Here is a 57,671-nt window from a genome sequence, read left to right on the forward strand (position 1 = left end):
CAAACGTGTTCGTTGATAGCTTAGGGCAGCCATTTCGACCTGCAAAACTCCCTCGCGTGTGCGCGCACGATCAGAAAAAATCTCAAGGATTAATCCAGTGCGATCAAGAATTTTAACGCTCCAATCTTTCTCGAGGTTGCGCTGCTGCACGGGCGAGACATGCCCATCTATGAGCACGAGCTCTATCTCTGCGGCTTTGAACAGCTCGGCCAGCTCTGAAATTTTTCCCTTGCCAAACAGCTTTCCCGGATGGGCGCGCGGCAAGCGTACGATTGTTTCGCCCATCACTTCGAGCCCAGGAAGCGCATGGGCCAAAGACACAGCTTCAGCCAAAGCATCCTGCGCCGCACGGGCGGAATAATCAGTTTTTATGTCGGGATGTAAAACCCAGGCGTGGGTCTCATGCACATCTGGCGTATTGCCCATATTGCCTATTCTTCACCGTCATAAAGCGAAATTGGCTGCGCTGGCATAATGGTCGAAATCGCGTGTTTGTACACCAATTGCGATGCTCCATCACGGCGCAAGAGGACGCAGAAATTGTCAAACCATGTCACGACGCCTTGAAGTTTCACACCATTGATCAAAAATATGGTGACAGGAACCTTGGTCTTGCGCACTTGATTGAGAAATGCGTCTTGTAAATTTTGTTTATCGGAAGCCATTTGCTAAGCCCTCTTTCTTGCGGGGACACACAAAATTACACCCCGAGATCAGGAGTATGAAGTGGTTTTTCATCAATTTCCAGTAGCAAACTGGCATAAATTGCCGCATCAGCGATAAATATCGGGATTTAACAAGGCCAAGATTGCCAAAACCTCAAGCCGGCCCAGAACCATCGCAGCGGCTAAGGTTAGTTTTGCCTGCGTTGGAAGCGCCATGACCAGCGTCTGAGCACCTCCACCGGTCGGCAAAAGCGGACCCGTATTGGTGACTGTGGCCAATGTGAGGTATAAGGCTTCTTTCACCGGGCTGCCTGAAACCGTTAACGCCAAGGTGATGGCCCCCAGCACCAAAATGAACAGCACCAAAAACACGCAAGCCAACATCGCGCTATGATGGTCGTGCGAGCGGCTCTCTATCTGCCCCGACATAACCTGTGATGGCGTAATGAGGCGATTGACCTCCGCGCGGCTGTGACCAGCCAAGATAAAAATGCGTAGGAGTTTTATGCCCCCCGCTGTTGTCGCCACACCGCCGCCAATCATGGCCAGCCCGACCAGGATGATTTCCACCGGATCCAAGTTTACGATCCCAGACGGAAAATAGTCGGATGTCAGCCCCGTTGTAGTCAAGAATGAAAGGCTTGTAAAAAATGCGCCCCAGATCAGCTCAAGACGCGGGCGAAGGCCCTCCAGACCCTGCGCCCCTTGGGCGATGAGGACCAAACTTGCAAAAAGAACCAAGCCAGCGGCCATGCGAAGTTCTCGATCTTCGGTCACGCGCCATTTGCGCGCCCGGGCAAAGACGGTTGAGAAGGTTGAACGTGACAGGGCAAACAGCATCACTACTGCCAAAATACCCTCTCCAGTGATGCCGCCCGCGCCAGTATGTCCTGGAATTTCAATTCCAAAGGTCGCAATCGTCGCCATGGCCCGTAAGATAGCATAGCTGGGATCCCCGCTGACGATCAAAAGCATTAATGCCGCTGCCAGGGTGATCCAAAGATAGACCGGCCCTAAGCGCAGCGCTTCGCGCCAGAATTTCTCTGCCGGTAGTCGCCCTCCGGAGCGACGCGCAGTTCGCGATTGGGTCATCGCCTCCCCACAGGCACTGAGGTGTTCAAACCCCCCCAGATTGAGCGGTGCGAAGATCGACCAGGCGAACACCCAAATCAAAAACCCACTGGCCCAGCCCAAACTGACCCGCCAAATGACCAATGTCTCGCTCAAACTGCCAGGCGCAAAGACCGGAAGACCGGTTGTCGTCACGGTGCTGACGATATCGAGATAGGCATCAATGAACTGGCCTGTTCCGCTGACTTCATAAAGCGGAATGGCCAAAAGGGCTGGAAAGCCCAGGAAAAAGGCAATTAAAGACCATAGCTGCGCACGGCGGTGCACTGGAAAAACAGTCCCTTGCAGCGAAAACCTCAAAAAAGTTAGGCCAAAGAGCCCCAAGAGCACCGCATAAAAAAAGCTGCGCCCCTTGTGGGAATCCCCAGATATAAACCCATGCAGAGATGGTATCATCAGCATCACAATTAAGAGTGTTGGAATTGAGATTGCCAGCGGCAATTTCTGAAAACGCGTCCACATGATTAAAAGAAATCTATTGTAACTTGCAGCAAACGTTCCACTTCACTCACATCCGCGGAGAGGGCGAATAAGACCACATGGTCGCCCTCATCAATACGCAGCCTGCCAGAAGGTTTTAGGATTTTCTCTCCCTTGCGTACCGCGCCGACCAGCACGCCTTCGGGAAATTCAATATCTCGAATATTCTGACCCGCAATCGAAGAGGTCGATAAGACCTGCGCTTCAATGACTTCCGCTTCCGCATCACCAATGGAATAGACACCCCGCACCCGCCCATGGCGAATATGACGCAAAATAGAGGATACGGTCGTCGCCCGAGGGTTCACATGCGCATCAATCCCCATCGCGCGCAGCAAAGGCTCCATTGATGGATCGTTAATCAAACAGATGGTCAGCGGACAGCCCATGGATTTGGCTCGAATGGCTGCGAGAAGATTGGTTTTGTCATCATCGGTTACTGCTAAGATCGCATCGCTGCGCTCAATATTGGCCTCAGATAGCATATCTGCATCCAAGCCGTCGCCATGAAGCACGATAGTTTTTTCTAACAGTTCTGCCGCTTGTTCGGCGGTAAACCGATCTTTCTCAATCACCTTTGCCCGGATGCGGCTGCTGCGGTTTTCCAGATTCTTAGCAACCGCAAACCCGACATTACCACCGCCCACGATGACGACACGATCTTGCACATGGGCGGTTTTTCCAAAAACCTCCAGCGCCCGTTGCACATCATGTTTTTGTACAAAGATATAGCAGGAATCTTCGGCAAAGAGTTGGTCGCCAGAGCTCGGAGCAAACAAGGTGCCATCACGCCGAATGGCCACTACCACAGCGGAGAGCGTTGAAAAGAGATCAGACAGTTGGCGCAAAGGCGTGTTGAGGACGGGACATCTGTCATCCAAGGTGATCCCAAGCAACTGCACATCACCGTTGAAGAAGAATTCAGTTTCAAAGGCAGCAGGCGTTTGCAATCGGCGTAATGCGGCCTCGGAGACCTCCTTCTCTGGGCTGATGACCACATCGATCGGCAGGTGATCGCGACGATATAGATCAGCATAGATTGCATCTAAATAGCTTTGCGACCGCAGACGCGCAATTTTGCGCGGGATATTAAAGACCGAATGGGCCACCTGGCAGGTCACCATATTGACCTCATCAGAATGGGTGGCCGCGATAACCATATCGGCATCCTCTGCGCCGGCACGCGCCAAAATATCAGGATAGCTGGCAAAGCCAACAATGCCTTGCACATCCAAAGTGTCAGTCGCTCGGCGCACGAGATCAGAGTTGCGATCAACAACCGTCACGTCGTTTTTTTCATTGGCGAGATGACGCGCGATTTGCCAGCCAACCTGACCGGCTCCACATATAATCACTTTCATGGGTGGTGCCCCCTTGAAATCAGACGAACTCTGCCAGCGGGTGTGTCAGACCGCATGCAGAAGGTCAATTCTTTCATTCACTCCGCCTCAAGCTGCGCGAGCCGCCCGCCGCTGCGATTTGAGGTCACCACGCCGAGTGATTTTAGCTTACGGTGTAGCGCGGAACGCTCCATACCGACAAAACTGGCCGTGCGGCTGATATTACCGCCAAAGCGGTTGATTTGGGTCAAAAGGTATTCCCGCTCAAAAAGCTCCCGCGCCTCACGCAACGAATAGGTAGCAACATTGCCCGAAATCACAATCTGGCCGTCCCGGCTGTCGCCCACGCCTGTGTCACTGGGCAATTCTTCGGGCTCAATATCTCCCGAGGGCGGACCCATAATCAAAACGCGCTCCATAAGGTTCTTAAGCTGTCGAATATTTCCGGGCCAAATCATACTTTCTAAAGTCGTGGCTGCGTCTTCGCTCAAGCGACGACTTGGTAGGCCAAGCTTTTCGTGAAATTCGACCAAAAAATATTCCGCCAGAACGGAAATATCTTCGCGACGTTCCTCTAGGCTGGGCACGGCAATGGGCACCACTTTGAGGCGGTGATACAATTCTTCACGAAATGCGCCGCGCTCAATCTCATAAGGTAAATCTTTCGCCGTGGCTGAAATCACGCGAATGTCTACCTTCTGTGGGGCGGTGCCATCCACTCGCGTGAAGCTTTGGTCCACCAAAACCCGCAAAAGCCGCGCTTGCACCGCCAGCGGTAAATCTGCGACTTCGTCAAAAAATAAAATGCCGTTATGTGCCGATTCCAATAGGCCGATTTGGTGCAGCCGACCGTTCACCTCCACGCCAAAAAGTTTTGCATCTGCCGTCTCAGCATCCAAAGACGCACAGTTGACCACGACCATCGGCGTCGTGCACCTGTTGGAATTGACGTGAATGTAGCGTGCCGCTGTCTCCTTGCCGACGCCCGATGGACCCATCAACAAAACCCGCCCATTTGACTTTGTCACCTTGTCGAGATTGCTCTTCAAGGTTTTGAAAACTGCACTTTGCCCAATAAGCTCCAAAGGGTGCTGATATCGGCTGCGCAGCGCTGTGTTTTCGCTTCGCAAATTGGCCACTTCCATGGCTCGGCGAATAACGACAATCAATTGATCAATATTAAAGGGTTTCTCGATGAAGTCGAACGCGCCTTGTTTGATGGCCGCAACCGCAATTTCGATGTTCCCATGACCGGAAATAATCACCACCGGTATATCCGGATAATTTGATTTCACCGACTTTAAAATATCGATCCCGTCCATCGCGCTGTCTTTTAGCCAGATGTCGAGGATCAACATAGCCGGGCGCTGATCCGCAATCAGACGCATGGCCGCATCCGAGGTGCCTGCGAGCCGCGTATTATAGCCTTCATCAATCAATATTTCGGAGATCAACTCGCGGATATCGCGCTCGTCATCAATAATCAAAATATCTGTCATGCTGGTATTCCTAGATCAATTTTCTGTGCAGCTCTATTAGCCAGACGGGGTATTTTAATAACAGCCTTGGCACCAGGCCACGCCTCTTCGTCAAAGGCCTCCGCATCGTTAAGCGCAAATGTGCCGCCATGTTCTTCTATGGTTTTCACAACAATCGAGAGGCCAAGTCCCGTCCCAGAGACCCGATTGGTCACATAGGGCTCTAGAAGACGCGCGCGATCTTCGGGCAATCCGGTGCCATTGTCTGATATTTCCACCACGACCGACCGATCTGTCTGCGTTGCTAAAATACGAACTTCACCCTGATGATCTGGCTGCTGCGCTTTGCGATCACCGATGGATTCGCCGGCATTCTTCAACAAATTGGTGACGGCCCGACCAATCATCGAGGCATCCGCATCAATCCAAAGCGCTTCATCCGGAAAATCCAATGTGAATTTCACATCTGGCTGCCCGCTTTCTTGCAACAAAACCGTCCCCCGAAGAAGGTCACCAAAATCTGTTGGGCGGCAATCTGGTTCTGGCATGCGCGCGAATTGCGAAAATTCATCGACAATTCGGCTCAGCTCATCGGTTTGGCGCACAATGACATCCGTCATACGTTCAAGCTGGTCTGAACCTCCGCCGACTTGTGGCGCAAATTTGCGTTTTATGCGTTCAGCAGATAGGCGGATAGGCGTCAAAGGATTCTTAATCTCATGGGCAATCCGCCGGGCAACATCGCCCCAAGCCGCCAAGCGTTGCGCCCTGACCAGGTCTGTTACATCTTCCAGAGCGATCACATAGCCCTCCGCATCGGACATTTCATCGGACCGGCGCGCAATGCGCACCAAAAGGCTCTCTAGCTTGCCCCTGCGTACTACCCGCACTTCACGCTGTGCCACATCCGAAAGGCTGGAGCAAAAATCTGTAAACATACTTGCCAACTCTGGCACCGCCTCCGCAAGGGCGCGCGGCTCGGCAGACCCAGGCAGATCCAATACCCGTTGGGCAGATTTGTTCAAAAACATAATATTGCCCGATTTATCTAGTCCAATGACGCCAGAGGTTACAGACGCCAGAACAGAATCAAAAAGCCTTCGGCGGCGCTCTGCTTGATCTGCACTCTTTATTAAAGTGTCACGCTGACCCTTCAAACGATGGGTCATTTGATTGAAGTAACGCGCCAACATAGCGATTTCATCATCACCCTTGATATTTTCAATCTGCGCATCCAAGTCCCCAGCACCCACCTGCTGCGCGGCAGCCGCCATCCGCCCCACGGGACTGGCCAATCTTTCGGCGAACCAAAGCCCAAGCCAAGTCGCTGTCAAAATCAAAATCACCGCAAAGGCAAGATACAGCAAGCCAAAGTCAAACAAGAGCCGTCCACGTTCCGATTCAAGCTGATTATAGTAGCGCGCGGTTTCTGTTGTCTCTTCGAGCAAAGCTAAAAGAGACCCCTCAACACTACGAGTGAGATATAGGTAGTGATTGGTGTAACTTTGCAATCGGATGAGCGCGCGCATCTCATTGCTTGACCAATCCGTAATAATCACCGGCTCTAGTCCATCGGCGGCTGTAATTTGCGCTTCGCTTGGCTGTTCGTAATCAAACAAATAGGAGGACGGGCCGCGTAGCCGCAACTCTCCTAGATTATTGATGATGTATATTTCTTTGAAGCCTCGCTCAAACTGGGTCTGAAGGCGGATGAGCAAAGGGCTGAGCTGGCTGTCCATATCCATGCTACGAGAAAAAAACTCCCTTTGGTTCAACGAATTCAGACGTTGCGCGAAAATCTGTGCATCCGAAATGACCCCGTTGCGAGTCTGGGTCTCATAGGCCTGCGCAGCGCTTAAAGAAGCTCCCACAGCATTGCGCACCCTTTCAGAAAACCACCCTTCCAAGGCTTGATTGACCGAGAGCACCGCAAATATCGCAACCAAAATAGTTGGGAATAACGCAATTACGCCGAAGGCCGTTGTGAGGCGGAAATGTAACCGTGAGCCTGCCGATTGCGCCCGCCGGGCAGCAGCCAGCTGAACAATTCGGCGGATCAGCAGGGTTGTAATAAACAAAATATAAACAAAATCTGCGGTCAAAATAAACCGCAGCGAAGCCCGCCCGCCTTTGATCGGCTGCATGGCATAGAAGGTGAGAAACACCAACAACGGCCCCGTAACCACCAATACAAAGGTCAAGTTCGAGTTGACCTGCGGGTTTGCGCGCAGATCCGCAATTTTGTCTAATAGAGAACTGACAAGCCCTTGGCGCATTTCAGCTGACCCTTTTGATGACCATGCGCCGCACGCACTTCGGAAAAGTGCCAAAATACCACGCCTGTTGCGTTTTTACATCATTTTGCGCCGACGTGTCACTACAATTTCGAGATCACTGATCTTTTTGCGCAGGGTATTGCGATTGATGCCGAGCAAATTTGCGCATTTGGCTTGGTTGCCAGAGGTTGCCGCCAGTGAAATCTCAATCAGAGGCACTTCAATTTCGCGCAAAATTCTTTGATACACCCCGTCCGGCGGCAGGTTGGCGCCGTGAAGGTCAAAATACCGCTGCACATGCAGCCCGACAGATTCGGCTAGGCTTTCGGAGGGTAACAATGCGCTCATCGCGCCGCTTGGCCCTGCTTTTTGTAAAACCTCTTTAACAGCATTGCCATCCAGCAATGTGTTTGGCGATTCCATCATCAGTTGACCGATCACATTCTGCAATTGCCGCACGTTGCCCGGCCAGTTGTAATCGCGCAGCGCCGCGACGCCGGCCGGGCTGAGCTCAAACTTGACATCCGACTGCAACATCGCAATGAAATGCTGTGCCAGGACTGAAATATCCTCAACCCGCTCACGCAGGGCTGGCACGGTCAGCTGAAGACTCGACAGGCGAAAAAACAAATCATTGCGGAAATTTCCATTTTGTACATCTGCCAAAATATTGGGGGCGGCCGAAGAGACCAAACGCAAGTTTTGATTACCCGGCTCCCCCAAAATATGTAGCAATCTCAATTGGGCCACGGGGCTCAGGTCGCTCACCCCATCCAAAATCAACGTCCCAGAGCCGCAGCGCATGAGCGCATCGCGAATGGTCGATTGGCTTTCCATCATCTCAGGATGCAAAACCACCATCGGTTGATCCGCGCGTTTTGAAAACTTATGTAAACTTAAGGCAATCAGGGACTTCCCCGTGCCGGCCTCACCTAACACAAGAACAGGCGCAGGCGCATTCATAGCGCGGGCGATCAACCGATAAAGCGTTTGCATCGCCGCCGATTGACCCACCAGCGGGATATCCGCATCCTGCGCTTCGGTCATCTGCGCTATGGCTTGCGGCGGACGGCGGCGCTCCAATGCTTTGGCCGCACGATGCATCAATTCGGGCAAATCAAAGGGTTTGGGCAGGTAATCAAAGGCCTTGGCCTCATTGGCGCGTATCGCGGTCACAATTGTGTTTTGAGCAGAGATAATGATGACCGGAAGATTGGGGCGCATCTTTGTGATTTTTGGCAGATTCTCCAGGCCGTTACCATCCGGCATGACCACATCGGATACCACCAAATCGCCTTTGCCATCCTCGACCCAGCGCATCAAGGTGATCAGCGAGGATGTTGCGTGCACTTTACATCCAGCCCGTGTGAAGGCCTGGGTTAAGACCGTTCGAATCGTTCGGTCGTCATCGGCGATTAGAATCGTTCCATCCATAGCGTTAACTCCTACTCTCGTTTTGTATCGCCAATGATACTCTGAAATTCGTATGGCCTGGCTGTGATGCGACACTGATCCAAGCGCGATGCTGAGCGATGATTTTAGACACCAGGGCCAATCCGAGCCCCTTGCCATTGTTTTTTGTGGTCACAAACGGCTCAAAAACATGATTGGCCAGCGCCTTGGGTAAGCCCGGGCCGTTGTCGATGATCTCCACATGCAACGGCAGGCGGCGTCCTGTCCCATCCGGCAGCGGCAGACGCAAGCTTGGGTCGTAGAAGGTGCGAATAGTCACTTTTCCCTCTCGACCCAAAGCCTCACAGGCGTTTTTGACCAAATTAAGAAAGACCTGCACCATTTGATCCGCATCTGCCCAGACTTCCGGTAGGGAGGGGTCATAGTTCTTGTGAATCTGGATCTCACCAGCAAATCCAAACAAGGCCGAGCGTGCGGCTCTATCGAGCACATCATGAATATTTACAAAGGCACAACTTGGCGGCGTGACATCGCCGAATTGTTCGACCTGATCAAGAAGGCTGACAATGCGTTTGCTTTCTTGGACAATCAGATCCGTCATTTCAAGATCTTCAGCAGGCAGAGACAATGATAAAAACTGCGCCGCGCCCGTGATGCCGGCCAGTGGATTTTTGATCTCATGGGCAAGCATTTCAGCCATGCCAATGGCAGAATGCGCTGCCGAAAGCGGCGCGGTTTCTCCAAATTGACTGCCGAGCGTTTCATGTTCAATGAGCAAAATCATGATCTGCTCCTCTGCCCCTGTCATCGGACAAAGATGGACTGCACAGGTCTGGGGTGCCGTTGCACGACCGTGGGTTGTGATCTGCGAAATAACGATGGGCCGCGAGGTCGCGCGTGCCCGCTTAAGGCCTACTGGCAAAATTTCCTCCCCCCTCAGGTAGTTCCAAATGGGTTGACCTAGGATAACCTTGGCGGAAATTCCGAGGAATTGTTCGGCGGCCAGGTTCAACTCTTGCACGTTATCATCGCCCGTCACCAGCAAGGCGGGGATTGGAAGCTGTGACCAAAGTTCTCGATATAGTCTCACGCCGCCACACCTGCGGAAGGCACCTCGACGGCGCGCCAGATCAGCTCGCGAATTTCAGCAAGATCAAAGGATCTCAATACCGACTGGCGCAGCTCAGGAGCCACATTCAAGCCATCTAAATACCAACCCAAATGCTTGCGGGCGTTTTTAAGCCCAAGCGTGCCCCGGTAGAAGTCAACGATTGCCTGATGATGCTGTAAAATTAACTGTGCCAGTTCAGAACCGTGGGGGATATTTGGCGCTGGGGTGCCATAGAGCGCTGACGCGATTTGCGCCAATAGCCAAGGCGCGCCCTGCGCCCCGCGCCCCACCATGACCCCATCGGCGCCCGATTGCTGCAAAGCCTGGCGCGCAGAGGCCACATCCACAATATCGCCATTGGCAATCACGGGAATCGACACAGCCCGCTTCACCCGGCCAATGGCCTGCCAATCAGCTGCGCCTTTGTAAAACTGGCAGCGCGTGCGCCCATGCACTGTGATCATTTTCACACCCGCGGCCTCAGCCCGTTTGGCGATCTCTGGGGCGTTGAGGCTGTTGTCGTCCCAACCAAGACGCATCTTCAAAGTGACATCCAGCGATGTAGCTTGCACAACCGCCTCGACCAACTCCATGGCAAAATCTGGCGTGCGCATGAGAGCCGAGCCTGACTGGCCGCTGGTGACCTTTTTGGCAGGACAGCCCATGTTAATGTCGATTATTTTTGCGCCGTTGGCCTCAATAATCCGGGCCGCTTCGGCCATCAAATAGGCGTCACATCCGGCAATTTGCACCGACGTGCTTTCGATCCCGAAACCAAGCTCCGCTCTTTCGCGCACACCTGGCCTTTTTTGCACCATCTCGTGGCTGGCCACCATTTCGGACACAACAAGACCAGCCCCAAAGGACTGAACCAAATTGCGAAAAGGCACATCTGTGATGCCAGCCAGAGGGGCCAACAGAACAGGAGGAAAAACAGTTTGATTTCCTAATACGAAGGTCAAGATCCCATCTCCAAACGTTCAACAAATCCACACGATCTGACCCGCGGGCGACAAGCCCTTCTTCACGTTACATCCGCATTTTTATACATTTGCACAAAAATTGAGCAAAATTCCAGCCAAAACCAAGGATTGCATGCAGAAAATCAAAAGATATAAGCACAACCTATGACAGATGCACCCAAAACTATCGCGATTGTACTGGCGGCCGGCCGTGGCACGCGCGCTGGCGGCACAGTGCCGAAACAATGGCGAATGCTCCTGGGCAGGCCACTTACAGCTTGGTCTGTGGATGCGTTTATGTCTCACGCCGAAATTGGTGCGGTCGTGGTGGTGCATCACCCGGAGGATCAAGATCGGATCGCGCAGCTGCCGGCAGCGGTGCGCTCCCTGCACGGCGGCGCAAACCGCGACGATTCTGTGCGTTGCGCCCTTGAGGCTCTCAAAGATCAGGCCCCAGATTATGTTTTGATCCACGATGCCGCCCGCCCATGTGTGACCCACTCTGTGATCTCTCATTGCGTTGAGGCCATGCGCGCCCAGGGCGCAGCGGCGCCCGCAGTCGCGGTGCAAGACACCTTGTGGCGCGGCGGTGATACAGTGACGGCGCAAGTAGATCGCAGTGATCTATGGCGGGCCCAAACGCCCCAGTGCTTTTCTTATCCGGTGATTTATGCGGCACATGCGGCCGCGACAGACCCGGCGACGGATGATGTGCAAGTTGTTCGCGCCGCGGGACACCCGGTTGCCATTGTCCCCGGAGAGGCCGATAATCTGAAAGTAACAGTGCCCGGTGACTTTGCCCGGGCGGAACGAATTTTGCGAGGCCGCATGAAACTACGTTTGGGCAACGGGTTTGACGTTCATAAATTTGGACCGGGTACAGAGATCACGCTTTGCGGTGTCACCCTGCCCCATAAGGCCGGTCTGCTGGGCCATTCGGATGCAGATGTTGGGATGCATGCGGTGACCGATGCCATTTATGGCGCATTGGCACGCGGCGATATTGGTCAACATTTTCCACCCTCCGATCCCCAATGGAAGGGCGCCCCCTCGGATATTTTCCTAAAACACGCGGTGCAGCTGGCCAAAGACCTTGGCTTTCACATTGAAAACGTGGATTGCACCTTGATTTGCGAATTTCCAAAAATCGGCCCCCATGCACAAGCGATGCAGGCGCGGATGGCACAGATCATGGGTCTGGAGTGCGATCAAGTCTCCATCAAAGCCACCACGTCGGAAACCCTTGGGTTTACGGGGCGCGAAGAGGGCATTGCAGCCATCGCCACCGCGGCCTTGGTGAGCCAATGAGCCATATAATTGCCACCTTTTTTTACATCGGGCATTTGCGCCCGGCTCCGGGCAGCTGGGGCAGCTTGGCCGCGTTGATCAGTGGCGCCGCTGTGATAAATGGCGCGGGGCTCATTGGGCTTTGCATTGGAATTTTCCTGGCTTGCCTGCTGGGCTATTGGGCCACAGCGCGCGAAACAGCTGGAAAAAGCGACCATGATCCTTCGGAAATAGTCATTGACGAGGTGGCCGGGCAATGGATTGCCTTGCTGCCGCTGGCGATTTGGCCCCTACCCTTTGACAGCGCCGCTTTCTATTATCTGTTCGGTTTTGTCGCCTTTCGCCTGTTTGATATCACAAAACCAGGTTTGGTCGGATGGGCCGATCGTCTTGTTGGCCCTCTTGGCGTTATGCTCGATGATATCATTGCCGGGGTGATGGTAGCCTTGGCCATGGCGCTTGTGATGGTGGCCTTATGAACCCTATCGCCGAAGAAATCTTGCGCAGGGCCCAGGCTTTGGGCTTGAAAATCACCTGTGCCGAAAGCTGCACGGGCGGGATGATTAGCGCCGCTTTGACAGATATTGCCGGCAGTTCAGCCATATTTGAACAGGGCTTTGTCACCTATTCCAATGGGGCAAAGCAGAAGATGCTTGGGGTGCGCCACAAGACCCTTGCCGATTACGGCGCGGTCTCGGAACCCGTGGCGCGCGAAATGGCTGAAGGCGCATTGCGCCAGTCACAGGCCGATATTGCAATCTCAGTCAGCGGCATTGCGGGGCCGGGCGGCTCTGAATTTAAGCCCGAGGGCCGCGTATGTTTTGCCCTGGCCAGCGCTCACGGCACCCAAAGCGAAACCCAGGAATTTGGCGCGCTCGGCCGGGCCGCGGTGCGCCAGGCTGCTTTAAATCATGCCTTAAACTTAATCCATGTGCATCTCAACTTAGCCCATTGATTAAACCCGGCGCGTTATTTTCGCCCAAAATTTATGCAAACTTTGAATAAGCCCTGAAAAACATCAGCGCGCCCGGCATGACGCTTTCCATCACCTGCGCTTATGGTCGAGAAGGCCGGCACGTGATTTAGGAGGTTACTATGAACGCTGCTGATACAGCTTGGATTATTGTTGCCACGGCATTGGTGCTATTCATGACACTGCCTGGGCTGGCTCTGTTTTACGGGGGGCTGGTGCGCGCGCGAAATGTTCTGAGCGTATTTATGCAATGTTTCGGCATTGCTTGTCTCATGAGTGTGCTTTGGTTGGCCTTCGGCTATTCCATCGCCTTTGGGTCTGGCACCTCCGGCTATTGGGGCGGTCTGAGCCATGTGTTCCTGAACGGTGTTGACGCCAGTACGGTCCGCGATGGCACCACCCTGCCAGAAGTTCTGTTCTTTGCCTTTCAAATGACCTTCGCCATCATCACCCCCGCCTTGATCGTCGGCGCCTATGTCGAGCGGATTGGCTTTGGGTTTGTGATGACATTTTCCGGGCTTTGGATGCTGCTTTGCTATGCGCCGGTTGTCCATTGGGTCTGGGGCGGCGGCTTCCTGGCCGATGGCGGCCTGTTTGGCGCGACGGGATTAAAGGATTTCGCGGGCGGTGTTGTGGTGCATGAAACAGCGGGCCTGGCGGCATTGGTCATTGCTGTGATGCTTGGCGCGCGGCGCAATACAACCACCCCGCCGCACAACCCTGGCTTTGTCATGCTCGGGGCTGCGATGCTTTGGGTTGGTTGGTTCGGCTTTAACGGCGGATCGCAATTGGCGGCCGATGGCGGTGCAGCTATGGCTTTGACGGTTACGCATATTTCTGCCGCAGCGGCCTCGCTCACCTGGGCGCTCTGGGAGCGGATCAAATACGGCAAAGCCTCACTCGTGGGTATGGTCACCGGCACGATTGCAGGGCTGGCCTCGATCACACCAGCTTCTGGCTTCGTTGGTCCAATTGAGGCACTCCTCATCGGTTCAGTCGCAGGCATCCTGTGCCAGGAAGCGGTAAATCTGGTGCGCAACAGCCTGAAAATAGACGATACATTGGACGTCTTCGCCGTCCACGGTGTCGGCGGGATCTTTGGAACCATCATGATCGCAGTCTTTGGAGCAGGCGCATGGGTCGCGCAAATTGGCAGCCTTGTCATTGTCGGCATCTTCACGGTGGTTGTCACCGTGGTGCTGGTCAAGCTCGTGTCTCTCGTGACCCCTCTGCGGGTCAGTGAAGAAGACGAATACACCGGGCTTGATCTGGCCGCCCATGGCGAGCGCGCCTATGATCACACGTCGTAAAACCTAAGGTAAATACGCGAAAAAGGCTCCCATTTGGGGGCCTTTTTTATGGCCGGGCTTGCCCATAGAGCGCATCCGCTCGGGTCTCAAACGCTCGCACGATCCGCAGCATGGCCTCATTAAAGACCAGACCAATCACACCTTGTAAAATGGCGTTCTTGAACTCGAAATCAACAAAGAATGTAACAGCGCAGCCTTCGGCTGTGTCCTCAAACTTCCAGGTCGATTTCATATATTTGAATGGTCCATCGAGATATTGCGTGTCGATGAACTTATCCTTGGGATGCAAGATCACCTGACTGCCAAAGCGTTCGCGAAATACTTTAAAAGAGATCACAAGATCCGCCGCCATGATTTGCCGCGATCCCTCATCGGTCACCGATTTCACGCGCGCGGCGGCACACCAAGGCAAAAATTCCGGGTATGAGGCCACATCTGCGACCAAATCATACATGCCCTGCGCAGAATATGGCAAAATTTTTGTTTCATTATGCGTAGGCATTGTGTTTCCCGCTGACTTTGAGCGCAAGATGTCCTAGAAAGCTGGGGAAAATTCAAGAGGGTACTATGTCGCAAAAACCTTATGTCATCGACAATATGATTTCTGCCAAGTCTATCGCGGCCAGAATAGAGCAATTGGCCGCAGAAATTGAGCAAGAATTTGCAGATACTGATAAACTCGTGGTGGTCGGACTTTTGCGCGGCTCATTTGTTTTCATTGCTGATTTGGTGCGCGAGATTAATTTGCCGATTGAGGTCGATTTCCTGGAGGTCAGCAGCTATGGCGACGCCATGGAAAGCTCGCGCGAAGTGCGTATACTGAAGGATCTGCGCGGCACCATCGAGAATCGTGACGTCCTTATTGTGGAGGACATCGTCGACACCGGCCACACGATGAAAAATGTCACCGAGCATATTTTGCGCCGTCAACCCAAACGCATGCGCACCATCGCCCTGCTGGACAAGCCCTCACGACGCGAGGTTGACATCAAGACGGACTTCTTAGGCTTTGAAATTCCAGATGAGTTTGTGGTAGGCTATGGTATTGATTTCGCCCAACGCAACCGCAACCTGCCCTTTATTGGAAAAGTTCGTTTTACATGAATCCAAGATTTTTTCTAAAAATGGCGCGGATTGCGCGCCATCCACCCTCGAGAAAAACCATCCTCTTGTGGATTGCCGTTGTGGGGATCGCTTTGGTCCTCTTTGGCATCGAGCGATTGATCGGCTGGCCAGATTGGTTGACGGTGAATTCGCATCGCGGCGGCATAGGGTTTTAACGCAGCCTTTGGCCCTAACCCTGCGCCGCCTGCCGTGCCTTTTGCATTTTCGCAAAATCATCACCCGCGTGATAAGAACTGCGGGTTAAGGGGGTCGCTGAGACCATCAAGAATCCCTTCCCTTTGGCCGCTTTCTCATAGCTGGCAAATTCCTCTGGCGTGACAAATCGGTCAACCCGGTGATGTTTGAGCGTCGGTTGGAGATATTGGCCGATGGTGATAAAATCTACATTGGCCGCGCGCATATCATCCATGACCTGATGCACCGCTTGGCGATCCTCGCCCTAAACCGACCATGATGCCCGATTTGGTAAACATCGTGGGATCGAGCTCCTTGACCCGTTGCAGCAGCCGCAGTGAGTGAAAATACCGCGCGCCGGGGCGCACTTCGGGATAGAGACCCGGGACGGTTTCTAGATTGTGGTTAAACACATCGGGTTTCGCCGCCACAACCTCTTCCAAGGCTTCAGGGGCGCAACGAATTAAATCGGGTGTCAGGATCTCAATGGTTGTGTTGGGCGATTGCTTGCGAATCGCGCGAATGGTTTGGGCGAAATGCGCCGCACCGCCATCTTCGATATCGTCGCGATCCACTGAGGTGACGACAACGTGGTTGAGCCCCAATTTTTTTACGGCATCGGCCACCCGGCCCGGCTCGAACACATCTAAATCTTCTGGCGGTTTTCCGGTGGCAATATTGCAAAAGGTACAGGCCCTCGTGCAGACCTCCCCCATGATCATCATTGTGGCATGGCCTTGATTCCAGCATTCCCCCACATTGGGGCAGCCGGCCTCTTCACAGACAGTCACGAGCTTATTGTCACGCATGATTTTGCGTGTCTCTTGGTAGCCTTGCCCGACAGGGGCTTTCACACGAATCCAAGCCGGCTTTTTCGGCTGCGGATTGTCCGGCCGTTTCGCTTTTTCAGGATGGCGTTGCTCGGGAATTTTTAAATTGCGCATGTCAGTAGTCCTCAGTTGTTTTAAACTAACACAACCCGCGTAAACAGCCACCCCCAAGGTTGGGAATATCCGTTATGCACTGAGGCGTTAGCCGACCAAGGCTTCAGCCGCTTGCGTGTCTTGGTAATGGCGCGCCAGCCTTTGCAGTCGGGACCGCTTTTCCAAAATGGCACCCCACTAAGATTTTGATAATAAAAACCTTATTAGGGTTCGGTCGCATCCCCAGCGCGCCACATCCGATATTTTATTGCCACATTGGCAGAATACAGCAGTCTTAAAAAGACCTAAGGACCAAAGGCCAATGCCCTAAACAAAAGCGTCGGGCATCGCAGCTTTTTTGTCAGCCACATATTTCTCAAGCGCCGCCAAAATCTCAGGATCGAGCGGCGGTTGCTGATAACTGGCCAATTGATGGGCCACGCGGTCTACGGCCAAGCTATACGTGTCACGCGCGCCCTCTTCGTACCAGGTCTCAAAGGGCTTATAGTCAAACAGATTTGACCGCCAAAAAGCAGATTTGAAGTTCCTTTGCGTGTGGTCACAGCCAAGATAATGGCCGCTTGGTCCGACCTCTCGGATGGCATCCATCGCTTGGCCGTTTTCATCGGCTGAGACCCCAAGGCCCATTTTCTGCAAAGTGCCTAGGTGGTCGGCATCCATAATGAATTTCTCAAAGGACGCCACCAGCCCGCCCTCCAGCCAGCCGCAGGAGTGCAGCATGAAGTTCACCCCACCCAAGAGCGCAGCGTTGAGCGTATTGGCGGACTCGTAAGCGGCCTGCGCGTCGGGCAGTTTCGAGCCGCAAAGGCCACCGCCTGAGCGAAACGGCAAGTTCATCCGGCGGGCCAATTGCCCGGCTCCGTAGAGAATTTGGCTGGCTTCTGGCGTGCCGAAAGTCGGCGCGCCAGAGTTCATATCAATGGAGGTCACAAATGTGCCAAAAATTACAGGTGCTCCCGGCTTGATGATTTGGCTATAGGCAATACCGGCCAAAACTTCCGCCAAAACCTGGGTCAATGTTCCCACAACCGACACAGGCGCCATCGCGCCCCCCACGATGAAGGGCGAAATAATGCTGGCTTGATTGTTGGAGGCAAAAACCTCTAAAGCGCCCATCATGATGCTGTCAAACGTGAGCGGGCTGTTGATATTGATCAGCGAGGTCATCACGGTGTTGTTTTGGACGAAGTCTTTGCCAAACAAAATTTCGCACATATCGACGGAATCCTGCGCGCGGCTTGGTTCGGTCACAGATCCCATGAACGGCTTGTCGCTATAGACCATATGCGCCAAAAGCATGTCCAAATGGCGCTTGTTGACAGGCACATCTGTTGGCTCGCAGACGGTCCCACCAGAATGATGCAAATATTTCGACATGTAGCCCAATTTAACAAATTTTTTAAAATCAGCCAAAGTTGCGTACCGGCGACCGCCATCTCGGTCGCGCACGAAGGGCGGACCATAGACCGGCGCAGTCACAAGGGATTTGCCACCAATTTCGACACTCCGCTCAGGGTTGCGCGCGTGTTGCACAAACTTAGATGGCGCCGTTTTGCACAGCTCTCTAGCAAGGCCGCGTGGGATCCTTACACGCTCGCCCTCAATATTCGCGCCCAACCGAGCGCCAACGTTCTAAGGCTACCGGACTGTCCACGAAGTTCACGCCGATTTCCTCGAGTAAGGTTTCCGCATTATACTCGATTATTTCGAGTGTCGCCTCGTCCAAGAATTCGTACAGAGGAATATTACGCTCAATATAGCGCTCTGTTTCGACGCTCACCGCTGTGCGTTCGGCTCGGCGGGCGGCGCCACCGCCGCTGCGGGATCTACGCGCGCGTGTCTCGGACATTTTGAAACCTCAAATTTAAGTGTCATGACGCTTCTAAGCATTTCTTCGGCCACAAGACGTTAATTTCCGCCACTTCGGACGGGAAAACGACATAAGGCGTAAAATCTTCTCTTTCCTTGGGTTGAACCTTTTTAACGGTCAGAATATCGGGGACTATGGAAAATATGCATCAAAAATTACTTATCATCGACTTTGGCAGTCAGGTTACGCAACTCATCGCACGGCGTTTGCGCGAGCTTAATGTCTATTGCGAAATTCATCCGTTTCAGAATGTAACAGAAGATTTTTTGACGCAGTTTGCGCCGAAGGCTGTGATCTTGTCGGGCGGGCCTGCCTCAGTGATTGACGAAGGCTCTCCGCGCCCTCCAATGGCTGTATTTGAGATGAGTATTCCAGTTTTAGGAATTTGTTATGGCCAACAGGTGATGATGCAATGCCTGGGCGGCAAAGTGGAGCGCGGACATGGTACAGCCGAATTTGGTCGCGCCTATGTGAGCCCAAAAGCCCCATTGGGCCTGCTGGACGGTTGGTTTGAAGACGGCGATGAGCAGGTCTGGATGAGCCATGGCGATCATGTCAGCGCCATTGCGGCGGGGTTCGAGGTTTACGGAACCTCGCCCAATGCGCCATTCGCGGTCACAGCAGACCCGGCCCGCGAATTTTACGCTGTTCAATTCCATCCAGAAGTACATCACACCCCCAAAGGGGCGCAACTCTATGAAAATTTCATTCGTCGAGCCGGATTTGTTAGGGATTGGACCATGGGAGCTTATCGCGAGCAGGCATTACAGGCGATCCGCGATCAAGTTAGGAATCAAAAAGTGATTTGCGGCCTTTCAGGTGGCGTTGACAGCTCTGTTGCGGCGGTTTTGATCCACGAGGCGATTGGCGACCAGCTGACATGTGTTTTTGTCGACCATGGCTTGCTGCGCGAAGGTGAGGCCGATGAGGTCATCGGTATGTTCCGCGATCACTATAATATACCATTCATCCATGCGGATGAAAAAGAGCTCTTTCTTGGCGCTCTTGATGGTCAATCCGATCCGGAAACCAAGCGAAAGATCATCGGTAAGCTGTTTATCGACGTGTTCCAAAAACATGCCTCGGATGTTGGAGGCGCCAAATTCCTGGCTCAGGGCACCCTATACCCTGATGTCATTGAGAGTGTTAGCTTCTCAGGCGGACCGTCGGTGACCATCAAGTCACATCACAATGTCGGCGGATTGCCTGAAAAAATGGGCTTGAGCTTGGTTGAACCTCTTCGTGAGCTGTTCAAAGATGAAGTGCGGGCCTTGGGTCGCGAGTTGGGCCTACCCGCGTCTTTCATCGGTCGCCATCCCTTTCCTGGCCCCGGCCTTGCAATCCGCTGCCCGGGAGAAATTACCCGCGAGAAACTCGAAATTTTGCGCCGCGCCGATGCGATTTATATCGATCAAATTCGTAAGCACGGTCTCTACGACGAGATCTGGCAAGCTTTCGTCGCGATCCTGCCTGTTCGCACCGTCGGCGTTATGGGCGACAGCCGAACTTATGACTTTGCCTGTGCACTGCGGGCTGTCACGTCTGTCGACGGGATGACCGCAGACTATTATCCGTTTTCCCATGAATTCCTTGGCGAAACCGCCACGCGCATTATTAACGAAGTGCAAGGCATCAACCGAGTGACCTATGACATCACTTCCAAGCCTCCGGGTACGATTGAGTGGGAGTAGTTATTTAATTATAAGTCATTGATTTAATTTATTTAGTGACTTATACTTTTGTTTCACATAAAAAATCAGTCGTTGATTTAATTGAGGTTTTCGCGTTCAGTTACACAGAATGTTGCACAAACGTGTGACTACTGAAAATCATAGTAACTCTGCGAGCAAACTTGGCACTGAAGAAACAGCAATTCGCAGAAGGCGAAATAGCCATATTTGACGAGGCTTGTATCTACAAGCGAGCTGAGTATTGGCAGTTTCGTATATGGTTGCCAAAAGAAAAAAAGTACGCACGTAAAAGCCTACGCACACGCAGTGAAGCGAGTGTTACGTGGGTACGTTGGCTATATGTGCAGTATGACGGCGACAGAGCGTCACACACAACTTTGTAAAGAATTTGGGTTCACCGCCGGAATGTTGCAAGGCGTATTGGCCAAGGGCCGCAATCGCGCCCCCAAAACCTAAAGTACTTCATAAGGCGGAGATTTTCTCCGCCTTATGCTGTCTGAGGCTACGGAACGGCCCAACTTCGTTTTGTGGCTTGCGTAGGGCGGATTTATGTCATTGGGTTGGCCAAGATTGTAAGAGGCTTGCAAAATGAACAACCGCCGTGCCGCGCTGTGGATGATTGGTGCTATTTTCTCTTTTACATCAATGGCCATCGCTGGCCGGGCAATATCCGGGCAACTCGATACGTTCGAGATTATGTTCTATCGTTCCATTATGGGCTTTTTAATCGTTCTCGGCGTGGCGAAATCTGTGGGCACGCTAGGCGAAATAGACCTCAAGTATTTTCGCCTTCACCTTCTGCGCAACATATTTCATTTCATCGGGCAAAATCTTTGGTTCTTCGCCTTACCGTTAATTCCATTGGCGCAATTATTCGCGCTTGAATTTACCTCACCCATCTGGGTTTTACTACTAGGCCCGTTAATTTTAGGCGAAAGTTTAACGCTTCGCAAATTGGCGATTGCGGCCTTGGGGTTCATCGGCGTTTTAATCGTCGCTCAACCGGAAATAGGTGCGGTGAACATCGGAATATTAGCCGCCGGCTCTGCCGCCATTGGCTTTGCAGGCGCGGCAATTTTGACTCGCAAGCTTACGGAACAAAACTCATTGACCAAAATCTTGTTTTTTCTCACTGGGTTACAAATTCTCTTTGGGTTGCTTTGCGCCGGTTACGACGGGGATATCGCCCTGCCCCAGCTAGCCACGGTGCCTTGGCTTATCGTGATTGGCGCCACCGGGCTGGCCGCACATTTTTGCATGACGAAATCTCTATCTTTGGCTCCGGCGAGTCTGGTGATGCCTGTCGATTTTGCACGCCTGCCATTGATAGCGGTCATCGGCGTTGTGTTTTATGAAGAGAGCCTAGATCTCTACCTGGTTCTTGGTGCTGTATTGATTTTGGTGGCCAATTACCTAAATCTTAAACGCCAAGCCTAGCGCAAGGTCTTTTCCAATCGACCATATTGGCCTATGATAAAATTGAAGCTTGGGATTATAAGCCATGATTTATGAAAACGGCGCACAATGGGCCGGTGCCAAACAGAAAAAAGCCCTGCTGTTTGCAATGTCGGGTCTGGGAAAAACCCATATATCTTCCATACTGCGCCACCGAGGGAATTGGTTTCATTACTCGATAGATTATCGCATCGGCACGCGCTATATGGGCGAGCATATTGTTGATAACTTCAAGAAAGCCGCCATGGCTGTGCCTTTTTTGGCTGAGTTATTGCGCTCAGACTCTATTTCTATGTCCTCGAATATTACCTTTGAGAACCTTGCGCCGCTATCCACATATTTGGGAAAACCGGGCGATGTGTCAAAGGCCGGCATTCCATTTGATGATTATTGCAACCGCCAAGCGCAACATCACGCTGCCGAGCGCGCCGCGCTTTTGGATACGCCTCACTTCATTGAGCGGGCCAGTGATCTTTATGGTTATGACAACTTTATCTGCGACAGTGGAGGCTCGATTTGTGAAGTTGTCGATCCTTGGGATGCGGCCGATCCGATTTTAACCGCCCTATCGGATAACCTGCTGATGATCTGGATTGCCGGCAGTGAGGATCACACGGCCGAATTGGTGCGGCGCTTTGATTTGGCGCCAAAACCTATGTGCTATCAGCCGGAATTTCTCATGACCTGTTGGTCGGACTATAAGCGCGAAACAGGCGCTCAGCCCGATAAGGTGAATCCCGATGATTTCATCCGCTGGACCTATGCGCGCGCCATGGCCCATCGCCAGCCACGGTATGCGCAGATGGCCAAATGGGGCATTACGCTTCAAGCCAATGATGTGCAAAATTTAAAGACGCCTCAGGATTTCGAAGCTCTGGTGGCCGAAACCCTAGACCACCACGCCGCAGCATCGCGATCCAATGGCGGCAAGGACTGAACTTTATGCCAATTAAGATTCCCGCAAATCTGCCCGCCCACGATGTTCTGAGCGCCGAAGGTGTGATGGTCATGGACCCCAGCCAGGCAGACCGCCAAGACATCCGTCCACTCCGCATCGCATTGCTCAACCTCATGCCGCTCAAAATTCAGACGGAAAATCAATTTGCCCGCCTCATTGGGGCAACCCCGTTGCAGATTGAACTCACCCTCTTGCGGATGACGAGCCACCAAACAAAAAACACCTCCTCCGATCATATGGAGCAATTTTATAAAGCCTTCAGCGCGGTTCGGAATGAAAAATTTGATGGGTTGATCATCACCGGTGCGCCGATTGAGCATTTGGATTTCCAAGACGTCACCTATTGGCCAGAAATGGTGGAGGTGATGAAATGGACTCAAAGCCATGTGCATGCCACCTTGGGGGTCTGCTGGGGCGGCATGGCGATGATCAATCACCTGCATGGGGTAAAAAAACATGATTTGCCGCAGAAGGCTTTTGGCTGTTTTCGACACCAAAACTTAGACCCCTCCTCGCCTTATTTGCGTGGGTTTTCAGATGATTTCGTGGTGCCCGTCAGCCGCTGGACAGAGATGAAGCAGGATGAAATTGCCGCTGTGCCGGGTCTCAAAACCCTGCTTGGGTCGAGCGAGACTGGTCCTTGTTTGGTAGAGGATTCGGCCCATCGCGCGCTGTATCTCTTCAATCATTTTGAATATGATAGCAATACGCTCAAACAAGAATATGACCGCGACACTGCCAATGGCACCCCCATCAATATACCGGGTCATTATTATCCCGGGGATGATCCCAGACAAACGCCCCTCAACCGCTGGCGCTCGCATGCGCATCTTTTCTATGGCAATTGGATCAATGAAATCTACCAAACGACGCCTTTTGATCGCAACGAAATAGGCCGCTAAATTTTCTGGACTGCAACCCTGCCTTTGGGCGAAGGTGGATTGGATCCACGATGCAAATACGCAGATATCATCACGGCAACTTGCGTCAAGCTTTGGTGGACGCCGCGCTTTTGTTGATTGAAACCAAAGGCCCAACCGGCTTTACCCTATCGGAAGCGGCCAAGAATTCCGGCGTAACACTAGCCGCCGTCTATCGCCATTTCGAGGGCCGCGAGGATCTGATTGCTGAGGCCGCATTGCAGCGCTTTGCCATTTTTGCCGAGTGCATGGAAACCGCCTATAACGGTCGACACCCCAACGCACTTAGTGCCTTCGAGGCGACCGGCCAGGCTTATTTGAATTTTGTCCGCACGCACCGCGGCCCTTACGTCGCCATGTTTGAAAGTGGCCTACCGCGTCAACCCAGCCCCGAGCTCAATCACGCCGCGATGGAGGCGCAAAAGGTTCTGCAAGCCGCGGCAGTGGAGCTGAGCAAGCATATCCCAGCGGAAAAACGCCCACCACCGCAGATGTTCGCTGCCCATATCTGAGCACTCAGCCACGGGGTGGTCGAGCTGTTTGCCCGCGGCGTACCCGGCGGGCGCAGCCCTATTCCGGCCGAGCAACTGCTTGAAAGCGGCATGGGCATCTATCTGCGCGGCTTGGGTCTCATTGCTCCGGATTGATCGAATGCGCTAAAGCGCCACGATCAGCAAGCTGACAGAAATATTGATCAAAGCCAAAAGCGTCAACACCATACCGCCAAAGCGAAGCGGCATGTTAAACTCCATAAAGCCAAAGCAAACCCCATGCATGACCCGCCCCAGTAATAGCAAGGCACCGGTGATGTGAAGCCGCAGCGGCGAGAGTTCTGCAGCTTCTGCCAAATACATCATCAGCAAGACCATTGGGACATATTCAATAAAATTTCCGTGCGCGCGCACGGAGCGTTCTAATGCCTGCGCTCCAAAGTTGTTAAAGGCCAGCCATTTTAACAGGGTGACGCCTCGGAGCGCCAAAACGCGGAAGGTCAAAATGGTGAAAAACAAGCCCAAAAGCGAAGCGTAAAATGCAGTGATCATAGCGTGATTTCCTCGTGTAAGCTGTGATGGGCTAACCGTTTATATAGTGCCAAGCAACACCTTTCTGGGCCAGCTGCAAAATGATCTGTAAGCCCGCAGGAAGTCATTGCATAAACGCCAGCAAGCGGACATGGTATCAGTCCAAGCCACAAAAGAGACCGAAATGACCTCAAGATTTGCCAATTACCCCAGCCTGCGCGGCAAAACCGTCTTTATAACAGGAGGCGCGTCGGGTATCGGCGCTGAGCTGGTCAATACCTTTGCCGAACAGGGGGCACAGGTGGGATTCGTTGATATGGACATCACAGGATCAGAGGCGCTTTTAGCCAAGCTAGACGGCACGCATAGCTTCGCACCCTGTGATCTACGCGACATTGAGGCGCTCAAAACCGCTTTCGCCGATTTGGAAAAAAAGCTGGGGCCAGCGCAGGTTTTGGTCAACAATGCTGCAAGAGATGATCGGCATGATTGGCGCAGCGTGACCCCAGAGTATTGGGATGAGCGGCAAAACAACAATCTGCGCCATATGTTTTTTGCCATTCAAGCAGTGGCCGATGACATGATCGCGGCTGGCGGTGGCTCTATTATAAACATGGGGTCGAACTCATGGTGGGAAGCCGGTGGCGGCTTTCCAGCCTATACCACTGCCAAGGCAGCGGTGCACGGGCTGACCCGAACCATGGCGCGCGACCTGGGCGATCATCGTATTCGGGTCAACACAGTTGTGCCCGGTTGGATTATGACCGAGCGGCAAAAGGAGCTTTGGGTCACTCCCGAAGCACTCGCTAAGCAAATTGATCGCCAATGCCTTCCCGATGCTATCGATCCAGTATATGTAGCCCGAATGGTGCTGTTTCTCGCCTCCGACGATTCTGCTGCCTGTTCGGCGCAAAACTTTATGGTCGAAGGCGGATCAATCTAGAGCTAAGCCCGCAATTTCTCCCCCTTGGGATCAAAGGGGGCTTCGGGCAGAACAATCGCATGATGCCGTTTTCCCAAGATCATAACATCCAGCTCATCACCCGCGTTCACATTTCTCAGGTAACACAGCGCCAAGGACTTATTCACCCCATAGCCATTGGCGCCAGATGTCACCCGTCCAACACCTGCTCCAGCCTTGTCGAAAATGGGCTCACCGCCCGTGGCATCGGCATTATCTGGCGCCAGGATTTCAACGATGCAAAGCCGCTCGCGCGGGTCTTTATCTTTGATGGCCAGATAGGCCTCTTTATGCAGAAAATCCTTGTCTAGCTTGATCAATCCCGCGAGACCAACCTCCTGCGGCCAATATTCCGGGCTATATTCCCGCGACCAAGAGCCGTAGCCTTTTTCCACTCGAAGGCTCATTAATGCACGGGCCCCGACAGGGCCTGCATCAAAGTCTTTTGCGCAGTCCAGCAGGGCCTCATAGAGCCGCAACTGGTCTTCTGTTTTGCAATGTAGCTCCCAGCCCAAATCCCCTGTGAAAGAGACCCGCAGCGCGACGCAATCCACGCCGGCCAGCTCAATACGCTTGGATCGCATGAAAGGGAAATCCTCAGTGGCCAGCGACGTATTAGTCAGACGCTGCAGCAATGCGCGGGATTTTGGCCCCGCAACATTAAAGCCGCAAAGCGCTTCGGTCAGGCTTTCAAAGCTCACGCCTGCAGGCATCGGAACCATCTTCCAGAACCGCTGATGATAGCGTTCGGCCATGCCGGAGCCGATGATCATAAATTCATCTTCAGCCAACCGCGTCACTGTGAAATCGCCAGCAATCCCCCCGCGCACACCGATCAAAGGCGTCAGGCAAGAGCGGCCCACCGCCTTGGGCATCGTATTGGCGAAGACGGCGTTAAGCCACTCCTCCGCCTGCCCGCCACAGACGCGATATTTGGCAAAATTCGAAATATCTATGATCCCAGCCGTATTGCGCAGCATGCGGCATTCGCGGCCCACAGGCTCGAACCAATTTTGCCGGGTGAAGCCATTTGTGTCCTTTGCGCCGGGGTGATCGGCAAACCACTGCACATGCTCCCAGCCGTAGTTCAGCCCAAACACGCCGCCAAGGGCCGTTTGCAAAGCATGAGCGGGACGGGTGCGGAGAGGCCGGCCAGCGTCGCGCTCTTCATTGGGAAAATGGATCGCAAAACGCTTGGCATATTGGTCGCCCACCCGCGCCTTGGTAAAGGCCTTATCGGCCCAGTCGCCAAAACGCGCGACATCCCAAGCGAACATATCATATTGGCTTTCGCCTTCCACCATCCATTGCGCCGACATCAAACCCATACCGCCCGATTGGCTAAAACCAGGGATGATCCCATTACAGCAGAAATAGTTTGTCAGATCGGGATGCGGGCCAAACAATACATTGCTGTCGGGTGACCAGATCATCGGCCCATTAATCACGCGTTTGATCCCAGCTGTGCCTACGGCGGGCACGCGATCAATGGCACGCATCATATTGTCTTCGATCCGGTCTAGGTCATCGGCAAAAAGTTCATGGGCGAAATCAAGCGGCGTGCCTTCTTCGGCCCAAAACCGCAGATCCTTTTCATAGGCGCCAATCAAAAGCCCCTGCCCCTCTTGGCGCAGATAATATTCGCCATCACGATCCGCAACCGACGGCAGGCGCTGGCTCATCGCGGCCACCTCTGGAATGGTTTCGGTCACGAAATATTGATGCTCTGTTGGCTGAAGCGGCAAGGTAATGCCGGCCATCGCGGCCACCTCTCGCCCCCAGAGACCGGCGGCATTCACCACCCATTGCGTGTGAATGTCGCCCTTCGGGGTGCGCACAATCCAGCTGCCATCGGCCTGGGCCTCTGTGCCCATCACCGGGGTGAAACGATGAATTTCCGCACCCCGCGCCCGCGCGCCGGCCGCATAGGCATGGGTGACACCTGAGGGATCGACATTGCCGCCATCAGGTTCAAACATGATGCAGCGCACCCCGTCATAATTGACCAAAGGATGCAGCCGCTTCGCCTCCTCGCGGCTGACCTCGTGAAAGTTCATGCCGTAGAATTTGGCCTTAGCCGCCTGAAGACGCAGCTGATGTTCACGGTTTTCTGTTTGGGCCAGATATAGGCTTCCGGGCTGAAACACGCCGCAGCTTTGTCCGGTCTCGGCTTCCAGCTCATTGTAAAGGTTCATCGTGTAGTGTTGGATACGGCTGATATTGGTGCTGTCATGTAGCCCATGAATATTCGCCGCCGCATGCCATGTCGAACCGGACGTCAGCTCGTCGCGTTCCAAAAGAACCACATCACTCCAGCCCAATTTGGTCAGATGATAAAGTATAGAACAACCAATGACACCGCCACCGATTACAACTGCTTGAGCATGGGTCCGCATTTTCGGCACTTTCTTAAATTCTCTCGCATAGAGTATCGGCAATGCCTCGGGATGACCATTGCCCCAAGGCGACATCCTATGTCTGATTTGAACCATCTGATCACTTCTCGGACAATTCAAACCGAGCTCCATGGCCGCCTCCGAAAATTTTGGCCGTTTTATGTCGGGAACTGCTATTCTTTTACCCCTATCCCCGCCATAATCTTCCCAACACAGCAGCAGGAGACCTATCATGAAAACCACCACCCGAGTCGCAATTATCGGCGGAGGCGTCGTCGGATGTTCGGTTTTGTACCATCTGACCAAACTTGGCTGGTCTGATGTGATGCTGCTCGAACGCTCTGAGTTGACCTCGGGGTCCACCTGGCATGCGGCCGGCGGATTTCATACGCTCAATGGTGACACCAATATGGCGGCGCTACAGGGCTATACCATCAAGCTTTACAGGGAACTTGAGGCAATCACTGGCATGTCTTGTGGTCTGCATCATGTGGGCGGCGTGACGCTGGCAGACAATCAAGATCGGTTTGATATGCTGGTCGCAGAGCGGGCCAAACACCGCTATATGGGGCTAGAGACAGAGATCATCGGCCCTGACGAGATCGCAAAAATAGCCCCGGTGACCAATATTGAGGGGATCATCGGCGGGCTTTATGATCCGCTTGATGGGCATCTCGACCCATCGGGCACAACCCATGCCTATGCTAAGGCCGCCAGAATGGGCGGGGCGCATATTGAGACCCATTGCAAAGTCCTCTCCACCACGCAGCGCGCCGATGGCACTTGGGATCTGGTGACAGATAAAGGCACTGTGCACGCAGAGCATATTGTGAATGCCGCCGGCCTTTGGGCGCGTGAGGTGGGCGCCATGGCGGGCGTCTATTTCCCACTTTTACCGATGGAGCATCAATATCTTGTCACTGAAGAGGTTCCCCAGATTGCAGATATGATTGACGCAGGCGGCGAGCATCCCCATGTGATGGATCCCGCAGGAGAAAGCTATCTGCGCCAAGAAGGTCGCGGCCTTTGCATCGGATTTTACGAACAGCCCTGCCGTCCTTGGGCTGTAAACGGCACGCCTTGGGACTTTGGCCACGAGCTCTTGGCCAATGACTTTGACAAGATCGAAGACAGCATCGCCTTTGCCTATCGGCGGTTCCCAGCGCTTGAAAAGGCCGGGGTGAAATCCGTGATCCACGGCCCCTTCACCTTCGCCCCCGACGGCAACCCTCTGGTGGGGCCAGTGCCCGGGATGCGCAATTATTGGTCCGCCTGTGCTGTCATGGCGGGCTTCAGCCAAGGCGGCGGCGTTGGCCTGACGCTGGCGCAATGGATGGTGGAAGGCGAGCCGGAGCGCGATGTCTTCGCCATGGATTGCGCCCGCTTTGGCTCATGGATAACGCCGGGCTATACGGTGCCAAAGGTCGTTGAGAATTATCAACGGCGTTTCTCTGTCAGCTACCCCAATGAAGAGCTGCCCGCCGCCCGCGGCCTGCGCCGCACCCCGATGTATGACCATTTCAGCGCCATGGGCGCGGTCTGGGGCGCGCAATTTGGGCTCGAAGTGCCGAATTATTTTGCCCAAAATGGCGAGCCTGATTTTGAGACCCCTTCCTTCCGCAGGTCGAACGCTTGGGGCGCGGTGAAACGCGAGGTCAAGGCCGTGCGCCGCGGCGTTGGCATCAATGAAGTGCATAATTTCTCAAAATTCTTGGTCAGTGGCGCCCATGCACGCGCCTGGCTCGACCGGATCATGGCGGGGCGAATTCCGCAAGCCGGCCGCCTCTCGCTCACGCCCATGCTTTCGCCAAAGGGTAAGCTTATCGGTGATTTCACCGTTTCTTGTATCCGCGAAGGCCTGTTCCAACTGACCGCCAGCTACGGCAGTCAGGCCTATCACCAGCGCTGGTTCGAACAGAATATGGAGCCTGGCGTCACGCTGCAAAACATCTCCGATCAACGCACTGGCTTTCAAATTGCCGGGCCGAAGGCGGCAGAGGTGCTGCAGGCCTGCACCACGGCCAATGTGGCCGATATTAAGTTCCTTGATGTCACAGAGCTGGTGGTCGGCGCCACAGCCTGTCTTGTGCAACAGGTGAGCTATACGGGCGATCATGGCTTTGAGCTCTATTGTGACCCCATGGCCCAAAGGGCGCTCTGGGACAGACTATGGGAAGCCGGGAAGCCGCATGGCATGACCCCTTTCGGCATGCGCGCGATGATGTCCCTGCGCTTGGATCGTTTCTTCGGCTCTTGGCTTTCGGAATTTTCACCCGATTACACCGCCGCTGAAACCGGTCTTGATCGGTTCATAAGCCTTCCGCAAAAATGTGGATTTCATCGGACGTAGCGCTGCGGAAGCCGAACGTCTCACCCCGCCAGAGCGTCAATTGGTGATCTTCGAAGTGGACGCGCATGATGCGGACGCCGTGGCCTATGAGCCGGTGTTTATCAACGGAACGGTTCAGGGATTTTGCACCTCCGGCGGCTATTCGCATCATGCCGAAAAATCCATCGCCTTTGCCTTGGTGCCCCGCGCTGAGGTGACGGATGACTTGCAGGCTGAAATTGAAATTCTAGGCCAATTGCGTCCTGCCAAACGTCTGTTGGAGCCCTTGTTATAACTGTTGATGCCACCACTTTCGCGCCGCAGATCTTGATCTGTGCCGCTGGAGCCTCGCGGCGTATGGCGCCCGATGACAAGCTCATGTTGCCCCTGCACGGCCGCCCACTTTTGCGCCATATGGCCAAGCGTGTGCTAGAGGTCTCTGTGCCCACGCTTGTGGCTCTGCCGCCAGAGCCGCACCCAAGATGGCAAGCCTTGAAAGACTTGCCTTTGCGCAAGATAAGCTACCCAGACAGCGCCGAAGGACTGTCCGGCACCCTGCGCGCGGCCGTGGCAGATCTCCCCCCGACGGTCACACATCTCTGCGTGGTTCTGGCAGATTTACCGGAGCTTGCCCCGGTAGATTTTGCGCAGCTCTTTGAACACAGACGGCAGTATTCTGACTGCTTGATCTGGCGCTCACTTAGCCCAAACGGAAAACCAGCGCATCCAACATTGTTTCACCGGGACACGTTTCCCGCTTTTGCTCAGATCTCCGGGGATGTTGGCGCACAACCGGTGATCGCCAAGTTCAAATCAGCTTTACACGAATTTACCAGCTCTCGCCGAGCTGGATCTTATGATATTGATACGCCGCAGGACTATAAAACCTATCTGAAAAGCCAGGTGTAGGCGCATCACCTAGGCCGACGGCGGTGCAATTTTGCGCAGAATACCCGACGCAAGAAACACCCCCACCGCCACGAGGATCACCCCAAAAACCTTTAGAGGTGTGACGGTTTCCCCCAAAAACCACACACCTCCCATAAGTGCCATCAAAGGGGTCAACGCCCCAAAGGCAGAGGATTGCGCCGCGCCAAGCAGTTTCACCGCATAGCTAAATAAAACCATCGCCAATATTCCAATGATGAAACTTTGAATGATGATCATGATCCAAATATCCGGCCAAGGCACGCTGGAAAAACTGACGTTTCCGCTCAGAAATAGCACCGGTACCGCGGCCAAAGTGCCCCAAAACAGCCCGATCACCAAACCCTGCATCGGGCTCAGACCACTTTGGCGAAACACCACGGAATATATCGCCCAAAGGCCAGAGCCGCTCAGAAACATCAAATGCCCGCGCCAAGCGCCATCGCTGCCACCTTTGAGGATGGGCCAAAGACTGACGAGCAGCGCCCCCAGCAGGATCATCGCCAGGCCGGCCCGACGGCGCGGCCCCGGCACTTCGCCAGCCAAGGCATAGGCGGCCACAGCGGCCCAAAATGGCAACATCCCCGGCGCCAATGCCCCGCCGTCAGAGGCCGGCGCGAAGGCAAGGCCTTTGGAGACCACATAGGGGAAAACAGCACTGGCGCCGACCATCAGCATTGCCGCGCGGGGCCAAGCCATCTTTGGGGGCATGACGCCCAGCTTCCACATCCATGGCAGCATGACAATGGCGCCGGGCAACAGCCGCAACACCAAGAGCTCTTCTATCGTGAAATCGCTTTGCACCGCAAATCGGGTGATGAGCATAAATCCTGCCCAAATCGTGACCGTAGCCATGGCCGCGATCAGGCCAAACGCCCGTGTTTCCAAAATTGCCATCACCACCTGCCCTTATCGTATCAAAGCCACGGCACAGTCATCGCCGCCAAGACGATGTACCGACCACCCTTTGCCAATGTAACCAAAGCCACAAACGGCCAAAAACTTTCCCGCAGCGCGCCTGCCACCACCGTAATCGGATCGCCAACGATCGGCAGCCAGCTCGCCAGTAAAGACCACCTACCGTAGCGCAGATACCACCTCTGCGCGCGTTGCATTTGCTCTTGAGAAGCTGGAAACCAAGACCGCCCTTCAAAGCGGCGAAGTGCGCGTCCCAAACCCCAATTTATCACCGCCCCCAGTACATTGCCCAATGTGGCGATAATGAGCAGATAGGCAACAGGTTTCTGACCGGCAACCAAAAGTCCGACCAAGACTGCCTCCGATTGCATCGGTAAAATAGTTGCGGCCATTAATGCCGAAATGAACAATACCGTGTAAGAGGTCATCACAGGGCCCTAAGGACGGGCATTGAATACAAACAGCGCTTCACCGCCAATTTCATAACCGTTGATGATCCTTTCGGCGCGCGGTGAGACCAACCAATTTTCCAAGGCCTGAGCCGCTTGCGCTTTGACATGCGCATGGCGTTCTGGGTTAACCGGCAGGTAAGAATATTGATTGAACAAGGCAGGATCACCGGCAAAGAGCAGGCTAAGATCGCCTTTATTGCCAAAGTTCAACCAACTGGCCCGATCTGCCAAAATATAGGCATTCATGGCTGAGGCGCTGTTCAGACTGGCCCCCATCCCCGCACCGACCTCCCTGTACCATGCGGCAAAATCTGCTGGGTCGTGATCTGCCGTAGCCCAGAGCGCCATCTCTTTTCGATGCGTGCCGCTGTCATCTCCGCGGCTGACAAAGGTCGCTTGAGCCGATGCAATGCTCTGAAGGGCCTCGATTGCCGATGTGGCCGCGCGCACCTGCGCGGGATCGCCCGATGGGCCAATCAGAACAAAGTCGTTATACATGATTTCGCGCCTGTGGCTGCCGTAACCCGCAGCCACAAAGGCCAGCTCGGCAGATTTGGAATGTACGAGAATAGCATCCACATCGCCGGACTGCCCAAGCCGGATGGCCTGCCCGGTCCCCACCACCAAAAGCTGCACGTCCAGACCAATATCCTGTGCAATGGCCGGCAAAAGCACGTCCGATAGGCCGGAATTGTTGAAACTTGTCGTGGCGGCAAGCCGCAAAGTCTCGGCAGAAGCCGCCGTTCCCGCAATGGTGAGAGCGATCAATATGGCGCGGATCATTCTATGATATCCCCATTCAAAAAGGCGATAGCGCCGGGTGATTTGGGCGCAGCGAAAAAGCGATCAGCCGGCCCCTGCTCTTCCACCTGCCCCTTATTGAGAAATAAAACCCGATCCGCAAGGCGGCGGGCTTGGCCGAGGTCGTGGGTGGTCATGATGATCCGCGCGCCGGCCGCGCTTGCGTCGCATAAGATATCTTCAATCTCACGGGTCGAGCGCCCATCCAGATTGGAGCAGGGTTCATCGAGGAACACTGTATCTGGCCGGCGGATCAAGGCGCGTGCAAGGGCAAGTTTTTGTTGCTCGCCGCCGGACAAGCGCGGCGCCGGAACATCGAGCTCTGCGCTGAGCCCAATCCGCGCCGCCCAATGCGCCACACGCGCGGAAATTTCCGCTTTCGGCAAGCCCAACAATTGCAAAGGATAGGCCAAATTCGCCCGAACCGAGCGCCGCAGCATAATTGGGCGTTGAAAGACATAGGCTTGACCCTGCCGCACCGTTTTGGCCGGTACAGTCCAGCTGACAGAGCCGCTGGTGAGCCGATCAACCCCATGCAAGACCTTGAGCAACGTGGTCTTTCCCGCGCCATTCGGTCCCAGAACAATCGTGAAACCGCCGCCGGACAGATCAAGATCAAGCGGCCCCAGAACAGCCTTGCCGCGGCGTCTTCACCACCACGCCATGCAATTGAGCGTAAAGGTCTTGGCTCACCATCGGCCCTCCCGTTCTGTGCGCGACAGAGTATGAATGGCCAGATTGACACATAGGCTCAAAGCGATGAGCACGAAGCCCAGCCCGAGGGCCAGTGCGAAATCCCCCTTGCCCGTTTCCAAAGCAATGGCCGTGGTTAGGACCCGTGTGACGTGATCGATATTGCCGCCCACAATCATAATGGCGCCCACTTCCCCAATGGCCCGGCCAAACCCGGCCAAGGCGGCGGTCATCAAGGCGCGCCGCCCATCCCAAATGAGCGTTGCAATTCTTTGGCCATGCGTGGTGTTTAGGGAAATTAATAGATCATGATAGTCCGACCAAAGCTCGCGCATGGCTTGGTGAGTAATGGAGGCAATCAGAGGCGTGATGATAATCACCTGTGCGATGATCATGGCGGCGGGTGTAAACAGCAGTCCCAACACACCAAATGGGCCCGCGCGCGACAAGAGCAAATAGACAATCAACCCCACCACGACAGGCGGCAGGCCCATCAATGCATTCATAGTGGCAATAACAAAACGGCGGTGGCGGAACCGGCGAATGGCCAACCAAGTCCCCAAAGGCAAAGCCAAAGCGGAGGCGATCACCAATGCGCTCAAACTCACTTGCAAAGATCTTAGCGTGATATCGATAAGGTCCGCGTCGAGGGACCATATCAGCAGAAATGCCTCCGCCATTCCGGCCCATATTTCACTCATGTCAAAGCCGTCCCGGTCATTACGCCACACTCATGGATCGGGCCAAGACACGGTGTCGAACGCGCGGGTTTGGCATATGATCCCGGTTCGACTTAAAACCAGCTTCGCAACGACCGCAATGGGGCGCGCGGCAAATTGGCTGCAAAATTGAGATTTCAAGCTCGCAATAACCTTCCCCGACCTAGGCCGCCCACCGCCGTTGCACGATCAATTGCATTTTTCGGCTGAGTGCTTGAAGGTGCACCGCATGGGCGGCGCGCAGGCGCCCCTGCGAGCCAACGGGGATAAGATCCATGTCAGAGACATCCGCCACTTTCGATTACGTCATCATTGGCGGCGGCACTGCCGGCTGCTTGCTGGCCAACCGCCTAAGCGCGGAGCCAAACCATCGGGTCTTATTGCTCGAAGCGGGCAAAACAGACAGCTACCCGTGGATTCACATCCCCGTCGGTTATCTATATTGTATTGGTAATCCGCGCACAGATTGGCTGTATCACACAGAACCCGACGCGGGCCTAAACCATCGTGACACAGCGCTATCCACGCGGCCGGGTATTGGGCGGATGCTCCTCGATCAACGGCATGATCTATATGCGCGGCCAAGCGCGAGACTATGACGCTTGGGCGACATTGACGGACGATGACAGCTGGTCTTGGCACAACGCACTTGCCGATTTCAAAGCCCATGAGAATCACTACCGACTAGATCAAGGCGCCGATCCGATGACTGGGGACAACAGCCGATTTTCAGATATGCACGGCTCCGGCGGCGAATGGCGTATAGAAAAACAACGTCTACGCTGGGATGTGCTGGATAGTTTTGCCGATGCCGCCGAGCAGGCCGGGATTGAAAAAATCGACGATTTCAACGCCGGTGACAATGCCGGTGTCGGTTATTTTGACGTCAATCAACGCTCCGGTTGGCGTTGGAGCAGCTCTAAGGCATTTTTGCGCCCAGCACGGTCACGACCCAATTTGACAATCTGGACCGAAGCACAGGCAAAAAAACTCACCTGGTGCAGCGGAGACGATGGCCAGCTGCGGTGTACAGGCCTATGCGTGATGCGCGGGGGGCAACCTGTCCTTGTCACAGCAAAGCGCGAGGTGATCTTGTCTGCCGGCGCAATCAATTCGCCACAAATCCTACAACTCTCCGGAATTGGTCCAGCAGATTTGCTGCGATCCCATGGGGTTGAGGTGATCCACGATGCGCCGGTGGGGGAAAACCTGCAAGACCACCTACAAATCCGTGCGGTGTTCAAAGTCAATGGTACTCAAACACTCAACACTCTGGCCAATAGCCTATTTGGGAGGTTTAAAATCGGTGCGGAATACCTGCTGAACCGCTCAGGCCCGATGAGCATGTCCCCCAGTCAATTGGGCGCCTTCACCCGCTCAGATCCCGCCCGACCCCACGCCAACCTCGAATACCATGTGCAGCCTTTGAGCTTAGAGGCCTTTGGCGAAGATCTCCATGATTTTCCCGCCATCACCGTCAGCGTCTGTAATCTCAACCCAACCAGCCGTGGCAAGGTGCACATCAGCTCCGCCAATTTCCGAGATCCGCCTAAAATTATGCCAAACTACCTCAGTACCGCTGAAGATCGACAAGTTGCGGCCGACAGCCTGCGTCAAGCGCGGCGCATTATGGCGCAACCGGCAATGCAGAACTACGCGCCAGAAGAATTTAAACCGGGGGTGCAGCACCAAAGCGATGAAGATTTGGCACGGCTCGCAGGCGATATCGCCAATACAATATTTCACCCGGTAGGTACTGTAAAAATGGGCCGTATGGACGACCCCTCAGCGGTTCTAGATCCGCAGCTGCGTGTTAAAGGCGTGCAAGGGCTGCGCGTGGTCGATGCCAGCGTCATGCCAACCATCACCAGCGGCAACACCAATGCCCCCACCCTGATGATCGCCGAAAAGGCCGCCGCCTGGATACGAGAGGGCCGTGTGAGCCGCGTCGCAAATTTGCCGCCGCGACCCGGTGGACAATCGGCGAAATTCTTGATTATCTCGACATCTCAGACAGTCTGAACTGTATGGTTTGGGGAGGTGCCGGAGTGGTCGAACGGGACGGATTCGAAATCCGTTGTACCTGCAAGGGTACCCAGGGTTCGCCGACTCAAAAATCACCTAGTCGAACGGATTTTTGCTTTCTTCAATAGATTTGGAGACAGACAATGACAAACATCACAAACTTTCTGAACAAGCATGCTGCCTACATTTGGGACACAACTGACCTGCACCATAAGGAAAGTACTGCAAAACTGAAGGTATTTTTAGATTTTGGTGACAATGCTGATAAACGGTTGGATGAAATCAGCGGGGCTGACATACTTGATTTCTGCCGCTGGCTAAAAGAGACACGAGGTATATCAGACAATACTATCAATCATTATCGTTCAGCCCTGAGCAGGTTCTTTAATTATGCCAAAGATTATTTGGACCTACCAAAAATTCCAAACATCAAATTTGTTAAAGTTAAGAACCAGCGTGTGCGCTTTTATAGCCGCTCTGAAGTCAAACAAATCAGAGAATATCTGGCTGGCCACAAACACGCATGGCTGCTGCCAATGTTTAACATCGGTATCAATACAGGAATGCGCCTCAGTGAGATATTGCGTGTTCGACAAAAGGACGTGGTGTTCATAAATGATGTCCGTCATGTACGTTTAACTCACACGAAAAACGGAGACCGCCGAAACGTTCCACTTAGCGATGACGCTTTTAACGCATTTGAAGCGTTAAACTGGAACGCAGAGACCATGTTTATTGAGGGTGCACATTATTATGCTTGGAAAAATATCAGGCTAAATATTTGTGATGGCGACAAGTCTGCTGTTTTCCATTGTACCCGCCATACCGCAGCTACCGTGATGGCTAACGAGATGAACATTAATCATCTGTTAATTGGCGCTATGCTTGGTCACAAAGACCCCTCGAGCACGATGAAATATGTTCACACCAATCCAAATACGATGGGGACGATTGCTGCACGTCTTGCAGATATTATCAATTCTTGAATGAGTTAAGCGAAAAACTTAAAGTAAAATAAAAAAGGGCCCTTCAGGCGTACTTTACAGGAAGATTAGGATGGCAAAAGGCAAAGGAACTTAAGGTAAAAAAGTAGGTCATTTACCAAAGAAAAAATGAGCAGTCTGGCGGGGGGTATCCCCCCACCAGATTTATTTAGGCATGCGTCGCTTTATCGATTTAAAGCCCAGACATTTGATCCACTACAGACCCTATATTTTCATCAATTAATTGAGCGCCCTCTTCATGATTTCTTTTGCGTTCCTCCAGAACGGAAACACGCTCTTTTTTGAAATCAGCTTCATTTGCATAAGTCGTAACAGAACCATGATGATTATCGTCAACCTTGAATAAGACAGTATCCTCAGCAATCATATTTGGCTTGCGGCCGCGCAACCAATCTTGGACAAAAGCATCCTCAGGCACACCATCTTTCCAAAACCATTTACTATACACTACAAACTTGGCCATCGCATTAAAAGAAGGCATATCGTTTTGTTAAGCATTAGCTGGCACGTATGCCTTCATAATACGCTGCGCCGCTGCTACTACTGGCCCGTTATCGATACACTCATGAACTTCTAAACTTGCAAAAGTACCAGATGCGTGAGCTGCAGCCATAACACCCATCGCTGTCGCAGCATCAGGGACATTAAAATCAACAATAATGTCCATTCTACCACGCATAAAACTTGCAAAATTAACGCTACCACCAGCGGCTTCAGCAACCGTTTTGACTGCAGCCATCCGGTCAGAGCCACCAATTATACCCTTAGCGCCCTCTGCGTTATAAGAACCCATCATTATGCATCGAATTGACATCTCTTTTTCCTCCCTAATTTCTATATTCACATTTTTTCACTCTCAAAATTGTGCATAAGATAAACTCAAAAACTACACTAAATTATAAATCAGTTTTTCTTCTATTACTTTCATATACTTGTTATAACTGACCAACTCCAAACCATATTAAACAACCATCTTTCATTTGAATATAAGTGGGGTCACGCACCGAATGTTCCCGTGACGAAACTGATGGAACGCTATGGCAAAGAGATAACGGTCAAGGAAGTCATAAAGAAAGCCAGATGCTCCAACTATGGACAAAAAAACAGCTTCGAATTTCGAATTATCTATATTGGCGGCAGTTATAACGCGATGCTGGGCGGAACTACCAAGCCCAAAAAACCTAATTCGTAACCGATCTCGATTTTACACAATAAATGTCGCTATTATCACCGCTGCGATAATCAATATGACGACACATATAAATCAGATCGTCAAAAGTCACTATAAATTTCACCACAGTTACATACCTATCAGTGCGATTATCATCTAGTTGCGTACTAAGTATTTTGCCCTGCGCTAAAACTATTTCTGGATTGGGGTGAAAGGGTTCGTTTGCTGTGCGAGGCCATATCAATGTTTCGTTCGCCATCGCAGATGTAGCCAAAATTAAGCAAACAAAAATTGAACCAATAATCCTTTTCATTGTAACCTCCTCCTCTGGTCAGATTTCATGCCTCTTTAGGCAGACGGACTAAGTAACGAAAACATAGGCCACATGCGTGTGACAACCCCTGAGAGTAGGAACAACGGTCATTTCCCCTTATCAACACAATTTTGTAATAATAAAATGACCAACTTAACAGCGTCCCACTTTGGTGTAGTTAGTGGCGCGGCGGCTAAAGTTGAACAAACAAAGAGATGATGGCTTCGCTGCATAAAACGCTAGCAGAGAACCTACCACTTCGCATCAAAGACCCAGAGGCTAAATCATCAGACCTGAATGTCACCCGTCAGTTTCTGAAAGACAACGGTATAGACGCCGTACCTGTCGAGGGGTCGCCTCTGAGTGACCTAGTACGCACCCTGCCCGACTTTAGCGATGCTGATTTCGACGTTAATGAGTTAATGGTAAATTAATTTATCACTTAAATGTTTCCCAAAAACTCCAAACAACGACAGAAAATACGACACCACTAATTATCCAAGCAAACGCATAAAAGCGTTTCGATTGTGACGAGTTTAGACTCCCGCAATTTAAACATTCCTTAGTATCAACGAATGAAAATTTCTTACACGAGTTACAGGTGGGCAAAACAGACGCCTCCAATTAGAATAGCTATAACTAGAACAGGTAGATATGTTTAAAGCAACAACGTCGCTCGGTATTACGATAGCGAAAGACCCACTCTCAGATTTCAGAAAGTTTCTGTTCGTTATCTGGAAGCATCTTAACCTCCCCGACCCTACGCCAGTTCAGTATGATAAAGCTTATAACCTACAACACAGCGACAAGCGAATGATTATTCAAGCATTCAGAGGGGTGGGCAAATCTTGGATTACTTCAGCCTACGTCGTCTGGCTGCTCTACATGAACCCGCAGTTAAACATTTTGGTCGTCTCAGCGTCTAAATCTCGCTCTGATGACTTCACCACTTTACTCTAAGGCTCATCAGCGAGATGGACATCCTGGCACACCTGAGGCCAAAGACGGACCAGAGACAGTCGAAGATTAGCTTTGATGTAGCCCCTGCTGCAGCGTCTCACGCACCCTCAGTGAAATCTGTGGGTATCTCAGGTCAATTGGCTGGCTCACGAGCAGATGTAATCGTCGCAGATAACATCGAAGTCCCAAACAACTCCATGACCCAAGGTATGAGAGATAAGCTCTCAGAGGCTGTGAAGGAGTTTGACGCTATTCTTAAACCAGATGGGCGTATCATCTACCTTGGGACACCACAGAACCAAGAGAGTTTGTATAACAAGCTACCCGACCGTGGATACAAGGTCAGTATCTGGCCAGCACGATACCCGAACGCTGACCAAACTGTTGGCTACGATTCAAAGTTAGCCCGTCTTATCTCAAATGCTATGGCAGCAAATGATTTACTTGTAGGTGAACCCACAGACCCTGCCCGTTTCTCCGAGTTTGACCTATTGGAACGTGAAGCATCCTACGGACGCTCAGGTTTTGCACTGCAGTTTATGCTCGATACGAGACTCTCTGATGCCGAAAGATACCCTCTCAAGGTGTCTAACCTAATCGTGATGGATATACCCCCTCAGGAGGCCCCTGAGAAGGTCTCATGGTCATCTGACAGCCAGTATATCGTAGAAGAATTGCCGAACGTGGCATTCAACGGAGACCACTACCATAAGCCTATGTTCATGAGTTCTGAGTTCGTAGAATACACTGGCTCGGTCATGAGTATTGACCCCTCAGGACGCGGTAAGGATGAGACAGGCTACGCAGTCGTAAAGATGCTCAATGGTTATCTATACGTCCGTAGATGCGGTGGCATCGCTGTTGGCTATTCAGAGGAAGCACTCAAGAAACTTGCAGTCATCGCCAAGGAAGAACAGGTCAACGAAATCATCGTCGAGAGTAACTTCGGTGATGGGATGTTTAACCAGCTGTTTATGCCTGTGTTGAACAAGGTCCATCCTGTCACGACGAGTGAAGTTCGTCACAATAAGCAGAAAGAACGCCGCATCATCGATGTTCTTGAGCCTGTGATGAACCAGCATCGTCTGGTCATCGATAAGAAGGTCATCCAGAAGGACTTCGACAGCTGCCAACACCTACCCCCGGAGCAGGCTCTTCGTTACCAGTTGATGTACCAGCTGACCCGCCTGACGGCCGACAGAAGCGCTCTGACGAATGATGACAGACTGGATGCGCTTGCTATGGCCTGTCAGTATTGGGTCGATGCAATGGCTCAGGATGCCGAGCAGCGCATAGGTGCACGTCGGGAAGAACTGATGAGTGTTGAGCTAGACCGACTGCGTGAGCAGGCGTCCTTAGGTTTCGCTTTAATTACGGGTCACCAGAGTGAGAAGACCAACACCACCACTAGCCTTAGATGGTAGGCAACTTAATCTCTGCTAGCAGCTCATCTGATGGCAAACAATTCGTTATAATCTCAGCTAGAAGCTCACCTGACGGCAATAGTTTGTTCGTTTCATCGATAAACTGCATTTTACGTCCATATTTTATTGCCTCGCACAGTGTGCCTGATGGTACCCGTGTTTCACAATGCGCTATTACTGCTTCAAAGTTCAAAAACTCTTGGTGTATGGTCATTGGAATTGCTCCTTTGACTAGTATTACGGGGAAGTACTAAAATTAGATTACTTCTATGCTGCGACATTTGAGACCATCCTGAGTGATGACTATAGGTCGACCTATAGGTCTGGTGCCTCTCATGTAAAAACCCTTATAAATAAGACCAATTTCAATTGTTGCACTTAAAGATAAGCGGAGGGGGAACATATACCTATAGTTTTCCCTAAAGCTATCCCCAGAAATGTAGATAAAGGTATGACATCGACAGCATCAATCCATAGATGAACTATTAGTAGAACTTTAGTTTAACCTGTAGCCCCACCAAAAAAAGACCAGCCACAGACTCGTAAGTTTAGCCTAGTTCGGCTTTTGCCTGCTGACGACGTTCTCTTTCTTCGAAGCTCAAAGCCACGGATGTGCGGATGCCTTTACCCACAAAGTCCATCATGCCGGAGACAACACGCTCATTGGAGTCAATCCCTGCGCAAGACAGAACTTCGCAGCCATCACGAGAGCGCGCCCATCGAGCGATTTTCTCGGGGCCATTGCCATATTCCTTTTCATCCTCAACCGCGTCATCTAATGCGGCCAGTACGACTGCTGAAAATAATTTACGGGCGCGTTTACCCTGCTCGTGGATAAACTGCCCGTCGTCGAAATCATTCATCTCAAATCCTTTTAGTTCACGGTGTAGCAATTCTAGCGCGCATCATCGCCAATGGAGGTAGATGGCTGAAGGTTCAACCTAAAAGTTTTGGCGTAAAAATCTGAGGTGGTAACTATAGGTTGACTTATAGGACTGGTGCCGCTGTTGTAAAAACCTCTATAAATAAGACCAATTTTGAAGGTTTCCCTATAGGTTAAACGGTGGGGGAACTTATACCTATAGTTCTCCCTAAAGCTATCCTCATAAATGTGGATAAAATGGCAAGGGAGGGCCAAATCCATAGTAGAGCTATTAGTAGACCTTTAGTTCAACCTGTAGAGATAGGGGCGGATGACTAACAAGCTGCGGTCACCCACAGTTGCTATTCATCCAACGATGTGCGCTTGCCGCAAAACAAACACCAATCTCCCCCGGAGAAGAAAATAGCTATGAGCCATTTCCGAGTTAGATAGTGGTTCGACTTTTGGTGATTTCAAGGAAAAAAACGCCAGCCACTCATTTAGAGAAAGCTGGCCAGTACACCCTGTAATTGACCCTGGGAATGGGGTTACTGGGTGATACCTCGAGGGGTACGTTTAAGTTTTGAATATGGTTTAAATATGAGGCAAAACAATTGCTGGCAATGCGCCAATCAAAAAGGCAAACTATGGATAATTGCGCAGCCCTTAAGCAGTTTAAAGTATATCGCCATTAATTTAGGCGAAAAAATGTGAGGGGGTTACGTGTAATGGTCTCTGGCAAAAATCCCCCATGCTCCGCTCGGGCTGGAAGACGCGGTGTATCGACCAAATAATTGGGGCCAAAATACAATCCCATCGCTATTACAAAACAATATGCCCCAGCCAAAATGTCAAAATTAGTATTATCATAAATAATGACACAAATTTGTTATAAACAATATGGGATTTTCGACGCTCATCCAAAATTTTTTTGGTCTTTACAGCTCCTCTATCATTTTAGAACCTACAGTAATGCGCTAGTTTCCTACTATGCTACCTCTACAGACCAAAAGATGGCTTATCGTCAGCGCATTGCTAATCTTAACGCTTGGTCTTGCCCTGCTCTTAAAAATGTACGGGATACTCATGCCCAGCGTCGTCATATAATTGGGTGTTTTAAACAAAAAATAACACCAAAGTCATTAACCCAACTACAAACTTATCTGATGACTACTTTTATATTAATTCCAAGATTTTTGAGACGAAGTCACTGGGTAAAATAGCAACGAAAAGAACGATGCAAGCTAACATGAGTTTCATTGGAATCGCCCCCTAAATACATTGTGTTAATCAGAACGCTTTAAAAGTTTGGATCGTGTAAGTGCGCTCGATTCCATCAATATTGAGCAAATTGTCATTTATAAACATACCAATATCCTCGCCATTTGGCACATAAAGCTTCATCATCAAATCAAAATCGCCACTGGTGGAATAAAGCTCTGAATGAATTTCGCGCATGACGATTTGCGCCGCGACTTCATAGGCAGTGCCGGGCCGACAACGTATTTGTACAAAAAGACAAGTCATCGTAAATCCATTACCTTTAAGGTTCTAATTAAAAAACCACACTCATTTTACCAAACAGTACATGCAGCTGATTTTGCTAATCGCTCGCGGTGATAGCAGACGTCCAAAATGTATAAACTGAGCTTAGCATATGCCATCAAGTTTTAAACAGGGCTATTTTTAGCTTAATATACGGAATAATCAGCCCTCTTTTTCAGCTTTTTTACGCGCGAGTTTACGTTGACGGCTAAGTCCTTCTTTTGCCTGACGAGCCTTTTTCTCAGATGGTTTTTCGAAATGCTGCTTGAGCTTCATTTCACGATACACACCTTCCCGTTGCAGCTTTTTTTTCAAGGCCCTAAGAGCTTGGTCAACATTATTATCACGAACACTTACTTGCATTGTCTTACCACCATATTTGACAGTTGCCGCAAGCTTCATTGCATTAATTTTCAACCAAATCAAATCTAATATGAACACTAGAGAAATTTTCAAACCTATAAGACAAATTGCGTGACCAGACGCCTTTAGGTTTTGCCGTTATTGGAGGCACCAGAAGAAGACAACTTATCTTAGGTGCTAACTATAGGTTTAACTGTAAGTCTGAGTCCGATTTAGGGGGATTAGGTATAACGGTATCGACCCCCTCAGGCTCTGCCCCTGCCCTGATTTGGCCCTCGGCGGCACTTTTACCATCTTTTACCCCCAAAACCATATACATAGGGGTTGCAGGGGGTATAAATAACCACTTCTAGACTGATGATTATATAGGGTACAGTAATTTAGATTAAGAATAACATTCTTATCTTCTCTATTGTTTTTTTGATATTTCTTTATCACAAAATCTATTCTGTTTTGAAAAATAAATTAACTTTCGAGAAAAGCATTTATACCTAAAAGTGGTCTAACAGTTGAATTTCAAATAAAAACAAGCTCTCTTTGTGATTGTATTAGTAACCATAGGCATAAACCGTGGTCCAGGACCTGATGCAAATTATTAGTCCACGCTCTACGTCATACTTGCTGCACACGGTTGGCATCAGCGGGCGCTGATTTAAGACCATTGTTGGATAGACGGGTCTTTTCATCCTCGAGATTACCAGACGGTATTGATATTTTACCCCAAGGCGCATCGATACTGCTGTCACCTGGCCAGCGTCTAAGCCAAGCCACTACACGCGCACAAACCCTATGCTTTTTGCGTTGCATTTCAGAATCCGTTTGATATGAGAAAGTCACTTGAAGGCAAACTTCATGTGCGGAGAGGTGCCGGAGTGGTCGAACGGGACGGATTCGAAATCCGTTGTACCTGCAAGGGTACCCAGGGTTCGAATCCCTGTCTCTCTGCCAAAACTTACTATATACCAATCATCTAACTGAAAAAATCTCTATTAATGCTTTTCATTTCCAAGCGCGCCCCACATTTGACGAGCGAAAGCTGAGATTTGCTCTGACAACTTGTATAATTGAACAATAGGCATCCAGGGTGACCTGCCCCCCGAGATTTCCTCCAGTTTGATGTAGAGTTCACTCAACCTCTTTAAGGAGAAGACAGGCGCTTCAATACTAAAAAGGTCATTAGCCACAGAGTCGCCAGCAAACGAGTTTCAAGCGGGCTCAAAAAAATGGCTCGCAATTTCCTGCAAGCCATTGTTTTTTAAGTTCTGAAAATACAGAATTATCGTTTGGAGAACTGGAAGCTCCTACGGGCTTTGCGCTTACCGAATTTCTTACGTTCCACAACCCTGCTGTCGCGCGTCAGGAATCCGGCGGCTTTCAGGGCGCTGCGCAGGCTGGGTTCATAGAGCTGCAAGGCTTTCGAGATGCCGTGCTTTACGGCGCCTGCTTGGCCTGTCAAACCGCCGCCTTTGACTGTGGCAACGACGTCAAATTCGCCTTCAACACCAGCCACCTGCATCGGTTGACGGAGGATCAGCTGCAACACAGGGCGCGCGAAATAGGCGTCTTGGTCTTTGCCGTTCACTGTCACCTTGCCGGATCCTGGTTTGATCCAAACACGGGCAACCGCATCTTTACGTTTGCCAGTAGCGTAGCTTCGGCCTAATTCGTCGCGAACAGGTTCCCGAGGTGCTGCGATTTCAACCACAGCAGAGGTGCCTTCGGCGACCGCTGCGAGGTCTTCGAGAGATGTAATTTGATCTGACATCGCTTATACCCGTGTGTTTTTTGTGTTCATGACTTTTACATCCAATACGTCAGGCGACTGCGCCGCGTGTGGATGCTCGGCGCCTGCATAGACACGCAGATTGGTCATAATCTGACGCGACAGGCGGTTACCTGGCAACATGCGTTTGACAGCTTGTGTCAAAACGCGCTCAGGATACTTGCCCTCCAGAATGGTGCCCGTGGTGCGGGATTTGATCCCACCTGGGTATCCGGTGTGCCAGTAGTTTTCTTTGTTGCGCTTGTTGCCTGTCAGCTGAACTTTTTCAGCATTGATCACAATCACATTGTCGCCCATGTCCATGTGCGGTGTGAAAGTGGCTTTGTGTTTGCCACGCAAGCGCATTGCGATAATCGAAGCCAAACGACCCAAAACCACGCCCTCAGCGTCGATCAGAATCCATTTTTTGTCGATATCTGCAGGTATTGCAGAGAAGGTTTTCATTTTTCTTACCCATTAAATTTGGTGGTGAGAGGTTTATAGAGATTGCTAAGGTGCAGTCAACACCAAAATATTGAATAAAATTAATTAAAATCAGCTATTTAAAAATAAGGTATTATTTTACCCCAGTCCACCCCTTACTGTTCCCCCCCCACCCATCGCGCGGAATAGCATAGGTAAGATTGGCGCGGGCGACCGGTTGTGCTTGATCCGCCGAATAGATCAAACTTTGACATACAGCTAAGGATCGACCGAGTTTGACCACCTCATTCTTGCACAGTAAGTCAAACTGGGCGCTGGGTTTGCGCATAAAATCAATTCCGCAATTCGTCGTTACAGCTAAGGCTTTCGGGCCGATGAACGCGAGAATATGCAGATAGGCGGCCACGTCAGCCAGAGCGAACATCGAAGGCCCAGAGACCGTGCCACCGGGACGCAGATGCTTATCCTGTACGCGCAGCGCCACCTCAAGCCGCGTGGCGCTGAGCTCAACCATCTCAAATTCATCTGCCACCTGCGGAAATTCGAGCCGCAAAAAAACCGACAGTTCCGCAGCGTTCATTTTAAGTGCCATTGTCGCGCTCCCTAGCTTTTGGCTATGGTGACGACGAAGTTAATGGAGAGCAAGATGGCAATTTTGACACGTCGCGACGAAAACGCAGTCACCTACCTCACAATGAATGCGCCGGAACGGCTCAATGCGCTTTCAGATGAGATGCTGGCTATACTTCAAGAAACCTTGAACACACTGAAGTCAGATAAAATGATCCGTGCCGTTGTGCTGGCCGGAACCGGTAAAGCCTTCTGCGCTGGCCATGATCTCAAGCAAATGACGGCAGCGCGGCGAAATGCTGATGGTGGCGCGGCGGCCTTTAAAGATCTCTTTGATCGCTGTGCAAACTTCATGCAAACTGTGCAGGACATCCCCCAGCCTGTTATCGCCCAGGTGCACGGGATCGCCACCGCCGCCGGCTGTCAGTTGGTGGCAAGTTGTGATCTGGCCGTTGCGGCGGAGGGAACCAGATTCGGCGTCAATGGAGTAAACATAGGCCTCTTTTGCTCAACACCTATGGTGGCCCTTTCCCGCAATATCGCCCGCAAGCGCGCATTTGAAATGTTGGTCACTGGCGAGTTTATGACAGCCGATGAGGCCAAACAGGTCGGACTCATCAACCGTGTGGTGCCAGAAACAGAACTTGCCTCAAGCACCCGCGCTCTGGCAGAGCTCATCGCCTCCAAACTGGGCTCTGCGGTCAAAACCGGCAAAACGGCCTTCTATCAGCAAATTCAAATGCCACTGGATCAAGCCTATGCATACACGGGCAAAGTTATGGTGGATAATATGCTAAACCGGGATACGGAAGAAGGGATTGCCGCCTTTATCGAAAAACGTGATCCCAATTGGTCGCAAGACTGATCCCTTTCCTTATGCCGCGCACGCCATTACATAGCCCGCCATGACACAACGATTGAATATTATAGGCGGCGGCATGGCCGGCTGCGAAGCGGCATGGCAGGCAGCACAGCTTGGCGTTCCAGTGACGATTTACGAAATGCGTCCAAGGGTGAAGACCTTTGCCCATCAAACCGGTGATTTGGGTGAGATGGTGTGCTCCAATTCCTTCCGCTCGGATGATGATGAGCAAAACGCTGTGGGTTTGGTGCATTGGGAGATGCGTGCCGCGCGCAGTCTCATTATGGACACTGCCGATAAACATCGCATTCCCGCAGGCGGTGCTTTAGCGGTGGATCGCGAACCCTATGCCAAAAGCATCACGGCGGCGATCCAAGCCCATCCCTTGATTAACGTCACCTATGAAGAGATCACCCATCTGCCCGATGAGGGGCAGTGGATCGTCGCCACTGGACCATTAACCTCAGGCGCATTGGCCGAGGCAATACAGGCAGAGACCGGCGCAGAGGCTCTGGCTTTTTTCGATGCGATTGCACCTATCATCTATGCGGACAGCATCGACATGAGCCGCGCCTGGATGCAGTCGCGCTATGATAAGGGCGAGACCGAGGAAGAACGCACAGCCTATCTCAACTGTCCAATGAACAAAGACCAATATGAGGCCTTTATCGATGCGCTGCTGGAGGCGGAGAAAACCGAGTTCAAGCCGGGAGAAACGGCCGGATATTTCGACGGTTGCCTTCCAGTTGAGGTCATGGCAGAACGTGGCCGCGAAACCCTGCGCTTCGGTCCAATGAAGCCAGTTGGGCTTTATAACGCCCATGATCCAGAAACTAAACCTTACGCGGTGGTCCAACTGCGCCGGGACAATGCTTTGGGGACGCTCTTTAATATCGTTGGGTTTCAAACCAAGATGAAATATGGCGCACAAACCCGAGTCTTTCGCATGATTCCAGGCCTTGAGGAGGCTGAGTTTGCCAGATTGGGCGGAATTCACCGCAATTCCTTCATCAACTCCCCGACCCTGCTGACCCCACAAATGCAGCTAAAAAGTAAGCCCAATATCCGTTTCGCTGGCCAAATCACCGGCGTTGAAGGATATGTCGAAAGCGCAGCCATGGGGATGGTCGCAGGCCGCATGGCGGCCGCGGAACTCTCTGGTCGCAGCTTGCCAGCGCCGGGGCCAGATACCGGTTGTGGTGCTTTGATTACCCATATTACCGGTGGCGCCGTGGCAAAGACCTTTCAACCGATGAATGTGAACTTCGGGCTGTTTCCCCCGGTTGACACTGTGAAAGGCGGACGCAAACGGCGCAAGGAGCGCTACAAAGCCTATACCGACCGTGCCAAAGAGACATTTTCAGCCTGGCTGGCGCGTTGATCTATTGCCAAAACGGCAACAAGCTCTAGGCTACTGCCATGACACAGGACAGCAATTTATCCACCAAATTCCCGCTTTGGGTGCCGCGCCCCGTGGAGGAAACTTTGGAAATCTATGCGGATTGGGCCGCCCACTATGATGCGGATTTGGCCGAAGCCGGTTATAACACCCCGCACCGAATTGCCGCTGCCTTAAAACCCTATGTGCAACCGAGCGCACGCATTTTGGATTTCGGCTGCGGAACCGGCCTGTCTGGCCTCGCGCTCCAAAATGCCGGATTTACAAACATAGATGGATTGGACATCTCAGCACCGATGCTTGAAAAGGCCAAGGCGCGGGCTCTTTATGGCAACCTTTGGCAAGGTCGCCCTGGTGAGATCACGGGTGTGACCGCTGGGCAATATTCGGTGATCGTCGCGGCGGGTGTTGTGTCGCTCGGCGCTGCGCCGCCTGAAACTTTGAGCCTGATCCTTGATCACCTCGCCCCGGGTGGCTTCATCGGCCTGTCCTTTAATGACCCAACTGTGGCCCATGGCAGTTATGACGCTGTTTTGGATGCCGAGATTGGCAGTGGCCGGGTAGAGCTGTTGTTTCGAGAAAACGGCTTGCACCTGCGAGAGCCTCCCATGGGCTCCGACGTTCTGATCCTGAGGCGCCTGTGATCCGCACCCGCTTTGCGCCATCTCCAACGGGCCCGTTGCATCTTGGACATGCCTATTCCGCCATAATCGCGCATGATTTTGCGCGGCGGCAAGGCGGCGAATTTATACTGCGGATCGAAGATCTCGATCAAAGCCGGGCGCGGCCCGAATGGGAGGAACAGATTTTTGATGACTTGGCCTGGATCGGCCTGACTTGGGATAGGCCTGTGTTGCGGCAAGCCACACGCAGGGCGGCCTATGAGGCGGCACTCTGCTCTCTGTCAGACCGCGGGCTGCTCTATGGTTGTGCGTGCAGCCGCCGCGATATTGCTGAGGCCGCCTCTGCGCCGCAAGAAGGGGTGGAGCCTATTTGGGGACCCGACGGGCTGATCTATCCCGGCACCTGTCGCCCGCCAAAAAGCAACGCGACTGATGACCGGGCCGCACAGAGGCTCAATATGACGGCTGCGCTTTCTGGCCGCTCTAAGATTGCCTTTCAAGAGCTTGCCGCTGATTTGCAAACAGCCAAAAATCACATGACATTCGCATCTCATTTTATTGATAATATTGGAGATGTTGTATTGTCGCGCCGGAGCGGTGATGCAGCTTATCATCTGGCCGTCGTGGTGGATGACGCAGCGCAAAACATCACCCATGTGGTGCGGGGCGCGGATCTTTTGAGCGCCACACCCATCCATGCCTTGCTCCAACATCTCCTGAATTATCCAACGCCGATATACCACCATCACGCTCTCATACGAGATACCGACGGCAAACGCCTCGCCAAAAGAGACGATGCCAAAGCCATTGCAAAATTTCGTGACGAAGGCGCAAGTCCGGATGACATCCGCGTAATGGTCGGACTCCCCCCGCGTTCCAAATTGTGAAAACTATCTCTAATTCAAACTATTGGTTGACTTATTTCACGTGGCTCACTTGTCATAACCGATGTGTAAAAACAGCTGCGGCGATTGGTGTGGCAGGCGGGTCCCTCTTGAATTACGATCAGCAAGAGACAATCTTGATCGCAATCGTAGCGCATATCGACCAAAGTCTGCCGATGACCGCTGGTCTCCCCTTTCACCCAAAAACTTTGTCGTGATCGAGACCAATAGGTCACGCGTCGACTGCTTAAGGTTTCAGACACCGCCTCAGCATTCATCCAAGCCAGCATTAGAACTTCACGCGTCTCCGCGCATTGTGCGATGACCGGCAACAATCCGTTGCTATCATATTTTAGCGTTTCCGGGTCAAACATGTTGGCGCTCCTCTTGCATTCCACGACTGAGACTTATCTATTGCTTGCAACAGGGAATGTCCAAACCATGACTGAACAAATCGACTTGATCAAACTTTATTCCACTCGAATTCTCGCCCTCGCTGCGCAGATGCCGCATGTGGGTCGTCTCGCCAATCCAAGTGCCAGCGCATCGAAACGTTCACCGCTTTGTGGATCGAAGGTGACTGTTGATGTAACTATGAAAAAGGGTAAAATCACTGAATTTGCACAAAATGTTAAGGCCTGCGCCCTTGGGCAGGCGGCCGCAAGTTTAGCAGGGCAAAATATCATCGGTCGCACAGCTGACGAAGTGGCGCGTGCCCGCGATGAACTGGCCGCAATGCTCAAATCCGGAGGACCGCCGCCTGGCCCGCCGTTTGACGGCTTTGAAGTGCTGGCGCCCGCCTGTGATTATAAAAACCGCCATGCAAGCATTCTTTTGTCCCTCGAAGCCATGGCGGAGGCTTGCGCCAGTATCACTTCTGAAAATGCACCGGAATAACAAATGCTATTAACATAGAATTAACCATTTCTGGGAAGGATGACTGCAAATTTAATCAAATTTTTGATTAATCGTCCCTATTATCAAGAGCGCAGTCACAATGCCCGACCATACCCTGCATGCTATCGATGGTACCGCATCCAATGTTTTGGGCAGTGGATTCAGTTGGGGCAGCACTGGATCGTTCACCTATGACGAAGCAAACACACAGATCGACACCCTGGTCTTTACCAACAATGATGCTCATCTGACATTCACCAATACCAGTTTAGAGCTTCTCAAATCAAAAAATGGTATCCTGCAAAACAGCAACGCGCGGGTCGGCGGTTCATGGACGGTCACTGGCTCAGATGGATCAAGTTTTAAGGTTTGGCGAATGCTTGAACCGTCGCATCTTGTGGAAGGTTACCTGCTTTTCTCACAAGACCGGGCGGATGGGGTGACGTACAGCTTTTCGAATTTCGCCGTGGGCGATCCAATGCCCTATGCAGACATTGCCCAGCAAACCACGCCCTGTTTTACCGCAGGGACTTGGATTGAAAACCCTTCGGAGCGAGGCGCGTGGAAACGCACCGTATCGGCGATCCGGTCAATACGCGACATCACGGTCCGCAAAGCATCCGTTGGATCGGAAAAAGTTCGATAAAACTCGCACCCAATTTTCCCGAAAATAAATTTAGGCCTATCCAAATCTCTGAGGGCGCTTTGGGACAGGGTCTGCCCTGCACGCCCTCGCGACTATCCCGCTAACATCGACTTTTAGTGTCATCCCCCATCAGTCAGCGCATGTTTGGAACGCAAGACTGCCTGATTGCTGCGATAAAGCTTACAGATTTGTCCGGAATTGCGATCGACATTGATTGCGGTGACGTGACATATGTCCACCTATTGTTTGATCAACATGAAGTTATAACTGCCAATGGCGAGCCCTGCGAGAGCCTTCACACCGGTCCAGAGGCCATAAAATCGATCCCCGCAGCCGCCCGCTCAGAGCTATTTGCCATCTTTCCAGAGCTCAAGGCAAAGTCTTGCCCACACCCCCTAGCCGCGCTTTGCCCCGAAAATCGCCAACAGCGCCAGTTGGTCGCGCGGCATAAGAAGAATAAGAAACACCTTCTTTGCCTGTGAAACGACGCACTTCATCCAGAGCCAAGCGGAGATATGCGTCTGCGCTCGGGCTTAGAGACTTGGAATAAACAGACCAATGTAGAGCATCGCGATAATTGCAAATGCACCAATGGCATCCTTGATCGCCTCTTTCGTTTCCAAGCGGCGGGCTTCATCGGCATGCGATTTGCGGCTGTTTGCGAAAAAATTGTCCATGTTCTGCTCCCAACGAATAGTGTTGCCACTTTGTTCTCACGAAACACGACGCAAGTAAAGAACATTTACAGAACATTCGTGAACAAAATATTTAACCCACTGATATTAAATGGATCGCTTGATCCTGTTCCATCAACCAAAGCAGGGTTCGCGCCGCCTTGCCACGGCTGCCCGTCAGGGACGGATCGCTTTGCAGCAGCATACGTGCGTCTTGATGCGCGGTCGCCATCAATGCGCTTTGATGCTCGATTTCGGCGACTTTGAACCGTGGCAAGCCCGATTGTGCGGTGCCAATCACATCCCCAGCCCCGCGCATCTTCAGATCTTCCTCTGCAATCAGAAATCCATCTTCCGTGTCGCGCATAATGGCCAGTCTGCGTTCGGCGGATTTGCTCAGCGGCGCTTGATACATCAGCAAGCAGGTCGAGGCGGCCTCGCCGCGGCCCACGCGCCCGCGCAATTGATGCATCTGTGCCAGTCCAAAATTTTCCGCACGCTCAATCACCATGATCGTCGCATTTGGCACATCGACCCCAACTTCAATCACTGTGGTGGCGACCAAGACTTTTGTCTTACCCGCCACAAAATCTGCCATGGCGGCGTCCTTCTCAGCCGGCGCCAATTGCCCATGGACCAAGCCGACCAGATCACCACCGAAGGCCGCGCGTAAAATCTTGAACCGCTCCTCAGCCGCGGTCAAATCCATGGTTTCACTCTCTTCAACCAATGGACAAACCCAATAGGCCTGCCGGCCCGAAGCAATCGCAGCCTTCAGTTTGGCGATCACATCCGCCAAACGTGACAGCGGGACCGCGGCGGTGGTAATAGGTTTACGTCCCGGCGGCTTTTCATAGAGGGCAGAGACATCCATATCGCCATATTGGGCCAATTCCAAAGACCGAGGGATCGGCGTGGCGCTCATCACGAGCACATCCACTTTGGTCCCCTTAGCGCCCAATGCCAGACGTTGTTGCACTCCGAACCGGTGCTGCTCGTCAATGATCGACAATCGAAGATCTTTAAAGGCAACCGACTCTTGAAACACCGCATGTGTGCCGACAAGGATATCAATTGAGCCATTGGCCAAATCATCGAGCTTTTGACGACGCGCTGCGCTTTTGTCCCGCCCGGTGAGCATATCGACCCGCACCCCAGCGCGATTAGCCAAAGGCCGCAAACCCTCCAAGTGTTGGCGGGCCAATATTTCGGTTGGAGCCATCAAGACGCCTTGTCCGCCACTTTCGACCGCCTGCAATAGGGCCATAAAGCCCACCAATGTTTTCCCAGCTCCCACATCGCCCTGGAGCAGTCGATTCATCCGCCGGGAACTGGCCATATCCGCTCCAATCTCGGAAATGGCTTGGCGCTGTGCTCCAGTGGGCGCATAGGGCAATTGCTCCAAAACTTTTCGCTGCAAATCACCGGTACCGGCGGTGATCCGTCCGGTTTTTACGCGCGCTTGCGCACGCGCGATCGCCTTGGTCAGCTGGTGAGCCAGAAATTCGTCATAGGCCAAGCGTTCCCGCGCCGGGCTATGGGCCGCAACATCAGCCGCGCCTTTGGGCGCATGGCAGTGGCGAACAGCGGTGGTAAAATCTGGCCAGCCATTGTCGCGCAGCACAGAGGGCTCGATCCATTCATGCAAATCTGGCAGCTTGTCCACCGCCGCCCGCACGGCTTTGCCCATGAGCTTTCCCGAAACCCCGGCGGTGAGCGGGTAGACAGGTTCAAATTGGGGCAACTCGTCTTGTGCCTCAGGCCGCAGAATATACTCGGGATGCACCATTTGGGCCCGGTGATCAAAAACCTCAAGTTTGCCAGAAATTAGTCGCTCCTCTCCCAGGGGCAAGATCCGCTCAAGATAATCCCCACGCGCATGGAAAAAAATCAATTCAATGGTACTCTGGGCGTCCTCAACTATTATCCGATAGGGTTTACCGCGGCCCCGGGCGGGTACATGTTTGACCACACGCACGCGCACGCTGAGGGTTTGCGGCGCCGTCAAGCCTTGCACGCTTTGCACCACGCGCCGATCAACCACCGAATGCGGCAGGGTAAAAATTAAATCGCGCGGCTTGGTAATTTTCAAACCCGCAAAGGCCTTGGCGCTTTTATCCCCCACACCGGTCAGAGTGTTGAGCTCGGCGAAAAGCGGGAAAAGAATTTCGGGGCGCGTGTTCATAGCCCTTCAATCAACGCGATCCAGCCCTCTTCATCAAGGGTCTCAATTCCCAAATCAGCCGCTTTCTTTGCCTTGGACCCCGCACCGACTCCAGCCACCAAAATATCTGTCTTGGCACTCACGGAGCCGGAAACCTTCGCACCGAGCATTTCTGCTCGGGCCTTTGCCTCCGCCCGGGTCATCTGGACCAATGTGCCGGTAAAAACAACGGTCTTGCCGGCCACCGGGCTGCTTGCAGTGTCGATCTGCGGCGCGGGGATAACTTGCAAATGCGCCACCAAAAACTGCAAAGCTGCAAAACGCTCAGGGTCTTGAAAAGGTTCAACCACCGATTGGGCCATAACCGCGCCCACCCCATCAATATCAACCAAGGCGGCCGCCGCTGCGCTGCCCGGCACAGCGGCAAGCATTGCTTCGCTGAAGGCCTCCCAAGTTACAAAGCGATTGGCCAGAAGCTTAGCCGCGCCTTCGCCCACATGGCGGATCCCAAGGGCAAAAATCAAACGGTGCAGCTCGATACTGCGCTTCGCGTCGATGCCATCAAACAATTTTTGCGCAGATTTTTCGCCCCAGCCTTCCAGCTTGCTGACCTGCTGCAATTGCCCGGGACCAAAGCGAGTCTTGAGGGTAAAAATATCCTCAGAGGTGCGAATCCAACCTCTATGATAGAATTGTTCGATCTGCTTCGCGCCTAGCCCTTCGATATCAAAAGCCTGCCGCGAAACGAAATGTTTCAATGACTCAATGGCCAAATCCGCCAAGGGTTCAGCGCCGCTATAACGCCAAATTGCATCCCCCAGCGCGCGCTGGCCCTGGATGCCCTCTTGTTTGAGCTTTTCTGCGAAGTCAAAAGCCCGGCTATCGGCCGGTCGGCGCGACAGATCCACATCAGCGATCTTCGGAATAACATCGCCGGCACGGTAAATTTGAACCCAATCACCCACGCGAATATCCTTGCCGCCACGGATGCTTTGACCTTTGCTGTCACGGCCAGCGATGTAATCTTCATTGTGCAACGTAGCATTAGAGACCACCACGCCGCCGACGGTCACCGGATTGAGACGCGCCACGGGGCTTAAGGCGCCTGTGCGTCCAACTTGAATGTCGATGCCCAGCAATTCAGTCCAAGCCAGCTCCGCAGGAAACTTATGGGCTATGGCCCAACGCGGTGTGGTGGCTCGAAACCCAAGCCGGGCTTGCAACGCCAGATCATCCACCTTGTAGACCATGCCATCTATGTCATAGCCAAGATCCGCCCGGGCCATTTCAACTGCGCGGTAATGGCTGATCAACTCTTCAGACGTGTCACAGGTTTTAAACAGGGAGTTGGTGGAAAACCCCAAAGCGCGCAAGCGCGCCACCGCCTCTGACTGGCTTGGCGCTAAAGGCTCGGAGAGATCGCCCCAAGCATAGGCGAAAAACAACAATGGGCGTGCCTTGGTGATTTGAGCGTCCAATTGCCGCAACGATCCCGCGGCGGCGTTGCGTGGGTTTGAGAACGGCTTTTGCCCGGCCTGCTCTTGCGCGTCATTGAGAGCGACAAAATCTGCATGGGTCATATAGACTTCGCCCCGCACCTCTAGAATATCTGGCGCCCCACTAAATGCTTTGGGAATATCGGCAATGGTTAGGGCATTGGCCGTCACATCTTCACCGGTTTCACCGTCCCCGCGCGTTACCGCATGAACCAGCTGCCCCTTTTCGTAGCGCACGGCCAGCGAAAGCCCGTCGATTTTTGGTTCGGCCGTCATGCGCATATCGGACTGGGGCGTCAGATTTAAGAATTTTTTAAGACGGGCGACGAAGTCTTCCACGTCTTTCGCTTCGAAGGCATTTGACAAAGAAAGCATCGGCTGGCGGTGACGGATCTTGCCGAAGCCCTCTTTCGGTTTTGCCCCGATTTGATCGCTCGGGCTATCGGTTCTCTTCAGGTGTGGAAACCTTTGTTCAATCTGTGCGTTGCGCAGCTTCAGCCGATCGTAGGTCGCGTCATCGATCGACGGGCTGTCATCATGATGATAGGCGCGATTGGCCTGTGCCAAAGCCAACGCCAAGCGCTGCAATTCACTGCGCGCCTGGTCTTCGGACATGTCTGATATTGGTGGATCTTGCGCCATTCCGCCCCCCGGATTTTTCGGGGTAAAATAGGGATTGGATCCGATCCCGTCCAGAGGCCTTATGCTATGCGGTTTGCATGTCATTGCAGCGCCCATAAGATTGGACCGTATCTGGAAGTTTAGCAATTCACGCTAAGATCTTACAAGGCTGCACCCAGAT

50 protein-coding genes, 1 tRNA gene and 7 pseudogenes (1 of these 58 cut by a window edge) are annotated in these 57,671 nt (G+C 52.5%); 26 read left to right on the plus strand and 32 right to left on the minus strand.

Going from position 1 to position 57,671, the window contains the following annotated elements:
* From hflX to dusB, 9 genes are all read right to left on the minus strand, one after another.
* Window positions 1–426, minus strand: partial view of a GTPase HflX gene (gene hflX / locus ABLW18_RS00860; RefSeq protein WP_347823011.1) — the 5' portion only. The gene continues 879 nt to the left of window position 1, outside the view; 426 of the gene's 1,305 nt are visible here — the first part of the coding sequence; its start codon is at window positions 424–426; its stop codon lies beyond the left edge, outside the window.
* 5 nt (window positions 427–431) lie between these two features.
* The gene (gene hfq / locus ABLW18_RS00865) at window positions 432–665 is read right to left on the minus strand and encodes an RNA chaperone Hfq (RefSeq protein ID WP_044049882.1); all 234 of its coding nucleotides are present in this window, start codon (window positions 663–665) and stop codon (window positions 432–434) included.
* A 108-nt stretch (window positions 666–773) separates the two neighbouring features.
* Entirely contained in the window at window positions 774–2,192 is a 1,419-nt protein-coding gene (locus ABLW18_RS00870; protein ID WP_347823012.1) for a potassium transporter TrkG, read from the minus strand.
* A 68-nt stretch (window positions 2,193–2,260) separates the two neighbouring features.
* Window positions 2,261–3,637 (minus strand): Trk system potassium transporter TrkA, encoded by a 1,377-nt coding sequence (trkA, locus tag ABLW18_RS00875; protein ID WP_347823013.1) that lies wholly within the window; start codon window positions 3,635–3,637, stop codon window positions 2,261–2,263.
* Window positions 3,638–3,714: 77 nt separating this feature from the next.
* Complete coding sequence (locus tag ABLW18_RS00880; protein WP_347823014.1) at window positions 3,715–5,115, minus strand: sigma-54 dependent transcriptional regulator; 1,401 nt, start codon at window positions 5,113–5,115, stop codon at window positions 3,715–3,717.
* The gene (locus ABLW18_RS00885) at window positions 5,112–7,370 is read right to left on the minus strand and encodes a HAMP domain-containing protein (RefSeq protein ID WP_347823015.1); all 2,259 of its coding nucleotides are present in this window, start codon (window positions 7,368–7,370) and stop codon (window positions 5,112–5,114) included. The genes ABLW18_RS00880 and ABLW18_RS00885 overlap by 4 nt, the downstream gene beginning before the upstream one ends.
* A 75-nt stretch (window positions 7,371–7,445) precedes the next feature.
* On the minus strand, window positions 7,446–8,804 hold the full coding sequence (locus ABLW18_RS00890) for a response regulator (protein WP_347823016.1): 1,359 nt from the start codon (window positions 8,802–8,804) through the stop codon (window positions 7,446–7,448).
* A 4-nt stretch (window positions 8,805–8,808) separates the two neighbouring features.
* Window positions 8,809–9,873 carry an ATP-binding protein gene (locus ABLW18_RS00895; protein ID WP_347823017.1) on the minus strand — a complete coding sequence of 355 codons (1,065 nt, stop codon included), beginning with the start codon at window positions 9,871–9,873 and terminating at the stop codon, window positions 8,809–8,811.
* Window positions 9,870–10,856: a tRNA dihydrouridine synthase DusB gene (dusB, locus tag ABLW18_RS00900; RefSeq protein ID WP_347823018.1), complete on the minus strand. Its 987-nt coding sequence runs from the start codon at window positions 10,854–10,856 to the stop codon at window positions 9,870–9,872. Before dusB ends, ABLW18_RS00895 begins: the two co-directional genes overlap by 4 nt.
* Window positions 10,857–11,021: 165 nt before the next feature.
* Here dusB and ABLW18_RS00905 point away from each other — a divergent pair, with 165 nt between their 5' ends.
* The 4 genes from ABLW18_RS00905 to ABLW18_RS00920 all read left to right on the plus strand — a co-directional run bounded on the left by ABLW18_RS00905 (window position 11,022) and on the right by ABLW18_RS00920 (window position 14,426).
* Window positions 11,022–12,164: a bifunctional 2-C-methyl-D-erythritol 4-phosphate cytidylyltransferase/2-C-methyl-D-erythritol 2,4-cyclodiphosphate synthase gene (locus ABLW18_RS00905; RefSeq protein WP_347823019.1), complete on the plus strand. Its 1,143-nt coding sequence runs from the start codon at window positions 11,022–11,024 to the stop codon at window positions 12,162–12,164.
* On the plus strand, window positions 12,161–12,622 hold the full coding sequence (locus ABLW18_RS00910) for a phosphatidylglycerophosphatase A (RefSeq protein WP_271532713.1): 462 nt from the start codon (window positions 12,161–12,163) through the stop codon (window positions 12,620–12,622). The genes ABLW18_RS00905 and ABLW18_RS00910 overlap by 4 nt, the downstream gene beginning before the upstream one ends.
* Window positions 12,619–13,098, plus strand: coding sequence for a CinA family protein (locus ABLW18_RS00915; protein ID WP_347823020.1), 480 nt, complete (start codon window positions 12,619–12,621; stop codon window positions 13,096–13,098). The genes ABLW18_RS00910 and ABLW18_RS00915 overlap by 4 nt, the downstream gene beginning before the upstream one ends.
* A 140-nt stretch (window positions 13,099–13,238) precedes the next feature.
* On the plus strand, window positions 13,239–14,426 hold the full coding sequence (locus ABLW18_RS00920; RefSeq protein ID WP_271508754.1) for an ammonium transporter: 1,188 nt from the start codon (window positions 13,239–13,241) through the stop codon (window positions 14,424–14,426).
* Between the two features lie 46 nt (window positions 14,427–14,472).
* On the opposite strand, the gene ABLW18_RS00925 is transcribed toward ABLW18_RS00920, so the two are convergent.
* The gene (locus ABLW18_RS00925; protein ID WP_044049871.1) at window positions 14,473–14,928 is read right to left on the minus strand and encodes a type II toxin-antitoxin system RatA family toxin; all 456 of its coding nucleotides are present in this window, start codon (window positions 14,926–14,928) and stop codon (window positions 14,473–14,475) included.
* Between the two features lie 65 nt (window positions 14,929–14,993).
* Between ABLW18_RS00925 and hpt the strand changes: the two genes are divergently transcribed.
* Entirely contained in the window at window positions 14,994–15,530 is a 537-nt protein-coding gene (gene hpt, locus ABLW18_RS00930) for a hypoxanthine phosphoribosyltransferase (RefSeq protein ID WP_044049870.1), read from the plus strand.
* Window positions 15,527–15,706: a hypothetical protein gene (locus tag ABLW18_RS00935; protein ID WP_044049869.1), complete on the plus strand. Its 180-nt coding sequence runs from the start codon at window positions 15,527–15,529 to the stop codon at window positions 15,704–15,706. The genes hpt and ABLW18_RS00935 overlap by 4 nt, the downstream gene beginning before the upstream one ends.
* A 14-nt stretch (window positions 15,707–15,720) precedes the next feature.
* Here the strand turns inward: ABLW18_RS00935 and lipA are convergent.
* Both lipA and ABLW18_RS00945 read right to left on the minus strand, forming a co-directional pair.
* Window positions 15,721–16,669: pseudogene (gene lipA, locus ABLW18_RS00940) on the minus strand (lipoyl synthase).
* Between the two features lie 306 nt (window positions 16,670–16,975).
* Window positions 16,976–18,518: pseudogene (locus tag ABLW18_RS00945) on the minus strand (trimethylamine methyltransferase family protein).
* Window positions 18,519–18,682: 164 nt separating this feature from the next.
* Between ABLW18_RS00945 and guaA the strand changes: the two are divergent.
* The 5 genes and pseudogenes from guaA to ABLW18_RS00970 all read left to right on the plus strand — a co-directional run bounded on the left by guaA (window position 18,683) and on the right by ABLW18_RS00970 (window position 24,210).
* Window positions 18,683–20,230 carry a glutamine-hydrolyzing GMP synthase gene (gene guaA / locus ABLW18_RS00950; protein ID WP_347823021.1) on the plus strand — a complete coding sequence of 516 codons (1,548 nt, stop codon included), beginning with the start codon at window positions 18,683–18,685 and terminating at the stop codon, window positions 20,228–20,230.
* 588 nt (window positions 20,231–20,818) lie between these two features.
* Entirely contained in the window at window positions 20,819–21,667 is an 849-nt protein-coding gene (locus tag ABLW18_RS00955) for a DMT family transporter (protein WP_347823022.1), read from the plus strand.
* A 64-nt stretch (window positions 21,668–21,731) separates the two neighbouring features.
* Window positions 21,732–22,622, plus strand: coding sequence for an ATPase (locus ABLW18_RS00960; protein ID WP_347823023.1), 891 nt, complete (start codon window positions 21,732–21,734; stop codon window positions 22,620–22,622).
* A gap of 5 nt (window positions 22,623–22,627) precedes the next feature.
* Window positions 22,628–23,545: a homoserine O-succinyltransferase gene (gene metA / locus ABLW18_RS00965; protein WP_347823024.1), complete on the plus strand. Its 918-nt coding sequence runs from the start codon at window positions 22,628–22,630 to the stop codon at window positions 23,543–23,545.
* A gap of 50 nt (window positions 23,546–23,595) precedes the next feature.
* A pseudogene (locus ABLW18_RS00970) lies at window positions 23,596–24,210 on the plus strand (TetR/AcrR family transcriptional regulator).
* A gap of 9 nt (window positions 24,211–24,219) precedes the next feature.
* Here ABLW18_RS00970 and ABLW18_RS00975 read toward each other — a convergent pair.
* The gene (locus tag ABLW18_RS00975) at window positions 24,220–24,606 is read right to left on the minus strand and encodes an MAPEG family protein (protein WP_347823025.1); all 387 of its coding nucleotides are present in this window, start codon (window positions 24,604–24,606) and stop codon (window positions 24,220–24,222) included.
* Between the two features lie 163 nt (window positions 24,607–24,769).
* Between ABLW18_RS00975 and ABLW18_RS00980 the strand changes: the two genes are divergently transcribed.
* Entirely contained in the window at window positions 24,770–25,528 is a 759-nt protein-coding gene (locus tag ABLW18_RS00980) for an SDR family oxidoreductase (protein WP_347823026.1), read from the plus strand.
* A gap of 2 nt (window positions 25,529–25,530) precedes the next feature.
* Here the strand turns inward: ABLW18_RS00980 and ABLW18_RS00985 are convergent, their stop codons facing one another.
* A complete protein-coding gene (locus ABLW18_RS00985; RefSeq protein ID WP_347823238.1) occupies window positions 25,531–27,942 on the minus strand; it encodes an FAD-dependent oxidoreductase in 2,412 nt (803 codons plus the stop codon).
* A 232-nt stretch (window positions 27,943–28,174) separates the two neighbouring features.
* Between ABLW18_RS00985 and ABLW18_RS00990 the strand changes: the two are divergent.
* Together ABLW18_RS00990 and ABLW18_RS00995 are read left to right on the plus strand one after the other, a co-directional pair.
* Window positions 28,175–30,566, plus strand: a pseudogene (locus ABLW18_RS00990) (FAD-dependent oxidoreductase).
* A 32-nt stretch (window positions 30,567–30,598) separates the two neighbouring features.
* The gene (locus ABLW18_RS00995) at window positions 30,599–31,180 is read left to right on the plus strand and encodes a nucleotidyltransferase family protein (RefSeq protein ID WP_347823027.1); all 582 of its coding nucleotides are present in this window, start codon (window positions 30,599–30,601) and stop codon (window positions 31,178–31,180) included.
* A gap of 9 nt (window positions 31,181–31,189) precedes the next feature.
* On the opposite strand, the gene ABLW18_RS01000 is transcribed toward ABLW18_RS00995, so the two are convergent.
* Genes ABLW18_RS01000 through ABLW18_RS01020 form a run of 5 tightly spaced genes read right to left on the minus strand, consistent with a single transcriptional unit; the run spans window position 31,190 to window position 34,763 of the window.
* The gene (locus ABLW18_RS01000) at window positions 31,190–32,095 is read right to left on the minus strand and encodes a DMT family transporter (protein ID WP_271519304.1); all 906 of its coding nucleotides are present in this window, start codon (window positions 32,093–32,095) and stop codon (window positions 31,190–31,192) included.
* A 20-nt stretch (window positions 32,096–32,115) separates the two neighbouring features.
* Window positions 32,116–32,544, minus strand: a complete 429-nt coding sequence (locus ABLW18_RS01005; RefSeq protein WP_347823028.1) for a YqaA family protein — start codon at window positions 32,542–32,544, stop codon at window positions 32,116–32,118.
* 9 nt (window positions 32,545–32,553) lie between these two features.
* Window positions 32,554–33,351 (minus strand): substrate-binding domain-containing protein, encoded by a 798-nt coding sequence (locus ABLW18_RS01010; protein ID WP_347823029.1) that lies wholly within the window; start codon window positions 33,349–33,351, stop codon window positions 32,554–32,556.
* On the minus strand, window positions 33,348–33,998 hold the full coding sequence (locus ABLW18_RS01015) for an ATP-binding cassette domain-containing protein (protein ID WP_347823239.1): 651 nt from the start codon (window positions 33,996–33,998) through the stop codon (window positions 33,348–33,350). Before ABLW18_RS01015 ends, ABLW18_RS01010 begins: the two co-directional genes overlap by 4 nt.
* 60 nt (window positions 33,999–34,058) lie before the next feature.
* Window positions 34,059–34,763 carry an ABC transporter permease gene (locus ABLW18_RS01020; RefSeq protein ID WP_347823030.1) on the minus strand — a complete coding sequence of 235 codons (705 nt, stop codon included), beginning with the start codon at window positions 34,761–34,763 and terminating at the stop codon, window positions 34,059–34,061.
* A 293-nt stretch (window positions 34,764–35,056) separates the two neighbouring features.
* Between ABLW18_RS01020 and ABLW18_RS01025 the strand changes: the two are divergent.
* Window positions 35,057–36,707 (plus strand): annotated as a pseudogene (locus tag ABLW18_RS01025) (GMC family oxidoreductase N-terminal domain-containing protein); the annotation flags it as partial.
* Between the two features lie 242 nt (window positions 36,708–36,949).
* Entirely contained in the window at window positions 36,950–37,792 is an 843-nt protein-coding gene (locus ABLW18_RS01030; protein WP_347823031.1) for a site-specific integrase, read from the plus strand.
* Between the two features lie 190 nt (window positions 37,793–37,982).
* On the opposite strand, the gene ABLW18_RS01035 is transcribed toward ABLW18_RS01030, so the two are convergent.
* The 3 genes from ABLW18_RS01035 to ABLW18_RS01045 form a co-directional block, all read right to left on the minus strand.
* Window positions 37,983–38,291, minus strand: coding sequence for a hypothetical protein (locus tag ABLW18_RS01035; RefSeq protein WP_347823032.1), 309 nt, complete (start codon window positions 38,289–38,291; stop codon window positions 37,983–37,985).
* A gap of 9 nt (window positions 38,292–38,300) precedes the next feature.
* The gene (locus tag ABLW18_RS01040; RefSeq protein WP_271485937.1) at window positions 38,301–38,654 is read right to left on the minus strand and encodes a GYD domain-containing protein; all 354 of its coding nucleotides are present in this window, start codon (window positions 38,652–38,654) and stop codon (window positions 38,301–38,303) included.
* Window positions 38,655–38,991: 337 nt separating this feature from the next.
* Window positions 38,992–39,294: a hypothetical protein gene (locus ABLW18_RS01045; RefSeq protein ID WP_347823033.1), complete on the minus strand. Its 303-nt coding sequence runs from the start codon at window positions 39,292–39,294 to the stop codon at window positions 38,992–38,994.
* A 215-nt stretch (window positions 39,295–39,509) separates the two neighbouring features.
* Here ABLW18_RS01045 and ABLW18_RS01050 point away from each other — a divergent pair, with 215 nt between their 5' ends.
* Window positions 39,510–39,728 carry a hypothetical protein gene (locus ABLW18_RS01050; RefSeq protein ID WP_347823034.1) on the plus strand — a complete coding sequence of 73 codons (219 nt, stop codon included), beginning with the start codon at window positions 39,510–39,512 and terminating at the stop codon, window positions 39,726–39,728.
* 525 nt (window positions 39,729–40,253) lie between these two features.
* Window positions 40,254–41,678: pseudogene (gene terL / locus ABLW18_RS01055) on the plus strand (phage terminase large subunit); the annotation flags it as partial.
* Between the two features lie 548 nt (window positions 41,679–42,226).
* Here the strand turns inward: terL and ABLW18_RS01060 are convergent.
* The 3 genes from ABLW18_RS01060 to rpsU form a co-directional block, all read right to left on the minus strand.
* Complete coding sequence (locus tag ABLW18_RS01060) at window positions 42,227–42,541, minus strand: DUF6280 family protein (RefSeq protein ID WP_347823035.1); 315 nt, start codon at window positions 42,539–42,541, stop codon at window positions 42,227–42,229.
* Window positions 42,542–43,830: 1,289 nt separating this feature from the next.
* On the minus strand, window positions 43,831–44,067 hold the full coding sequence (locus ABLW18_RS01065; protein ID WP_347823036.1) for an Lrp/AsnC ligand binding domain-containing protein: 237 nt from the start codon (window positions 44,065–44,067) through the stop codon (window positions 43,831–43,833).
* A gap of 180 nt (window positions 44,068–44,247) precedes the next feature.
* Window positions 44,248–44,448, minus strand: a complete 201-nt coding sequence (gene rpsU, locus ABLW18_RS01070) for a 30S ribosomal protein S21 (protein WP_044049647.1) — start codon at window positions 44,446–44,448, stop codon at window positions 44,248–44,250.
* A gap of 858 nt (window positions 44,449–45,306) precedes the next feature.
* On the opposite strand from rpsU, the gene ABLW18_RS01075 reads away from it, so the two are divergent.
* Window positions 45,307–45,396 (plus strand) — tRNA-Ser (locus ABLW18_RS01075).
* Window positions 45,397–45,724: 328 nt separating this feature from the next.
* On the opposite strand, the gene rpsI is transcribed toward ABLW18_RS01075, so the two are convergent.
* The 3 genes from rpsI to ABLW18_RS01090 all read right to left on the minus strand — a co-directional run bounded on the left by rpsI (window position 45,725) and on the right by ABLW18_RS01090 (window position 47,246).
* Window positions 45,725–46,213 (minus strand): 30S ribosomal protein S9, encoded by a 489-nt coding sequence (gene rpsI / locus ABLW18_RS01080; protein ID WP_347823037.1) that lies wholly within the window; start codon window positions 46,211–46,213, stop codon window positions 45,725–45,727.
* Between the two features lie 3 nt (window positions 46,214–46,216).
* Complete coding sequence (gene rplM, locus ABLW18_RS01085; RefSeq protein WP_347823038.1) at window positions 46,217–46,675, minus strand: 50S ribosomal protein L13; 459 nt, start codon at window positions 46,673–46,675, stop codon at window positions 46,217–46,219.
* A gap of 112 nt (window positions 46,676–46,787) precedes the next feature.
* On the minus strand, window positions 46,788–47,246 hold the full coding sequence (locus ABLW18_RS01090) for a PaaI family thioesterase (RefSeq protein WP_347823039.1): 459 nt from the start codon (window positions 47,244–47,246) through the stop codon (window positions 46,788–46,790).
* A 54-nt stretch (window positions 47,247–47,300) separates the two neighbouring features.
* Here ABLW18_RS01090 and ABLW18_RS01095 point away from each other — a divergent pair, with 54 nt between their 5' ends.
* From ABLW18_RS01095 to gluQRS, 4 genes are read left to right on the plus strand one after another with little or no spacing between them, the layout of a single operon-like run.
* Complete coding sequence (locus ABLW18_RS01095) at window positions 47,301–48,089, plus strand: enoyl-CoA hydratase (protein ID WP_347823040.1); 789 nt, start codon at window positions 47,301–47,303, stop codon at window positions 48,087–48,089.
* Window positions 48,090–48,129: 40 nt separating this feature from the next.
* On the plus strand, window positions 48,130–49,467 hold the full coding sequence (trmFO, locus tag ABLW18_RS01100) for a methylenetetrahydrofolate--tRNA-(uracil(54)-C(5))-methyltransferase (FADH(2)-oxidizing) TrmFO (protein WP_347823041.1): 1,338 nt from the start codon (window positions 48,130–48,132) through the stop codon (window positions 49,465–49,467).
* A 38-nt stretch (window positions 49,468–49,505) separates the two neighbouring features.
* Window positions 49,506–50,129 (plus strand): methyltransferase domain-containing protein, encoded by a 624-nt coding sequence (locus ABLW18_RS01105; RefSeq protein WP_347823042.1) that lies wholly within the window; start codon window positions 49,506–49,508, stop codon window positions 50,127–50,129.
* Complete coding sequence (gene gluQRS, locus ABLW18_RS01110; protein ID WP_347823240.1) at window positions 50,129–50,995, plus strand: tRNA glutamyl-Q(34) synthetase GluQRS; 867 nt, start codon at window positions 50,129–50,131, stop codon at window positions 50,993–50,995. The genes ABLW18_RS01105 and gluQRS overlap by 1 nt, the downstream gene beginning before the upstream one ends.
* 14 nt (window positions 50,996–51,009) lie before the next feature.
* On the opposite strand, the gene hisI is transcribed toward gluQRS, so the two are convergent.
* Window positions 51,010–51,366, minus strand: coding sequence for a phosphoribosyl-AMP cyclohydrolase (hisI, locus tag ABLW18_RS01115; RefSeq protein ID WP_347823043.1), 357 nt, complete (start codon window positions 51,364–51,366; stop codon window positions 51,010–51,012).
* Window positions 51,367–51,433: 67 nt separating this feature from the next.
* Here hisI and ABLW18_RS01120 point away from each other — a divergent pair, with 67 nt between their 5' ends.
* The 3 genes and pseudogenes from ABLW18_RS01120 (at window position 51,434) to ABLW18_RS01130 (ending at window position 53,017) form a co-directional block, all read left to right on the plus strand.
* Entirely contained in the window at window positions 51,434–51,889 is a 456-nt protein-coding gene (locus tag ABLW18_RS01120; RefSeq protein WP_347823044.1) for an iron-sulfur cluster assembly scaffold protein, read from the plus strand.
* Between the two features lie 100 nt (window positions 51,890–51,989).
* Window positions 51,990–52,535: a hypothetical protein gene (locus ABLW18_RS01125; RefSeq protein WP_347823045.1), complete on the plus strand. Its 546-nt coding sequence runs from the start codon at window positions 51,990–51,992 to the stop codon at window positions 52,533–52,535.
* Window positions 52,451–53,017 (plus strand): annotated as a pseudogene (locus tag ABLW18_RS01130) (Hint domain-containing protein). Before ABLW18_RS01125 ends, ABLW18_RS01130 begins: the two are co-directional and overlap by 85 nt.
* 51 nt (window positions 53,018–53,068) lie before the next feature.
* On the opposite strand, the gene ABLW18_RS01135 reads toward ABLW18_RS01130, so the two are convergent.
* The 3 genes from ABLW18_RS01135 to ligA all read right to left on the minus strand — a co-directional run bounded on the left by ABLW18_RS01135 (window position 53,069) and on the right by ligA (window position 57,511).
* Window positions 53,069–53,212 carry a hypothetical protein gene (locus tag ABLW18_RS01135; RefSeq protein ID WP_347823046.1) on the minus strand — a complete coding sequence of 48 codons (144 nt, stop codon included), beginning with the start codon at window positions 53,210–53,212 and terminating at the stop codon, window positions 53,069–53,071.
* Window positions 53,213–53,303: 91 nt separating this feature from the next.
* Window positions 53,304–55,394 (minus strand): ATP-dependent DNA helicase RecG, encoded by a 2,091-nt coding sequence (gene recG, locus ABLW18_RS01140; RefSeq protein ID WP_347823047.1) that lies wholly within the window; start codon window positions 55,392–55,394, stop codon window positions 53,304–53,306.
* Complete coding sequence (gene ligA, locus ABLW18_RS01145; RefSeq protein WP_347823048.1) at window positions 55,391–57,511, minus strand: NAD-dependent DNA ligase LigA; 2,121 nt, start codon at window positions 57,509–57,511, stop codon at window positions 55,391–55,393. Before ligA ends, recG begins: the two co-directional genes overlap by 4 nt.
* Between the last annotated feature and the right edge of the window lie 160 nt (window positions 57,512–57,671).

The sequence above is a fragment of the uncultured Planktomarina sp. genome (assembly GCA_943788425.1).
Classification (GTDB): Bacteria; Pseudomonadota; Alphaproteobacteria; order Rhodobacterales; family Rhodobacteraceae; genus Planktomarina.

Excerpts from the sequence above, each read along its gene's own strand:
- ABLW18_RS00960 (WP_347823023.1), top strand. The coding sequence starts at position 21,732 with ATGATTTATGAAAACGGCGCACAATGGGCCGGTGCCAAACAGAAAAAA.
- ABLW18_RS01035 (WP_347823032.1), bottom strand. The coding sequence starts at position 38,291 with ATGCCTTCTTTTAATGCGATGGCCAAGTTTGTAGTGTATAGTAAATGG.
- ABLW18_RS00910 (WP_271532713.1), top strand. The coding sequence starts at position 12,161 with ATGAGCCATATAATTGCCACCTTTTTTTACATCGGGCATTTGCGCCCG.
- guaA (WP_347823021.1), top strand. The coding sequence starts at position 18,683 with ATGCATCAAAAATTACTTATCATCGACTTTGGCAGTCAGGTTACGCAA.
- trkA (WP_347823013.1), bottom strand. The coding sequence starts at position 3,637 with ATGAAAGTGATTATATGTGGAGCCGGTCAGGTTGGCTGGCAAATCGCG.
- rpsU (WP_044049647.1), bottom strand. The coding sequence starts at position 44,448 with ATGCAAGTAAGTGTTCGTGATAATAATGTTGACCAAGCTCTTAGGGCC.
- ABLW18_RS01065 (WP_347823036.1), bottom strand. The coding sequence starts at position 44,067 with ATGACTTGTCTTTTTGTACAAATACGTTGTCGGCCCGGCACTGCCTAT.
- ABLW18_RS00975 (WP_347823025.1), bottom strand. The coding sequence starts at position 24,606 with ATGATCACTGCATTTTACGCTTCGCTTTTGGGCTTGTTTTTCACCATT.
- ABLW18_RS00905 (WP_347823019.1), top strand. The coding sequence starts at position 11,022 with ATGACAGATGCACCCAAAACTATCGCGATTGTACTGGCGGCCGGCCGT.
- ABLW18_RS01135 (WP_347823046.1), bottom strand. The coding sequence starts at position 53,212 with ATGGACAATTTTTTCGCAAACAGCCGCAAATCGCATGCCGATGAAGCC.
- recG (WP_347823047.1), bottom strand. The coding sequence starts at position 55,394 with ATGAACACGCGCCCCGAAATTCTTTTCCCGCTTTTCGCCGAGCTCAAC.
- ABLW18_RS01005 (WP_347823028.1), bottom strand. The coding sequence starts at position 32,544 with ATGACCTCTTACACGGTATTGTTCATTTCGGCATTAATGGCCGCAACT.
- ligA (WP_347823048.1), bottom strand. The coding sequence starts at position 57,511 with ATGGCGCAAGATCCACCAATATCAGACATGTCCGAAGACCAGGCGCGC.
- rpsI (WP_347823037.1), bottom strand. The coding sequence starts at position 46,213 with ATGTCAGATCAAATTACATCTCTCGAAGACCTCGCAGCGGTCGCCGAA.
- ABLW18_RS01090 (WP_347823039.1), bottom strand. The coding sequence starts at position 47,246 with ATGGCACTTAAAATGAACGCTGCGGAACTGTCGGTTTTTTTGCGGCTC.
- ABLW18_RS01120 (WP_347823044.1), top strand. The coding sequence starts at position 51,434 with ATGACTGAACAAATCGACTTGATCAAACTTTATTCCACTCGAATTCTC.
- metA (WP_347823024.1), top strand. The coding sequence starts at position 22,628 with ATGCCAATTAAGATTCCCGCAAATCTGCCCGCCCACGATGTTCTGAGC.
- trmFO (WP_347823041.1), top strand. The coding sequence starts at position 48,130 with ATGACACAACGATTGAATATTATAGGCGGCGGCATGGCCGGCTGCGAA.
- ABLW18_RS01020 (WP_347823030.1), bottom strand. The coding sequence starts at position 34,763 with ATGAGTGAAATATGGGCCGGAATGGCGGAGGCATTTCTGCTGATATGG.
- ABLW18_RS00985 (WP_347823238.1), bottom strand. The coding sequence starts at position 27,942 with ATGCGGACCCATGCTCAAGCAGTTGTAATCGGTGGCGGTGTCATTGGT.
- hpt (WP_044049870.1), top strand. The coding sequence starts at position 14,994 with ATGTCGCAAAAACCTTATGTCATCGACAATATGATTTCTGCCAAGTCT.
- ABLW18_RS00890 (WP_347823016.1), bottom strand. The coding sequence starts at position 8,804 with ATGGATGGAACGATTCTAATCGCCGATGACGACCGAACGATTCGAACG.
- rplM (WP_347823038.1), bottom strand. The coding sequence starts at position 46,675 with ATGAAAACCTTCTCTGCAATACCTGCAGATATCGACAAAAAATGGATT.
- ABLW18_RS00885 (WP_347823015.1), bottom strand. The coding sequence starts at position 7,370 with ATGCGCCAAGGGCTTGTCAGTTCTCTATTAGACAAAATTGCGGATCTG.
- ABLW18_RS01095 (WP_347823040.1), top strand. The coding sequence starts at position 47,301 with ATGGCAATTTTGACACGTCGCGACGAAAACGCAGTCACCTACCTCACA.
- ABLW18_RS00870 (WP_347823012.1), bottom strand. The coding sequence starts at position 2,192 with ATGATACCATCTCTGCATGGGTTTATATCTGGGGATTCCCACAAGGGG.
- hfq (WP_044049882.1), bottom strand. The coding sequence starts at position 665 with ATGGCTTCCGATAAACAAAATTTACAAGACGCATTTCTCAATCAAGTG.
- ABLW18_RS01125 (WP_347823045.1), top strand. The coding sequence starts at position 51,990 with ATGCCCGACCATACCCTGCATGCTATCGATGGTACCGCATCCAATGTT.
- ABLW18_RS00920 (WP_271508754.1), top strand. The coding sequence starts at position 13,239 with ATGAACGCTGCTGATACAGCTTGGATTATTGTTGCCACGGCATTGGTG.
- ABLW18_RS01050 (WP_347823034.1), top strand. The coding sequence starts at position 39,510 with ATGATGGCTTCGCTGCATAAAACGCTAGCAGAGAACCTACCACTTCGC.
- ABLW18_RS01030 (WP_347823031.1), top strand. The coding sequence starts at position 36,950 with ATGACAAACATCACAAACTTTCTGAACAAGCATGCTGCCTACATTTGG.
- ABLW18_RS01060 (WP_347823035.1), bottom strand. The coding sequence starts at position 42,541 with ATGAATGATTTCGACGACGGGCAGTTTATCCACGAGCAGGGTAAACGC.
- hisI (WP_347823043.1), bottom strand. The coding sequence starts at position 51,366 with ATGTTTGACCCGGAAACGCTAAAATATGATAGCAACGGATTGTTGCCG.
- ABLW18_RS00935 (WP_044049869.1), top strand. The coding sequence starts at position 15,527 with ATGAATCCAAGATTTTTTCTAAAAATGGCGCGGATTGCGCGCCATCCA.
- ABLW18_RS00925 (WP_044049871.1), bottom strand. The coding sequence starts at position 14,928 with ATGCCTACGCATAATGAAACAAAAATTTTGCCATATTCTGCGCAGGGC.
- ABLW18_RS00980 (WP_347823026.1), top strand. The coding sequence starts at position 24,770 with ATGACCTCAAGATTTGCCAATTACCCCAGCCTGCGCGGCAAAACCGTC.
- ABLW18_RS01000 (WP_271519304.1), bottom strand. The coding sequence starts at position 32,095 with ATGGCAATTTTGGAAACACGGGCGTTTGGCCTGATCGCGGCCATGGCT.
- ABLW18_RS00915 (WP_347823020.1), top strand. The coding sequence starts at position 12,619 with ATGAACCCTATCGCCGAAGAAATCTTGCGCAGGGCCCAGGCTTTGGGC.
- ABLW18_RS01045 (WP_347823033.1), bottom strand. The coding sequence starts at position 39,294 with ATGAAAAGGATTATTGGTTCAATTTTTGTTTGCTTAATTTTGGCTACA.
- ABLW18_RS00955 (WP_347823022.1), top strand. The coding sequence starts at position 20,819 with ATGAACAACCGCCGTGCCGCGCTGTGGATGATTGGTGCTATTTTCTCT.
- ABLW18_RS01010 (WP_347823029.1), bottom strand. The coding sequence starts at position 33,351 with ATGATCCGCGCCATATTGATCGCTCTCACCATTGCGGGAACGGCGGCT.
- ABLW18_RS01105 (WP_347823042.1), top strand. The coding sequence starts at position 49,506 with ATGACACAGGACAGCAATTTATCCACCAAATTCCCGCTTTGGGTGCCG.
- ABLW18_RS00880 (WP_347823014.1), bottom strand. The coding sequence starts at position 5,115 with ATGACAGATATTTTGATTATTGATGACGAGCGCGATATCCGCGAGTTG.